The organism is Pseudomonas sp. B611, from assembly GCF_055407965.1.
On the sequence record NZ_JBUZST010000013.1, the window covers coordinates 1 to 56,794 of the forward strand.

59 protein-coding genes, 4 tRNA genes and 2 pseudogenes (1 of these 65 cut by a window edge) are annotated in these 56,794 nt (G+C 54.2%); 58 read left to right on the forward strand and 7 right to left on the reverse strand.

The features are described from left to right. The first annotated feature begins 208 nt into the window (after positions 1-208). The 49 genes from birA to bfr all read left to right on the forward strand — a co-directional run bounded on the left by birA (position 209) and on the right by bfr (position 35,632). Complete coding sequence (gene birA / locus ACZRMO_RS22245; protein WP_463974227.1) at positions 209-1,168, forward strand: bifunctional biotin--[acetyl-CoA-carboxylase] ligase/biotin operon repressor BirA; 960 nt, start codon at positions 209-211, stop codon at positions 1,166-1,168. Next, positions 1,158-1,907: a pantothenate kinase gene (locus ACZRMO_RS22250; protein WP_463974228.1), complete on the forward strand. Its 750-nt coding sequence runs from the start codon at positions 1,158-1,160 to the stop codon at positions 1,905-1,907. The genes birA and ACZRMO_RS22250 overlap by 11 nt, the downstream gene beginning before the upstream one ends. A 7-nt stretch (positions 1,908-1,914) precedes the next feature. Then, on the forward strand, positions 1,915-2,361 hold the full coding sequence (locus ACZRMO_RS22255; RefSeq protein WP_463974229.1) for a hypothetical protein: 447 nt from the start codon (positions 1,915-1,917) through the stop codon (positions 2,359-2,361). A gap of 143 nt (positions 2,362-2,504) precedes the next feature. Next, positions 2,505-2,589, forward strand: a tRNA-Tyr gene (locus ACZRMO_RS22260). 24 nt (positions 2,590-2,613) lie between these two features. Beyond that, positions 2,614-2,687, forward strand: a tRNA-Gly gene (locus tag ACZRMO_RS22265). A 26-nt stretch (positions 2,688-2,713) separates the two neighbouring features. Next, positions 2,714-2,789 (forward strand) — tRNA-Thr (locus ACZRMO_RS22270). A 161-nt stretch (positions 2,790-2,950) separates the two neighbouring features. Further along, positions 2,951-3,026, forward strand: a tRNA-Trp gene (locus ACZRMO_RS22275). A 45-nt stretch (positions 3,027-3,071) separates the two neighbouring features. Continuing rightward, complete coding sequence (secE, locus tag ACZRMO_RS22280; RefSeq protein WP_003194658.1) at positions 3,072-3,440, forward strand: preprotein translocase subunit SecE; 369 nt, start codon at positions 3,072-3,074, stop codon at positions 3,438-3,440. A gap of 9 nt (positions 3,441-3,449) precedes the next feature. Then, positions 3,450-3,983 carry a transcription termination/antitermination protein NusG gene (nusG, locus tag ACZRMO_RS22285; protein WP_003176436.1) on the forward strand — a complete coding sequence of 178 codons (534 nt, stop codon included), beginning with the start codon at positions 3,450-3,452 and terminating at the stop codon, positions 3,981-3,983. A gap of 117 nt (positions 3,984-4,100) precedes the next feature. Continuing rightward, a complete protein-coding gene (gene rplK, locus ACZRMO_RS22290; protein ID WP_003210097.1) occupies positions 4,101-4,532 on the forward strand; it encodes a 50S ribosomal protein L11 in 432 nt (143 codons plus the stop codon). Continuing rightward, positions 4,532-5,227 (forward strand): 50S ribosomal protein L1, encoded by a 696-nt coding sequence (gene rplA, locus ACZRMO_RS22295; protein ID WP_003176434.1) that lies wholly within the window; start codon positions 4,532-4,534, stop codon positions 5,225-5,227. Before rplK ends, rplA begins: the two co-directional genes overlap by 1 nt. Before the next feature lie 200 nt (positions 5,228-5,427). Continuing rightward, positions 5,428-5,928: a 50S ribosomal protein L10 gene (gene rplJ, locus ACZRMO_RS22300; RefSeq protein ID WP_003232405.1), complete on the forward strand. Its 501-nt coding sequence runs from the start codon at positions 5,428-5,430 to the stop codon at positions 5,926-5,928. 78 nt (positions 5,929-6,006) lie between these two features. Beyond that, positions 6,007-6,372, forward strand: a complete 366-nt coding sequence (gene rplL / locus ACZRMO_RS22305; RefSeq protein ID WP_017736673.1) for a 50S ribosomal protein L7/L12 — start codon at positions 6,007-6,009, stop codon at positions 6,370-6,372. A 219-nt stretch (positions 6,373-6,591) separates the two neighbouring features. Then, entirely contained in the window at positions 6,592-10,665 is a 4,074-nt protein-coding gene (rpoB, locus tag ACZRMO_RS22310) for a DNA-directed RNA polymerase subunit beta (protein WP_463974230.1), read from the forward strand. A gap of 64 nt (positions 10,666-10,729) precedes the next feature. Next, positions 10,730-14,929 (forward strand): DNA-directed RNA polymerase subunit beta', encoded by a 4,200-nt coding sequence (gene rpoC, locus ACZRMO_RS22315; RefSeq protein ID WP_017736671.1) that lies wholly within the window; start codon positions 10,730-10,732, stop codon positions 14,927-14,929. A gap of 216 nt (positions 14,930-15,145) precedes the next feature. Then, positions 15,146-15,517, forward strand: a complete 372-nt coding sequence (gene rpsL, locus ACZRMO_RS22320) for a 30S ribosomal protein S12 (protein WP_002555494.1) — start codon at positions 15,146-15,148, stop codon at positions 15,515-15,517. A 118-nt stretch (positions 15,518-15,635) separates the two neighbouring features. Next, positions 15,636-16,106: a 30S ribosomal protein S7 gene (gene rpsG / locus ACZRMO_RS22325; protein ID WP_002555493.1), complete on the forward strand. Its 471-nt coding sequence runs from the start codon at positions 15,636-15,638 to the stop codon at positions 16,104-16,106. Between the two features lie 30 nt (positions 16,107-16,136). Continuing rightward, entirely contained in the window at positions 16,137-18,242 is a 2,106-nt protein-coding gene (gene fusA / locus ACZRMO_RS22330; protein WP_003194651.1) for an elongation factor G, read from the forward strand. Between the two features lie 30 nt (positions 18,243-18,272). Continuing rightward, positions 18,273-19,466, forward strand: a complete 1,194-nt coding sequence (tuf, locus tag ACZRMO_RS22335; RefSeq protein WP_124525079.1) for an elongation factor Tu — start codon at positions 18,273-18,275, stop codon at positions 19,464-19,466. A gap of 158 nt (positions 19,467-19,624) precedes the next feature. After that, positions 19,625-19,936: a 30S ribosomal protein S10 gene (rpsJ, locus tag ACZRMO_RS22340; protein ID WP_003186070.1), complete on the forward strand. Its 312-nt coding sequence runs from the start codon at positions 19,625-19,627 to the stop codon at positions 19,934-19,936. A gap of 81 nt (positions 19,937-20,017) precedes the next feature. Beyond that, on the forward strand, positions 20,018-20,653 hold the full coding sequence (gene rplC, locus ACZRMO_RS22345; RefSeq protein WP_003194649.1) for a 50S ribosomal protein L3: 636 nt from the start codon (positions 20,018-20,020) through the stop codon (positions 20,651-20,653). Between the two features lie 12 nt (positions 20,654-20,665). Next, a complete protein-coding gene (gene rplD / locus ACZRMO_RS22350) occupies positions 20,666-21,268 on the forward strand; it encodes a 50S ribosomal protein L4 (protein ID WP_003176424.1) in 603 nt (200 codons plus the stop codon). Further along, a complete protein-coding gene (gene rplW, locus ACZRMO_RS22355; RefSeq protein WP_002555488.1) occupies positions 21,265-21,564 on the forward strand; it encodes a 50S ribosomal protein L23 in 300 nt (99 codons plus the stop codon). Before rplD ends, rplW begins: the two co-directional genes overlap by 4 nt. 14 nt (positions 21,565-21,578) lie before the next feature. Then, positions 21,579-22,403, forward strand: a complete 825-nt coding sequence (gene rplB / locus ACZRMO_RS22360) for a 50S ribosomal protein L2 (RefSeq protein ID WP_003176423.1) — start codon at positions 21,579-21,581, stop codon at positions 22,401-22,403. 16 nt (positions 22,404-22,419) lie between these two features. Further along, a complete protein-coding gene (rpsS, locus tag ACZRMO_RS22365) occupies positions 22,420-22,695 on the forward strand; it encodes a 30S ribosomal protein S19 (protein WP_002555486.1) in 276 nt (91 codons plus the stop codon). An 11-nt stretch (positions 22,696-22,706) separates the two neighbouring features. Next, positions 22,707-23,039, forward strand: a complete 333-nt coding sequence (gene rplV / locus ACZRMO_RS22370) for a 50S ribosomal protein L22 (RefSeq protein ID WP_003103908.1) — start codon at positions 22,707-22,709, stop codon at positions 23,037-23,039. A 13-nt stretch (positions 23,040-23,052) separates the two neighbouring features. Continuing rightward, the gene (rpsC, locus tag ACZRMO_RS22375; protein ID WP_003176422.1) at positions 23,053-23,739 is read left to right on the forward strand and encodes a 30S ribosomal protein S3; all 687 of its coding nucleotides are present in this window, start codon (positions 23,053-23,055) and stop codon (positions 23,737-23,739) included. Between the two features lie 12 nt (positions 23,740-23,751). Beyond that, the gene (gene rplP, locus ACZRMO_RS22380) at positions 23,752-24,165 is read left to right on the forward strand and encodes a 50S ribosomal protein L16 (RefSeq protein ID WP_017736665.1); all 414 of its coding nucleotides are present in this window, start codon (positions 23,752-23,754) and stop codon (positions 24,163-24,165) included. Next, the gene (gene rpmC / locus ACZRMO_RS22385; protein ID WP_002555481.1) at positions 24,165-24,356 is read left to right on the forward strand and encodes a 50S ribosomal protein L29; all 192 of its coding nucleotides are present in this window, start codon (positions 24,165-24,167) and stop codon (positions 24,354-24,356) included. Before rplP ends, rpmC begins: the two co-directional genes overlap by 1 nt. Before the next feature lie 2 nt (positions 24,357-24,358). Beyond that, a complete protein-coding gene (rpsQ, locus tag ACZRMO_RS22390) occupies positions 24,359-24,625 on the forward strand; it encodes a 30S ribosomal protein S17 (protein ID WP_003176419.1) in 267 nt (88 codons plus the stop codon). A 23-nt stretch (positions 24,626-24,648) separates the two neighbouring features. Next, positions 24,649-25,017 carry a 50S ribosomal protein L14 gene (rplN, locus tag ACZRMO_RS22395; RefSeq protein ID WP_002555479.1) on the forward strand — a complete coding sequence of 123 codons (369 nt, stop codon included), beginning with the start codon at positions 24,649-24,651 and terminating at the stop codon, positions 25,015-25,017. A gap of 11 nt (positions 25,018-25,028) precedes the next feature. Further along, on the forward strand, positions 25,029-25,343 hold the full coding sequence (gene rplX / locus ACZRMO_RS22400) for a 50S ribosomal protein L24 (protein ID WP_003176416.1): 315 nt from the start codon (positions 25,029-25,031) through the stop codon (positions 25,341-25,343). A 22-nt stretch (positions 25,344-25,365) separates the two neighbouring features. Beyond that, positions 25,366-25,905, forward strand: a complete 540-nt coding sequence (gene rplE / locus ACZRMO_RS22405) for a 50S ribosomal protein L5 (RefSeq protein ID WP_003194642.1) — start codon at positions 25,366-25,368, stop codon at positions 25,903-25,905. A 13-nt stretch (positions 25,906-25,918) separates the two neighbouring features. Beyond that, entirely contained in the window at positions 25,919-26,224 is a 306-nt protein-coding gene (gene rpsN / locus ACZRMO_RS22410; protein ID WP_003176414.1) for a 30S ribosomal protein S14, read from the forward strand. A gap of 206 nt (positions 26,225-26,430) precedes the next feature. Beyond that, complete coding sequence (gene rpsH / locus ACZRMO_RS22415; RefSeq protein WP_003176413.1) at positions 26,431-26,823, forward strand: 30S ribosomal protein S8; 393 nt, start codon at positions 26,431-26,433, stop codon at positions 26,821-26,823. Positions 26,824-26,835: 12 nt separating this feature from the next. Further along, positions 26,836-27,369, forward strand: coding sequence for a 50S ribosomal protein L6 (gene rplF, locus ACZRMO_RS22420; RefSeq protein WP_003176412.1), 534 nt, complete (start codon positions 26,836-26,838; stop codon positions 27,367-27,369). Between the two features lie 10 nt (positions 27,370-27,379). Beyond that, entirely contained in the window at positions 27,380-27,730 is a 351-nt protein-coding gene (gene rplR / locus ACZRMO_RS22425) for a 50S ribosomal protein L18 (protein WP_017736664.1), read from the forward strand. A 3-nt stretch (positions 27,731-27,733) separates the two neighbouring features. Continuing rightward, positions 27,734-28,234, forward strand: coding sequence for a 30S ribosomal protein S5 (gene rpsE, locus ACZRMO_RS22430; protein ID WP_003176409.1), 501 nt, complete (start codon positions 27,734-27,736; stop codon positions 28,232-28,234). A gap of 2 nt (positions 28,235-28,236) precedes the next feature. Next, positions 28,237-28,413 carry a 50S ribosomal protein L30 gene (rpmD, locus tag ACZRMO_RS22435; protein WP_003186033.1) on the forward strand — a complete coding sequence of 59 codons (177 nt, stop codon included), beginning with the start codon at positions 28,237-28,239 and terminating at the stop codon, positions 28,411-28,413. A 3-nt stretch (positions 28,414-28,416) separates the two neighbouring features. After that, complete coding sequence (gene rplO / locus ACZRMO_RS22440) at positions 28,417-28,854, forward strand: 50S ribosomal protein L15 (RefSeq protein ID WP_003176407.1); 438 nt, start codon at positions 28,417-28,419, stop codon at positions 28,852-28,854. Beyond that, a complete protein-coding gene (secY, locus tag ACZRMO_RS22445; protein ID WP_017736663.1) occupies positions 28,855-30,183 on the forward strand; it encodes a preprotein translocase subunit SecY in 1,329 nt (442 codons plus the stop codon). A gap of 28 nt (positions 30,184-30,211) precedes the next feature. Beyond that, a complete protein-coding gene (gene rpmJ / locus ACZRMO_RS22450) occupies positions 30,212-30,328 on the forward strand; it encodes a 50S ribosomal protein L36 (RefSeq protein ID WP_002555468.1) in 117 nt (38 codons plus the stop codon). Between the two features lie 129 nt (positions 30,329-30,457). After that, the gene (gene rpsM, locus ACZRMO_RS22455) at positions 30,458-30,814 is read left to right on the forward strand and encodes a 30S ribosomal protein S13 (protein WP_003194635.1); all 357 of its coding nucleotides are present in this window, start codon (positions 30,458-30,460) and stop codon (positions 30,812-30,814) included. Positions 30,815-30,844: 30 nt separating this feature from the next. After that, positions 30,845-31,234: a 30S ribosomal protein S11 gene (rpsK, locus tag ACZRMO_RS22460; protein ID WP_002555466.1), complete on the forward strand. Its 390-nt coding sequence runs from the start codon at positions 30,845-30,847 to the stop codon at positions 31,232-31,234. A gap of 18 nt (positions 31,235-31,252) precedes the next feature. Beyond that, positions 31,253-31,873 (forward strand): 30S ribosomal protein S4, encoded by a 621-nt coding sequence (gene rpsD / locus ACZRMO_RS22465; RefSeq protein ID WP_003210056.1) that lies wholly within the window; start codon positions 31,253-31,255, stop codon positions 31,871-31,873. 22 nt (positions 31,874-31,895) lie between these two features. Beyond that, positions 31,896-32,897 carry a DNA-directed RNA polymerase subunit alpha gene (locus ACZRMO_RS22470; RefSeq protein ID WP_003176403.1) on the forward strand — a complete coding sequence of 334 codons (1,002 nt, stop codon included), beginning with the start codon at positions 31,896-31,898 and terminating at the stop codon, positions 32,895-32,897. Between the two features lie 41 nt (positions 32,898-32,938). After that, positions 32,939-33,325: a 50S ribosomal protein L17 gene (gene rplQ, locus ACZRMO_RS22475; protein WP_003176402.1), complete on the forward strand. Its 387-nt coding sequence runs from the start codon at positions 32,939-32,941 to the stop codon at positions 33,323-33,325. Between the two features lie 238 nt (positions 33,326-33,563). After that, on the forward strand, positions 33,564-35,012 hold the full coding sequence (locus tag ACZRMO_RS22480) for a catalase (protein ID WP_463974231.1): 1,449 nt from the start codon (positions 33,564-33,566) through the stop codon (positions 35,010-35,012). A gap of 155 nt (positions 35,013-35,167) precedes the next feature. Further along, positions 35,168-35,632: a bacterioferritin gene (gene bfr / locus ACZRMO_RS22485; protein WP_029299402.1), complete on the forward strand. Its 465-nt coding sequence runs from the start codon at positions 35,168-35,170 to the stop codon at positions 35,630-35,632. Between the two features lie 66 nt (positions 35,633-35,698). On the opposite strand, the gene uvrA is transcribed toward bfr, so the two are convergent. After that, positions 35,699-38,533 carry an excinuclease ABC subunit UvrA gene (gene uvrA, locus ACZRMO_RS22490; protein WP_124525080.1) on the reverse strand — a complete coding sequence of 945 codons (2,835 nt, stop codon included), beginning with the start codon at positions 38,531-38,533 and terminating at the stop codon, positions 35,699-35,701. A gap of 178 nt (positions 38,534-38,711) precedes the next feature. Between uvrA and ACZRMO_RS22495 the strand changes: the two genes are divergently transcribed. From ACZRMO_RS22495 to ACZRMO_RS22530, 8 genes are all read left to right on the forward strand, one after another. Then, positions 38,712-40,106, forward strand: a complete 1,395-nt coding sequence (locus ACZRMO_RS22495; RefSeq protein ID WP_124525081.1) for an MFS transporter — start codon at positions 38,712-38,714, stop codon at positions 40,104-40,106. Positions 40,107-40,115: 9 nt separating this feature from the next. Next, complete coding sequence (locus ACZRMO_RS22500; protein ID WP_003232445.1) at positions 40,116-40,631, forward strand: single-stranded DNA-binding protein; 516 nt, start codon at positions 40,116-40,118, stop codon at positions 40,629-40,631. 142 nt (positions 40,632-40,773) lie between these two features. Next, positions 40,774-41,988, forward strand: a complete 1,215-nt coding sequence (locus ACZRMO_RS22505) for a site-specific integrase (RefSeq protein WP_463974232.1) — start codon at positions 40,774-40,776, stop codon at positions 41,986-41,988. Continuing rightward, on the forward strand, positions 41,985-43,496 hold the full coding sequence (locus tag ACZRMO_RS22510) for a site-specific integrase (protein WP_371058219.1): 1,512 nt from the start codon (positions 41,985-41,987) through the stop codon (positions 43,494-43,496). Before ACZRMO_RS22505 ends, ACZRMO_RS22510 begins: the two co-directional genes overlap by 4 nt. Beyond that, a complete protein-coding gene (locus ACZRMO_RS22515; RefSeq protein ID WP_463888374.1) occupies positions 43,493-45,493 on the forward strand; it encodes an integrase in 2,001 nt (666 codons plus the stop codon). The genes ACZRMO_RS22510 and ACZRMO_RS22515 overlap by 4 nt, the downstream gene beginning before the upstream one ends. A 2-nt stretch (positions 45,494-45,495) precedes the next feature. After that, positions 45,496-45,909 (forward strand): hypothetical protein, encoded by a 414-nt coding sequence (locus ACZRMO_RS22520; RefSeq protein WP_463888372.1) that lies wholly within the window; start codon positions 45,496-45,498, stop codon positions 45,907-45,909. Further along, a complete protein-coding gene (locus ACZRMO_RS22525) occupies positions 45,909-46,361 on the forward strand; it encodes a VPA1267 family protein (RefSeq protein WP_463888369.1) in 453 nt (150 codons plus the stop codon). Before ACZRMO_RS22520 ends, ACZRMO_RS22525 begins: the two co-directional genes overlap by 1 nt. Beyond that, entirely contained in the window at positions 46,358-48,619 is a 2,262-nt protein-coding gene (locus ACZRMO_RS22530) for an ATP-dependent DNA helicase (protein WP_463888366.1), read from the forward strand. Before ACZRMO_RS22525 ends, ACZRMO_RS22530 begins: the two co-directional genes overlap by 4 nt. A 32-nt stretch (positions 48,620-48,651) precedes the next feature. Here the strand turns inward: ACZRMO_RS22530 and ACZRMO_RS22535 are convergent, their stop codons facing one another. After that, a complete protein-coding gene (locus tag ACZRMO_RS22535) occupies positions 48,652-49,872 on the reverse strand; it encodes a hypothetical protein (RefSeq protein ID WP_463974233.1) in 1,221 nt (406 codons plus the stop codon). A gap of 231 nt (positions 49,873-50,103) precedes the next feature. Beyond that, a pseudogene (locus ACZRMO_RS22540) lies at positions 50,104-50,787 on the reverse strand (transposase); the annotation flags it as partial. 492 nt (positions 50,788-51,279) lie between these two features. Between ACZRMO_RS22540 and ACZRMO_RS22545 the strand changes: the two are divergent. Continuing rightward, positions 51,280-51,468, forward strand: coding sequence for an AbrB/MazE/SpoVT family DNA-binding domain-containing protein (locus ACZRMO_RS22545; RefSeq protein ID WP_235992777.1), 189 nt, complete (start codon positions 51,280-51,282; stop codon positions 51,466-51,468). 324 nt (positions 51,469-51,792) lie between these two features. On the opposite strand, the gene ACZRMO_RS22550 is transcribed toward ACZRMO_RS22545, so the two are convergent. From ACZRMO_RS22550 to ACZRMO_RS22565, 4 genes and pseudogenes are all read right to left on the reverse strand, one after another. Then, positions 51,793-53,172: an ApeA N-terminal domain 1-containing protein gene (locus ACZRMO_RS22550; protein WP_463888362.1), complete on the reverse strand. Its 1,380-nt coding sequence runs from the start codon at positions 53,170-53,172 to the stop codon at positions 51,793-51,795. A gap of 498 nt (positions 53,173-53,670) precedes the next feature. Then, positions 53,671-55,725 (reverse strand): hypothetical protein, encoded by a 2,055-nt coding sequence (locus ACZRMO_RS22555; RefSeq protein ID WP_463974234.1) that lies wholly within the window; start codon positions 55,723-55,725, stop codon positions 53,671-53,673. A gap of 346 nt (positions 55,726-56,071) precedes the next feature. Then, positions 56,072-56,269 (reverse strand): annotated as a pseudogene (locus ACZRMO_RS22560) (transposase domain-containing protein); the annotation flags it as partial. 131 nt (positions 56,270-56,400) lie between these two features. Then, on the reverse strand, positions 56,401-56,794 hold the 3' portion of the coding sequence (locus tag ACZRMO_RS22565) for a hypothetical protein (protein WP_463888357.1). It continues 119 nt past the right edge of the window; only the last 394 of its 513 coding nucleotides appear in the window; its start codon lies beyond the right edge, outside the window — the gene reads right to left on this strand; it ends in the stop codon at positions 56,401-56,403.

Below are 56,794 nucleotides of genomic sequence, written 5' to 3' on the forward strand. Positions count from 1 at the left end.
GTGGGGTTTCCCCATGTGAGAGTAGGTCATCGTCAAGATTAAATTCCGAAACCCCATTTGCGAAAGCAGATGGGGTTTTGTTTTGGGCGCGAGAAAAGCTCGCAAGGCGGTACCAGGCAGTGCTCGCTTGGCTGCTAAATCTTACGCTTTCTATGCAATGACCCAGCGCATGGCTATCATGCCTGCCTCATTGTGAGGCGATACTTGCATGCTGACGTTGTTAAAACTTCTGAAAGATGGCCGATTCCACTCTGGAGAGGCGCTAGGTGCTGCCCTGGGCGTTAGCCGCAGTGCTGTCTGGAAGCAGCTCCAGCACCTTGAGGCGGAATTGAGTTTGCCTATCCATAAGGTGCGTGGAAAGGGGTACCAACTTGCATCCCCTCTGGTGTTCTTGAGTGTTGAAGAAATTGCACTAAGGGCGCCCTCCTTGGGCTGGCCTATCCACATTTCCGACTCTATTGACTCTACCAATGCTGAAGCTTTGCGATTGATTGCTGCTGAATGTCCAGCTCCGTTTCTAGTGCTCGCGGAACAGCAAACAGCGGGGAGAGGTAGGCGTGGCCGCACATGGGTCAGTCCGTATGCGCAGAATGTGTATTACAGCCTCGTATTGCGCATTGAGGATGGTCTGCGACAGTTGGAAGGATTGAGCCTGGTTGTCGGCTTGGCGGTCATGCAGGCTCTGCGTGAGTCGAGTGTGCAGGGGGCTGCCTTGAAGTGGCCGAACGATGTCTTGGTTGGTCAGCAGAAAATTGCGGGCATCTTGTTGGAATTAGTGGGGGATCCTGCGGATATTTGCCACGTTGTCCTTGGTATAGGCATTAATGTGAATATGCAGAAATCCGATGCTATAGACCAGCAGTGGACGTCAGTACAGCTTGAGACGGGCGCTCCAGTTGATCGCAATTCGTTGGTTGCGAGACTGGGACAACAGTTGCTTAGCCATCTGGAGCGACACAAGGCTGGTGGATTTGCTGCGCTTCAGGGGGAGTGGGAGCGTAATCATGCGTGGCAAGGGCGGGCGGTTTCCCTCATTGCCGGCGTCAATCAAGTTGAAGGTGTGGTGCTCGGTGTCGATCGCCAGGGCGCCTTGCGTTTGAATGTTGATGGCGTTGAAAAAATCTACAGTGGTGGTGAGTTAAGCCTGAGGTTGCGTGATGATTCTTGAGCTCGACTGTGGCAATAGCTTTATCAAGTGGCGAGTGCTTGATTCGAACTGGTCGGCGGCCTCCGCAGAAGGTGTCGTTGGCTCGGATAGAGCATTGATTGAAAGTTTGGTGGCCGTTCCTGGCTTGCTGCTCACGCGCTGCCGGTTAGTGAGTGTCCGGGCGCAGGAGGAGACCAGTAAGCTGGTACAGGCTCTGGAAGGGGCTTTTGGTGTTGCTGTCTCTTGTGCCTCTTCAGCACGAGAAATGGCTGGCGTGCGTAACGGCTATGAAGATTTCGAACGTCTTGGCCTTGATCGTTGGTTGGCGATGCTGGGGGGATTCAAGTTGGCGTCAGGTGCTTGCCTGGTGCTTGATTTTGGTACGGCGGCGACAGCAGATTTTATTGGTGCGGACGGCGAGCACTTGGGGGGATTCATTTGCCCTGGTATGCCTCTCATGCGTAATCAATTGCGCACGCACACCCGCAAGATACGTTACGACGATGCTGCTGCTGAGCGAGCGCTGGAGCGCCTCTCACCAGGTCGTACGACAGTAGAGGCGGTCGAGCGTGGCTGTACGCTGATGCTCAGAGGGTTTGTGCTAACGCAGCTCGAGCTGGCCCGAAGCTACTGGGGTGACAGCTTTACGGTGTTCCTTACCGGGGGGGATGCTGAGTTGGTTTTGGATGCTGTGCCGCAAGCGCGCCTCGTTCCTGATCTGGTTTTCGTCGGTTTAGCGATGGCGTGCCCTTTGTCTTGAGGTGTTTATGCGTTGGCTGTTTCTACTTTTACTCGTCCTCAACGCCTTCTACTACGTATGGCATCAGCAGGAGGCACCGCTGCGCGCCAAGGATGTAACGCCCTTGAGTCTCTATCGGGGCTCTCAGCAAGATATTCGCTTGTTGAGTGAGTCTTCGGATGCGATTGCGAGGAAGGAGCGGGCTAAAGCTGCTGATGCGCAAAATACGTGTTTGTACATAGGTGGTTTTGTCGACCAGCGCCAGGCGCAGTCCGTCGAGCAGCGACTGATCAGCCTGGATATAAAGGTCAAGGTGCAATTGCTGAACACGCCTGAGGCCTCCGGTTACTGGCTTCGCGTGGCGCCTGAAAGTCGACGTCTGGCTGATGATCTGCCCTTTGAAAACCTTGCTAAGGAATTCAATGAGTTAAAACATAAAATAATGTTGTGCGAAGGCGTTGCAACTCTCGAATAGTTTGCATAGAATGGCGCCCGCTTCGCAGTGAAGACCTTTAAGGTCTACAAGGTGAAGCGAACGTCAATGCAGCTAACCTCATATTTTTAAATGAGAAAATGCTTGACAGAAGGTCGGCGTGATGTAAAATGCCGGCTCGCTTAGGAGGGGTTCCCGAGCGGCCAAAGGGATCAGACTGTAAATCTGACGTCTACGACTTCGAAGGTTCGAATCCTTCCCCCTCCACCATTTTTAGCGTGAGCTGCAAGCTCCGCGGGTATAGTTTAGTGGTAGAACCTCAGCCTTCCAAGCTGATGATGCGGGTTCGATTCCCGCTACCCGCTCCAAGTTTGCAGGTTGTGCAATGTGTTTCGCTCTTGTAGCTCAGTTGGTAGAGCACACCCTTGGTAAGGGTGAGGTCAGCGGTTCAAATCCGCTCAAGAGCTCCATATAACAAGGCAGATATGAAAATATCTGCCTTTGTTTTAACAGCTGCCTCGGCTTGATTCTGATTTTTCTGGCGCTTGTGTCAGGTGGTTTCAAGTCTGTTGGGGTTGGTTGTTGTAAAGTCTTTTTCAGGCCTGCATAATGGTCGGCCTGATTTTGTTTTAGGTCAGTAGCTCAATTGGCAGAGCGACGGTCTCCAAAACCGTAGGTTGGGGGTTCGATTCCCTCCTGACCTGCCAGATTCACGTGGTGTGTCTGGCTTTCTTTTCACAGGATCTTCATAGATGACTCCTAAGGCTGAAGCTCAAAGCTCTCGTTTCGATCTGGTCAAGTGGCTCGCTGTGGTCGCCTTGGTGGTCGTAGGCGTTGTTGGCAATCAGTACTATTCTGCTTCGCCGATCCTGTACCGCGTACTCGCTTTGCTTGCCCTTGCTGCTGTAGCTGCCTTTGTAGGCCTGCAGACTGCCAAAGGCAAGTCTTTCGCGGTCCTGGTAAAGGAAGCTCGCACCGAAATTCGTAAAGTCGTTTGGCCGACTCGCCAAGAAACCACGCAGACCACATTGATTGTCGTGGCTGTTGTTCTGGTTATGGCGTTGCTGTTGTGGGGTCTAGATTCCCTGCTCGGCTGGCTTGTTTCCTTGATTGTTGGCTAAGGGTGTCCCGTGGCTAAGCGTTGGTACGTTGTGCATGCTTACTCGGGTTACGAGAAGCATGTTATGCGCTCTTTGCTAGAGCGCGTAAAGCTGGCAGGCATGGAAGATGGCTTCGGCGAAATTCTGGTTCCCACTGAAGAAGTGGTTGAAATGCGGAATGGGCAGAAGCGTAAAAGTGAACGTAAGTTCTTCCCTGGCTACGTGCTGGTTCAGATGGACATGAATGAAGGTACTTGGCACTTAGTCAAAGATACCCCTCGTGTCATGGGTTTCATCGGCGGAACCGCTGATAAGCCTGCTCCGATCACCGACAAAGAGGCGGAAGCAATTCTGCGTCGTGTTGCTGATGGTAGCGACAAGCCTAAGCCGAAGACGTTGTTCGAGCCGGGTGAGGTTGTTCGTGTCACAGATGGTCCGTTTGCTGATTTCAACGGTACTGTCGAAGAAGTTAACTACGAAAAGAGCCGGATCCAAGTGGCGGTGCTCATTTTCGGTCGCTCTACTCCGGTAGAGTTGGAATTCAGTCAGGTCGAGAAGGTCTAGCTGAACAAGCATCCCAACCCCGCAGCCTTAGGCTGTGGGGTTTTGTCGTCACTGGGATAAACGCGCAAGTAACCGGGGAGCCTTTCGAGGCGCTTGAACCCGTAATTGGAGTGCCTCATGGCCAAGAAGATTACCGCTTACATCAAGCTGCAAGTGAAGGCCGCTCAGGCCAACCCAAGCCCACCCGTCGGCCCAGCTCTGGGTCAGCACGGCGTGAACATCATGGAATTCTGCAAGGCCTTCAACGCCCGTACTCAGGGTATTGAGCCAGGTCTGCCGACTCCAGTGATCATCACTGTATACAGCGACCGTAGCTTCACCTTCGAAACCAAGTCGACCCCGGCTTCGGTTCTGTTGAAGAAAGCTGCTGGTCTGACTAGCGGTTCCGCTCGTCCTAACACCGTTAAAGTCGGCACTGTAACTCGTGCTCAGCTGGAAGAAATCGCGAAAACCAAAAACGCGGATCTGACTGCAGCTGATATGGATGCAGCCGTGCGTACCATCGCCGGTTCTGCTCGTAGCATGGGCCTTAACGTGGAGGGTGTGTAATGGCTAAGCTGACCAAGCGCCAAAAGGCTATCGCCGGCAAAATCGAAGCAGGCAAGTCCTACAACTTTGTAGACGCTGCTGCCCTGCTGACCGAGCTGTCGACTGTCAAGTTCAGCGAGTCTGTTGACGTTGCTGTAAACCTGGGTGTTGACCCACGTAAATCCGACCAGGTCGTTCGTAGCGCTACTGTGCTGCCACACGGTACTGGCAAGACTGTACGTGTAGCTGTCTTCACCCAAGGCCCGGCAGCTGAAGCTGCTCTGGCCGCCGGCGCTGATCGCGTTGGCATGGACGACCTGGCTGCCGAAATGAAAGGCGGCGACCTGAACTATGACGTCGTTATTGCTTCCCCGGATGCAATGCGCGTTGTAGGTCAGTTGGGTCAGATCCTCGGTCCACGCGGCCTGATGCCTAACCCTAAAGTCGGCACCGTAACTCCAGACGTAGCTACCGCGGTTAAAAACGCCAAGGCTGGTCAGGTTCGTTATCGCACCGACAAAAACGGCATCATCCACACCTCCGTTGGCAAAGTCGGCTTCGACGCCGTCAAGCTGAAGGAAAACGTTGAAGCCCTGATCGCTGATCTGAAGCGTATCAAGCCAGCTTCCTCGAAAGGTATCTACGTCAAGCGCGTTACCCTGAGCACCACTATGGGCCCAGGTCTGGTCATCGACCAAGGCTCGCTGGACGTATAAGACACAAGTTGGCGCGAGCGATCGCGCCAATTGAAAAAATTGGGGTCCCTGCCTGGCGGGGGCTATCCAAGACCGTAGGCGACGCAAGTCTTAAACCATCAAGCCTACGCAGATGGTGCTCCCGGTTCCTTACCGAATCAGACACCAAAACGACATCCGGCTCCGGCCAGATGAAACGGTAACAAGCAGGAGTTAAACCCGTGGCAATTAATCTCGAAGACAAGAAGGCCATCGTCGCTGAAGTCAACGAGGCTGCCAAAGCTGCTCTGTCCGCTGTCGTGGCTGATGCCCGTGGTGTGACAGTAGGCGCTATGACCGGACTCCGTAAAGAGGCTCGTGAAGCTGGCGTTTACGTACGTGTTGTACGTAACACTCTGCTCAAGCGCGCTGTTGCTGACACTGAATACAGTGTTCTCAACGACGTGTTCACTGGCCCGACTCTGATCGCGTTCTCCAAAGATCATCCAGGCGCTGCTGCCCGTTTGTTCAAGGAATTCGCCAAGAGTCAGGATAAGTTCGAGATCAAGGCAGCTGCGTTCGAGGGCAAGTTCCTCGCAGCTAACCAAATCGACGTACTGGCAACACTGCCGACCCGCGACGAAGCCATTTCGCAGCTGATGAGCGTGATTCAAGGCGCTACCAGCAAGCTGGCTCGTACTCTGGCCGCAGTTCGCGAGCAAAAAGAAGCCGCCGCAGCCTAAGGCTGAACGACTTCTCTCGCGTATTTTTGTTTATTTCGATGGCCGTGTAGGCCGTCCCCCAATTCAGGAAATACAGCAATGTCTATCTCCCAAGACGATATCCTCAACGCCGTAGCTGAAATGTCGGTTCTGCAGGTTGTTGAGCTGATCAAAGCTTTCGAAGAAAAATTCGGCGTTTCCGCTGCCGCTGCTTCCGCTGGCCCAGCTGCTGCTGCTGCCGTTGTTGAAGAGCAAACCGAATTCAACGTCATGCTGACCGAAGCTGGCGAGAAGAAAGTAAACGTGATCAAGGCAGTACGTGAACTGACCGGTCTGGGCCTGAAAGAAGCCAAGGCTGTAGTTGACGGCGCTCCTGCCGTGGTTCTGGAAGCTGTGTCGAAAGACGCTGCTGACAAAGCCAAAGCTACTCTGGAAGAAGCAGGCGCTAAAGTCGAGCTGAAGTAAGCATCGACCTTGCGTCTCCAGCCCAAGCGTTAAGCTGAAGGCTGATGGCTGGTGGCTCTTGCCACCGGCCTTTTTCCGTTCTTGGCTGCCGACTAGGTCGCCGCCATTAACGCGCTGTAGCCACCCGAAGCGGTGGTGCAAACCAAGGGGTTTGCAAGATTTTCTGGCTGCTCCCGTCGGAGGGGCCAAACAAGCAGGTGACCAAGCTGGGGAACGCTGATGGCTTACTCATATACTGAGAAAAAACGTATCCGCAAGGACTTTAGCAAGTTGCCGGACGTCATGGATGTCCCGTACCTTCTGGCTATCCAGCTGGATTCGTATCGTGAATTCTTGCAGGCGGGAGCGACCAAAGATCAGTTCCGCGACGTGGGCCTGCATGCGGCCTTCAAATCCGTTTTCCCGATCATCAGCTACTCCGGCAATGCTGCGCTGGAGTACGTGGGTTATCGCCTGGGCGAACCGGCATTTGATGTCAAAGAATGCGTGTTGCGCGGTGTTACGTACGCCGTACCTTTGCGGGTAAAAGTCCGTCTGATCATTTTCGACAAAGAATCGTCGAACAAAGCGATCAAGGACATCAAAGAGCAAGAAGTCTACATGGGCGAAATCCCACTGATGACTGAAAACGGTACCTTCGTAATCAACGGTACCGAGCGTGTAATCGTTTCCCAGCTGCACCGTTCCCCGGGCGTGTTCTTTGATCACGACCGCGGCAAGACGCACAGCTCCGGTAAACTCCTGTACTCCGCGCGGATCATTCCGTACCGCGGTTCGTGGTTGGACTTCGAGTTCGACCCGAAGGACTGCGTGTTCGTGCGTATCGACCGTCGTCGCAAGCTGCCGGCCTCGGTACTGCTGCGCGCGCTCGGTTATACCACTGAGCAAGTGCTGGACGCTTTCTACACCACCAACGTATTCAGCCTGAAGGATGAAACCCTCAAGCTGGAGCTGATCGCTTCGCGTCTGCGTGGTGAAATTGCCGTCCTGGACATCCAGGATGAAAGCGGCAAGGTGATTGTTGAGGCTGGCCGTCGTATTACTGCGCGCCACATCAACCAGATCGAAAAAGCCGGTATCAAAGAGCTGGAAGTGCCTCTGGACTACGTCCTGGGTCGCACCACCGCCAAGGTTATCGTTCACCCGGCCACAGGCGAAATCCTGGCTGAGTGCAACACCGAGCTGAACACCGAGATCCTGGCTAAAATCGCCAAGGCCCAGGTTGTTCGCATCGAGACCCTGTACACCAACGATATCGACTGCGGTCCATTCGTCTCCGACACGCTGAAGATCGACTCCACCAGCAACCAATTGGAAGCGCTGGTCGAGATCTATCGCATGATGCGTCCTGGCGAGCCGCCAACCAAAGACGCTGCCGAGACCCTGTTCAACAACCTGTTCTTCAGCCCTGAGCGCTATGACCTGTCTGCGGTCGGCCGGATGAAGTTCAACCGTCGTATCGGTCGTACCGAGATCGAAGGTTCGGGCGTGCTGTGCAAGGAAGATATCGTCGCGGTATTGAAGACCCTGGTCGACATCCGTAACGGTAAAGGCATCGTCGATGACATCGACCACCTGGGTAACCGTCGTGTTCGCTGCGTAGGCGAGATGGCCGAGAACCAGTTCCGCGTTGGCCTGGTACGTGTTGAGCGTGCGGTCAAAGAGCGTCTGTCGATGGCTGAAAGCGAAGGCCTGATGCCGCAAGACCTGATCAACGCCAAGCCAGTGGCTGCGGCGGTGAAAGAGTTCTTCGGTTCCAGCCAGCTCTCGCAGTTCATGGATCAGAACAACCCGCTCTCCGAGATCACCCACAAGCGCCGTGTTTCTGCACTGGGCCCGGGCGGTCTGACCCGTGAGCGTGCTGGCTTTGAAGTTCGTGACGTACACCCGACGCACTACGGTCGTGTTTGCCCGATCGAAACGCCGGAAGGTCCGAACATCGGCCTGATCAACTCCCTGGCTGCCTATGCGCGCACCAACCAGTACGGCTTCCTCGAGAGCCCGTACCGTGTGGTGAAAGACGCCCTGGTCACCGACGAGATCGTGTTCCTGTCCGCCATCGAAGAAGCTGATCACGTGATCGCTCAGGCTTCGGCCACGATGAACGACAAGAAAGTGCTGGTCGACGAGCTGGTAGCTGTTCGTCACTTGAACGAGTTCACCGTCAAGGCGCCGGAAGACGTCACCTTGATGGACGTATCGCCGAAGCAGGTAGTTTCTGTTGCTGCGTCGCTGATCCCGTTCCTGGAGCACGATGACGCCAACCGTGCGTTGATGGGTTCCAACATGCAGCGTCAAGCTGTACCGACCCTGCGCGCTGACAAGCCGCTGGTAGGTACCGGCATGGAGCGTAACGTAGCTCGTGACTCCGGCGTTTGCGTCGTGGCTCGTCGTGGCGGCGTGATCGACTCCGTTGATGCCAGCCGTATTGTGGTTCGTGTTGCCGATGACGAAGTTGAAACTGGTGAAGCCGGTGTCGACATCTACAACCTGACCAAATACACCCGCTCGAACCAGAACACCTGCATCAACCAGCGTCCGCTGGTGAGCAAGGGTGATCGCGTTCAGCGTAGCGACATCATGGCCGACGGCCCGTCCACCGATATGGGTGAGCTGGCTCTGGGTCAGAACATGCGCATCGCGTTCATGGCATGGAACGGCTTCAACTTCGAAGACTCCATCTGCCTGTCCGAGCGTGTGGTTCAAGAAGACCGCTTCACCACGATCCACATCCAGGAACTGACCTGTGTGGCACGTGACACCAAGCTTGGGCCTGAGGAAATCACTGCAGACATCCCGAACGTGGGTGAAGCTGCACTGAACAAGCTGGACGAAGCCGGTATCGTTTACGTAGGTGCTGAAGTAGGCGCAGGCGACATCCTGGTCGGTAAGGTCACTCCGAAAGGCGAGACCCAACTGACTCCGGAAGAAAAACTGCTGCGTGCCATCTTCGGTGAAAAAGCCAGCGACGTTAAAGACACCTCCCTGCGCGTGCCGACTGGCACCAAAGGTACTGTCATCGACGTACAGGTCTTCACCCGTGACGGCGTTGAGCGTGATGCTCGTGCACTGTCCATCGAGAAGACCCAGCTCGACGAGATCCGCAAGGATCTGAACGAAGAGTTCCGTATCGTTGAAGGCGCGACCTTCGAACGTCTGCGTTCCGCTCTGGTAGGCCACAAGGCTGAAGGCGGCGCAGGTCTGAAGAAAGGTCAGGACATCACCGACGAAATCCTCGACGGTCTTGAGCACGGCCAGTGGTTCAAACTGCGCATGGCTGAAGATGCTCTGAACGAGCAGCTCGAGAAGGCCCAGGCCTACATCGTTGATCGCCGCCGTCTGCTGGACGACAAGTTCGAAGATAAGAAGCGCAAACTGCAGCAGGGCGATGACCTGGCTCCAGGCGTGCTGAAAATCGTCAAGGTTTACCTGGCAATCCGTCGCCGCATCCAGCCGGGCGACAAGATGGCCGGTCGTCACGGTAACAAAGGTGTGGTCTCCGTGATCATGCCGGTTGAAGACATGCCGCACGATGCCAATGGCACCCCGGTCGACGTCGTCCTCAACCCGTTGGGCGTACCTTCGCGTATGAACGTTGGTCAGATCCTTGAAACCCACCTGGGCCTCGCGGCCAAGGGTCTGGGTGAGAAGATCAACCGTATGATCGAAGAGCAACGCAAGGTCGCTGACCTGCGTAAGTTCCTGCACGAGATCTACAACGAGATCGGCGGTCGCAACGAAGAGCTGGACACCTTCTCCGACCAGGAAATCCTGGATCTGGCGAAGAACCTGCGCGGCGGCGTTCCAATGGCTACCCCGGTATTCGACGGTGCCAAGGAAAGCGAAATCAAGGCCATGCTGAAACTGGCAGACCTGCCAGAAAGCGGCCAGATGCAGCTGTTCGACGGCCGTACCGGCAACAAGTTCGAGCGCCCGGTTACTGTTGGCTACATGTACATGCTGAAGCTGAACCACTTGGTAGACGACAAGATGCACGCTCGTTCTACCGGTTCGTACAGCCTGGTTACCCAGCAGCCGCTGGGTGGTAAGGCTCAGTTCGGTGGTCAGCGTTTCGGGGAGATGGAGGTCTGGGCACTGGAAGCATACGGTGCTGCTTACACTCTGCAAGAAATGCTCACAGTGAAGTCGGACGATGTGAACGGTCGGACCAAGATGTACAAAAACATCGTGGACGGCGATCACCGTATGGAGCCGGGCATGCCCGAGTCTTTCAACGTGTTGATCAAAGAAATTCGTTCCCTCGGCATCGATATCGATCTGGAAACCGAATAACACGTGACGCGAATCGAGAGCGGGGCTGTTTAGCCCGCTCTCTGCTCCGCCAGGAGGAAAGGCCTTGAAAGACCTACTGAATTTGCTGAAAAACCAGGGTCAAGTCGAAGAGTTCGACGCCATCCGTATTGGATTGGCATCGCCTGAGATGATCCGTTCGTGGTCGTTCGGTGAAGTTAAAAAGCCGGAAACCATCAACTACCGTACGTTCAAACCTGAGCGTGACGGCCTGTTCTGCGCCAAGATCTTTGGCCCGGTAAAGGATTACGAGTGCCTGTGCGGTAAGTACAAGCGCTTGAAGCACCGTGGTGTGATCTGCGAGAAGTGTGGCGTTGAAGTCGCACTGGCTAAAGTTCGTCGTGAGCGCATGGCGCACATCGAGCTGGCTTCGCCGGTTGCCCACATCTGGTTCCTGAAATCGCTGCCGTCCCGTATCGGCTTGCTGATGGACATGACCCTGCGTGATATCGAACGCGTTCTCTACTTCGAGAGCTATGTCGTTATCGATCCAGGCATGACCACCCTTGAGAAAGGTCAGCTGCTGAACGACGAGCAGTACTTCGAAGCGCTGGAAGAGTTCGGCGACGATTTCGATGCCCGTATGGGTGCCGAAGCTGTCCGCGAGCTGCTGCACGCTATCGACCTGGAGCACGAGATTGGCCGTCTGCGCGAAGAAATTCCGCAAACCAACTCCGAAACCAAGATCAAGAAACTGTCCAAGCGTCTGAAGTTGATGGAAGCCTTCCAGGGTTCCGGCAACTTGCCAGAGTGGATGGTGCTGACCGTTCTGCCGGTTCTGCCGCCAGACCTGCGTCCACTGGTACCGTTGGACGGTGGTCGTTTCGCGACGTCCGACCTCAACGACCTGTACCGCCGCGTGATCAACCGTAACAACCGCTTGAAGCGCCTGCTTGATCTGTCCGCTCCGGACATCATCGTGCGCAACGAAAAGCGGATGTTGCAAGAAGCTGTCGACGCCTTGCTCGACAACGGTCGTCGTGGCCGCGCTATCACCGGTTCGAACAAGCGTCCTCTGAAATCCCTGGCTGACATGATCAAGGGTAAGCAAGGTCGTTTCCGTCAGAACTTGCTCGGTAAGCGTGTTGACTACTCCGGTCGTTCGGTAATTACCGTAGGCCCGACCCTGCGTCTGCACCAGTGCGGTCTGCCTAAGAAGATGGCACTTGAGCTGTTCAAGCCATTCATCTTCGGCAAGCTGGAAATGCGCGGTCTCGCGACCACCATCAAAGCGGCCAAGAAAATGGTCGAGCGCGAACTGCCAGAGGTTTGGGACGTTCTCGCTGAAGTGATCCGCGAACACCCGGTTCTTCTCAACCGTGCACCGACCCTTCACCGTCTGGGTATCCAGGCGTTTGAACCGGTACTGATCGAAGGTAAGGCTATCCAGCTGCACCCTCTGGTCTGTGCTGCGTACAACGCCGACTTCGACGGCGACCAAATGGCCGTGCACGTACCGCTGACACTGGAAGCCCAGTTGGAAGCGCGTGCGTTGATGATGTCGACCAACAACATTCTGTCGCCAGCCAACGGTGAGCCAATCATCGTTCCGTCGCAGGACGTTGTATTGGGTCTGTACTACATGACCCGTGAAGCGATCAATGCCAAGGGCGAAGGTCGTGTCTTCGCTGACCTGCAGGAAGTTGACCGTGTGTTCCGTGCCGGCGAAGCCGCACTGCACGCCAAGGTCAAGGTGCGGATCAACGAAACCGTCAACGACCGTGATGGCGGCAGCGTGAGCGGCACCCGTATTGTCGACACTACTGTCGGCCGTGCGCTGCTGTATCAAGTTGTGCCAAAAGGTCTGTCGTACGACGTCGTCAACCTGCCGATGAAGAAAAAGGCGATCTCCAAGCTGATCAACCAGTGCTACCGCGTGGTTGGTTTGAAAGAGACCGTGATCTTCGCTGACCAGTTGATGTACACCGGTTTTGCTTATTCGACCATTTCCGGCGTTTCCATCGGTGTTAACGACTTCGTTATCCCGGATGAAAAAGCCCAGATCATCGGTGCTGCTACCGATGAAGTGAAAGAGATCGAAAGCCAGTACGCCTCCGGCCTGGTAACCCAGGGCGAGAAGTACAACAAGGTAATCGACCTTTGGTCGAAGGCGAACGACGAAGTTTCCAAGGCGATGATGGCCAACCTCTCGAAAGAGAAGGTTATCGACCGTCACGGCGTGGAAGTCGATCAAGAGTCCTTCAACTCGATGTACATGATGGCCGACTCGGGCGCACGGGGTTCTGCTGCGCAGATCCGTCAGCTCGCCGGTATGCGTGGCCTGATGGCCAAGCCGGACGGTTCCATCATCGAAACGCCGATTACTGCGAACTTCCGTGAAGGTTTGAGCGTACTTCAGTACTTCATCTCCACTCACGGTGCTCGTAAGGGTCTTGCGGATACCGCGTTGAAAACCGCTAACTCCGGTTACCTGACTCGTCGTCTGGTAGACGTTGCACAAGATCTGGTTGTAACCGAGATCGACTGCGGCACCGAGCACGGCCTGCTGATGACTCCGCACATTGAAGGCGGTGACGTTGTAGAGCCGTTGGGTGAGCGCGTACTGGGTCGAGTGATCGCCCGTGACGTATTCAAGCCAGGCACCGAAGAAATCATCGTTCCTGCCGGTACTCTGGTGGACGAGAAGTGGGTCGAGTTCATCGAACTCAACAGCATCGACGAAGTGATCGTTCGCTCGCCGATCAGCTGCGAAACCCGCTACGGCATTTGCGCCAAGTGCTACGGCCGTGACTTGGCTCGTGGTCACCAGGTGAACATCGGTGAAGCGGTCGGCGTTATTGCTGCCCAGTCCATCGGTGAGCCGGGTACCCAGCTGACCATGCGTACGTTCCACATCGGTGGTGCGGCAAGCCGGACCTCCGCAGCTGACAGCGTTCAGGTGAAGAATGGCGGTACCGTCCGTCTGCACAACCTGAAGCACGTTGAGCGAGTGGATGGCCACCTGGTTGCTGTGTCCCGTTCCGGTGAGCTGGCAATCGCTGACGACTACGGTCGTGAGCGTGAGCGTTACAAGCTGCCGTACGGTGCTGTGATTTCGGTTAAAGAAGGTGACAAGGTCGACGCTGGCGCAATCGTGGCCAAGTGGGATCCGCACACTCACCCAATCGTTACCGAAATGAAAGGTACCGTGACCTACGTGGGCATGGAAGAAGGCATCACGATCAAGCGTCAGACTGACGAATTGACCGGTATGACCAACATTGAAGTACTCGACGCGAAAGATCGTCCAGCTGCCGGTAAAGACATCCGTCCTGCCGTGAAGATGGTCGATGACAACGGCAAGGACTTGTTGCTGCCAGGCACTGACGTAATTGCTCAGTACTTCCTGCCAGCCAACGCCCTGGTCGGTGTAGCGGATGGTGCGAAGATCGCGATCGGTGATGTTATCGCGCGTATCCCGCAAGAAACTTCGAAAACTCGAGACATCACCGGTGGTCTGCCGCGTGTTGCCGACTTGTTCGAAGCTCGTCGTCCGAAAGAAGCGTCGATTCTGGCTGAAGTCAGCGGCACCATCGCGTTCGGTAAAGAGACCAAGGGCAAGCGCCGTCTGGTCATTACCCCGAACGACGGTAGCGATCCGTATGAAGAGCTGATTCCGAAGTGGCGTCACCTGAACGTCTTCGAAGGCGAACAGGTAAACCGCGGCGAAGTTATCTCCGACGGCCCGAGCGATCCACACGACATCCTGCGTCTGCTGGGTGTGAGTGCGCTGGCCAAGTACATCGTGAACGAGATCCAGGACGTTTACCGTCTGCAAGGCGTGAAGATCAACGATAAGCACATCGAGACCATCCTGCGTCAGATGCTGCGTAAAGTTGAAATCGCTGAATCCGGCGATTCCAGTTTCATCAAGGGCGACCAGATGGAACTGACTCACGTACTGGTAGAAAACGAGCGCCTGGCGAACGACGAGAAATTCGTTTCCAAGTTCACTCGCGTGCTGCTGGGTATCACCAAGGCGTCGTTGTCCACTGAGTCGTTCATCTCGGCGGCCTCCTTCCAGGAGACCACTCGCGTACTGACCGAAGCAGCGGTAACCGGCAAGCGCGACTACCTGCGCGGCCTGAAAGAAAACGTGGTTGTGGGTCGTTTGATCCCGGCTGGTACCGGTTTGGCTTACCACAGCGAGCGCAAGCGCCGCCGTGATGCTGACAAGCCGCTGCGCGTAAGCGCCAGTGAAGTGGAAGCTGCACTGACCGAAGCGCTGAACTCAAGCGGTAACTGAGTTCTGCGATAAATAAGTCTGGGCCCTGGCAGCCCCATTCGTCGGATCGAGGCAGTAATGCCCCGGTTCGATGGGAGGGGAGGTCGGGGCCTTGCCTTGACTGGGGGCAAGATCCTCTTTAGACTCTTGTACCCCTAAATTTGGCGGGAATTCGTTCCTGCCATTTTGCTTTTCTTGCAAGACAATAGCGTCGCAAGACAACAGTGGAGCTAGTAGATGGCAACTATCAACCAGCTGGTACGTCAGCCGCGTAAGCGTATCGTCGAGAAATCCGACGTACCTGCGCTGCAGAACTGCCCGCAACGTCGTGGCGTATGCACCCGTGTGTATACCACCACGCCGAAAAAACCTAACTCGGCACTGCGTAAAGTATGCCGTGTGCGCCTGACCAACGGTTTCGAGGTTTCCTCGTACATCGGCGGTGAAGGCCACAACCTGCAAGAGCACAGCGTGGTACTGATCCGCGGCGGTCGTGTAAAAGACTTGCCAGGTGTTCGTTACCACACCGTACGCGGCTCCTTGGATACTTCCGGCGTTAAAGGTCGTAACCAGGGTCGTTCGAAGTACGGTACCAAGAAGCCTAAGTAGTAGCGGCTTTTTGTAAAACTGAATCATCTTATTTTCTGAGTCGATAAGAGTAAGGTCGGAGGCGTCCCGAAAGGGCACCGATTCCGAGCGAACCTGAAGACCGTTTGAGGGCTTATCCATGCCAAGAAGACGCGTAGCAGCCAAGCGCGAAGTGCTTGACGATCCAAAATACGGAAGCCAAATCCTGGCCAAGTTCATGAACCACGTGATGGAAAGCGGCAAGAAAGCCGTTGCCGAGCGTATCGTTTATGGCGCGCTGGAAAAGGTTAAAGAACGCAAGAACAGCGACCCCCTGGAAATCTTCGAGAAAGCTCTCGACGCCATCGCTCCGCTGGTCGAAGTGAAGTCGCGCCGTGTAGGCGGTGCTACTTACCAGGTTCCGGTTGAAGTTCGTCCGTCCCGTCGTAACGCTCTGGCAATGCGCTGGTTGGTAGACTTCGCCCGTAAGCGTGGCGAGAAGTCTATGGCTCTGCGTTTGGCCGGCGAACTGTTGGACGCTGCCGAAGGTAAAGGTGCTGCTGTTAAGAAGCGTGAAGACGTGCACCGTATGGCTGAAGCCAACAAAGCTTTCTCGCACTACCGCTTCTAATCTTAGCTTCACTAATTTTGCGAGGGCTTTATGGCTCGTACTACTCCGATTAGCCGCTACCGTAACATCGGTATCGTTGCTCACGTGGATGCTGGTAAAACCACCACCACCGAGCGCGTACTGTTTTACACCGGCAAAAGTCACAAAATGGGCGAGGTGCATGACGGCGCCGCGACCACAGACTGGATGGTTCAGGAGCAGGAGCGTGGTATTACCATTACTTCTGCTGCTATTACCGCCTTCTGGAAAGGTTCCGAGAAGCAGTACAAAGACGAGCACCGCTTCAACGTAATCGATACCCCGGGCCACGTAGACTTCACCATTGAAGTTGAACGTTCCCTGCGCGTACTCGACGGCGCTGTCGTTGTGTTCTGCGGTACCTCGGGTGTTGAGCCTCAGTCGGAAACCGTATGGCGTCAAGCCAACAAATACGGCGTTCCACGTCTTGTTTACGTAAACAAGATGGACCGTGCTGGTGCCAACTTCCTGCGCGTGATCGGTCAGATCAAGCAGCGTCTGGGTCACACTCCGGTGCCAATCCAATTGGCCATCGGTTCCGAAGACAACTTCCAGGGTCAGATCGATCTGATCAACATGGAAGCTGTTTACTGGAATGATTCCGACAAAGGTATGGTTCCTGTTCGTAAGCCTATCCCTGAAGAGCTTCAGGAGCTGGCTGACGAGTGGCGCAACAACATGGTTGAGGCTGCTGCCGAAGCCAGCGAAGAGCTGATGAACAAGTACCTCGAAGGTGAAGAACTCACCAACGTGGAAATCAAGGCCGCTCTGCGTCAGCGTACTATCGCTGGCGAAATCGTCTTGGCTGTTTGCGGTTCTTCCTTCAAGAACAAGGGTGTTCCCCTGGTTCTCGACGCCGTTATCGACTACCTGCCGGCTCCAACCGACATTCCTGCTATCAAGGGTTCCAACCCTGATAACGAGGAAGAAGAGATGGAGCGTCATGCAGACGACAACGAGCCGTTCTCGGCTCTGGCGTTCAAGATCGCTACCGACCCATTCGTGGGTACCTTGACCTTCGTCCGAGTTTACTCGGGCGTGTTGGCATCCGGCGACGGCGTGATCAACTCGGTTAAAGGCAAGAAAGAGCGCGTGGGTCGTATGGTGCAAATGCACGCAAACGCCCGTGAAGAGATCAAGGAAGTACGCGCTGGTGACATCGCGGCCCTGATCGGCATGAAGGACGTCACCACTGGTGAGACTTTGTGCGACGCTGCCAAGCCAATCATCCTGGTTCGCATGGACTTCCCGGAGCCGGTTATTTCGGTTGCCGTAGAGCCTAAGACCAAGGATGACCAGGAAAAAATGGGTATCGCTCTGGGCAAGCTTGCTCAGGAAGATCCATCTTTCCGCGTTAAAACTGATGAAGAGACTGGTCAAACGATCATCTCCGGCATGGGCGAGCTGCACCTGGACATCCTGGTTGACCGGATGCGCCGTGAGTTCAACGTCGAAGCCAACATCGGTAAGCCTCAGGTTTCCTATCGTGAGCGCATCACGAAGAATTGCGAAATCGAAGGCAAGTTCGTTCGTCAGTCCGGCGGTCGTGGTCAGTTCGGTCACTGCTGGATCCGTTTTGCTCCTGCTGACGAAGGTCAGGAAGGTCTGCAATTCGTGAACGAAGTAGTTGGTGGTGTGGTTCCTAAGGAATACATCCCAGCTATCCAGAAGGGCATCGAAGAGCAGATGAAGAACGGTGTTGTTGCCGGCTATCCGCTGATCGGCCTGAAAGCAACCGTTTTTGACGGTTCTTACCACGACGTCGACTCCAACGAGATGGCGTTTAAGGTGGCTGCCTCCATGGCAACCAAGCAACTGGCCCAGAAGGGCGGTGGTGAGTTGCTTGAGCCGATCATGGCGGTAGAAGTTGTTACACCTGAAGACTATATGGGTGATGTCATGGGCGACCTTAACCGTCGTCGCGGCATGATCTTGGGTATGGAAGACACGGTTTCCGGCAAAGTGATTCGCGCCGAGGTTCCGTTGGGTGAGATGTTCGGTTATGCGACCGACGTTCGCTCCATGTCCCAGGGTCGCGCAAGCTACTCTATGGAATTCAAAAAATACAACACAGCTCCGGCGCACATCGCTGAAACTGTATCCAAAAAACAAGGCTGATTCAGTCCTTTAGGCAAGGAGTTAATTGTCGTGGCTAAAGAAAAATTTGATCGTTCCCTACCGCACGTAAACGTTGGCACTATCGGCCACGTTGACCACGGTAAAACCACTCTGACCGCTGCTCTGACTCGCGTCTGCTCCGAAGTTTTCGGTTCGGCTCGTGTTGACTTCGACAAGATCGACAGCGCACCAGAAGAAAAAGCTCGTGGTATCACCATCAACACCGCGCACGTTGAATACAACTCGCTGATCCGTCACTACGCTCACGTTGACTGCCCAGGTCACGCTGACTATGTGAAGAACATGATCACCGGTGCTGCCCAGATGGACGGCGCGATCCTGGTTTGCTCGGCCGCTGATGGTCCGATGCCACAAACCCGTGAGCACATCCTGCTGTCCCGTCAGGTAGGCGTTCCGTACATCGTGGTTTTCCTGAACAAGGCTGACCTGGTAGACGACGCTGAGCTGCTGGAACTGGTTGAGATGGAAGTGCGCGATCTGCTGAGCACTTACGACTTCCCAGGCGACGACACTCCGATCATCATCGGTTCTGCTCGTATGGCTCTGGAAGGTAAAGACGACAACGAAATGGGCACCACTGCCGTTCGTAAACTGGTTGAAACTCTGGACAGCTACATCCCAGAACCAGTTCGTCTGACCGACAAGCCGTTCCTGATGCCAATCGAAGACGTATTCTCGATCTCCGGTCGCGGTACTGTTGTGACTGGTCGTATCGAGCGCGGTATCGTTCGCGTTCAAGACCCACTGGAAATCGTTGGTCTGCGTGACACCACCGTCACCACCTGCACCGGTGTTGAAATGTTCCGCAAACTGCTCGACGAAGGTCGTGCTGGCGAGAACTGCGGCGTTCTGCTGCGTGGTACCAAGCGTGACGACGTTGAGCGTGGCCAGGTTCTGGTTAAGCCGGGTTCGGTTAAGCCGCACACCAAGTTCACCGCAGAAGTTTACGTTCTGAGCAAAGAAGAAGGCGGTCGTCACACTCCGTTCTTCAAAGGCTACCGTCCTCAGTTCTACTTCCGTACTACTGACGTGACTGGTAACTGCCAGCTGCCAGAAGGCGTTGAAATGGTAATGCCAGGTGATAACATCCAAATGGAAGTTACCCTGATCAAAACCATCGCAATGGAAGACGGTCTGCGCTTCGCTATCCGTGAAGGCGGCCGTACCGTTGGTGCTGGTGTTGTAGCTAAAATCATCGAGTAAGCTCTTTTTTGAGTTAGCTTGATGCTTTGAAAAAGGCCCCCGCTCAGCGGGGGCTTTTTTTATTGGGTTGACACCTATCTGGGGCGTCTATAGAATTGCGCCTCCTTTTAACGGGCGTATTGCGCTCGCTGGGAATAGCAGCCGGAGTCTGAAATCCAATGCAAAATCAGCAAATCCGTATCAGGTTGAAGGCTTTTGACCATCGCCTGATCGACCAATCCACCCAGGAAATCGTGGAAACCGCGAAACGTACTGGTGCACAAGTGCGTGGTCCAATTCCACTGCCTACCCGTAAAGAGCGGTTCACCGTTCTGGTCTCCCCGCACGTCAACAAAGACGCGCGTGACCAGTACGAGATCCGTACTCATAAGCGCGTTCTGGACATCGTCCAGCCAACGGATAAAACCGTTGATGCACTTATGAAGCTTGATCTGGCGGCCGGTGTGGAAGTACAGATCAGCCTCGGCTAAGACTTGGGTCTTAGTCGTGTAACGCTCTGAAATGGGCGGCCATAGCGGGTGAAAGCCCCGTACACTCATGAGGTTTACAACATGACTATTGGTGTAGTCGGTCGTAAATGCGGTATGACCCGTATTTTCACCGAAGAAGGTGTCTCCATTCCGGTCACGGTCATTGAGATCGAACCGAATCGCGTCACCCAGTTCAAAACTGAAGAAACCGATGGCTATCGTGCAGTGCAAGTCACTGTCGGCGAGCGTCGTGCTTCGCGCGTGACTGCTGCTCAAGCAGGTCACTTCGCAAAAGCAAACGTTGCAGCTGGTCGTACTGTTATGGAGTTCCGTCTTGAAGATGGCGACTACCAGGCTGGCGATCTGATCAACGCTGAAATCTTCGCCGCTGGTCAACTGGTTGATGTAACCGGTCAGTCCAAGGGTAAAGGCTTCCAGGGTACGATCAAGCGTTGGAATTTCCGTGGCCAAGACAACACTCACGGTAACTCCGTTTCCCACCGCGTCCCGGGCTCTATTGGCCAGTGCCAGACTCCTGGTCGTGTATTCAAGGGCAAAAAAATGTCCGGTCATATGGGCGCTGAGCGCGTGACCGTGCAGTCCCTCGAAGTAGTGCGCGTCGACGCTGAACGCAATCTGTTGTTGGTCAAGGGTGCTGTTCCTGGCGCTACTGGCGGCAACCTGGTTGTACGTCCAGCGGCCAAGGCTCGCGGTTAAGGGGAAGCTGACATGCAATTAAATGTAAATGACGCTCAAGCGATCGAAGTTTCCGAACTGACATTTGGCGGCGAATTCAACGAGACGCTCGTTCACCAAGCAGTCGTGGCCTACATGGCCGGCGGCCGTCAAGGTAGCAAGCAGCAAAAGACCCGTTCCGACGTACGTGGTGGCGGTAAGCGCCCTTGGCGTCAGAAAGGCACTGGCCGTGCTCGTGCCGGTACTATCCGTAGCCCAATCTGGCGTGGCGGCGGTACCACTTTCGCAGCTCGTCCACAGGATCACTCTCAGAAGCTCAACAAGAAGATGTACCGCGCAGCACTGCGCTCCATCCTTGCTGAACTCGTGCGTACTGATCGTCTGGTCGTGGTTCAGGACTTCGCTGTTGAAAGTCCAAAAACCAAAGATCTGCTGGGCAAGCTGAACAACATGAGCCTGACCGACGTTTTGATCGTGTCTGAAGCTGTTGATCAGAACCTGTACCTGGCTGCTCGCAACCTGCCACACGTTGATGTACGTGACGTGCAAGGTTCCGATCCAGTTAGTCTGATCGCATACGACAAGGTGTTGATCACCGTGTCGGCCGTGAAGAAATTCGAGGAGCTGCTGGGATGAACCAGGAACGCGTATTTAAAGTTCTGCTTGGCCCGCACGTTTCCGAAAAGGCTACGGTTCTGGCTGACAAGAAAGGCCAGTTCGTTTTCAAGGTTGCAACTGACGCAACCAAGCTGGAAATCAAGAAGGCCGTCGAAAGCCTGTTCAGCGTGAAAGTAGAGCGTGTTACTACCCTGAATGTTCTGGGTAAGAGCAAGCGCACTGCTCGCGGTCTGGGCAAGCGTAATGACTGGAAGAAGGCAGTTATCTCCCTTCAGCCAGGCCAAGATCTCGATTTCAGCAGCAGTGCTGAGTAAGGAAGGGGTGCATCATGGCAATCGTTAAATGCAAACCGACTTCCCCTGGCCGCCGTTTTGTGGTCAAGGTGGTCAACCAGGAGCTGCATAAAGGCGCTCCTCACGCACCGCTGCTCGAGAAAAAATCGAAGACTGGTGGTCGTAACAACAATGGTCGTATTACCACTCGTCACATCGGTGGTGGCCATAAGCAGCATTATCGTCTGGTCGATTTCCGTCGCAACGACAAAGATGGCATCTCTGCCACTGTCGAGCGTATTGAATACGATCCAAACCGTACTGCTCACATCGCTCTGCTGCTGTACGCAGATGGCGAGCGTCGCTACATCATCGCCCCTAAAGGCGTGAGCGCTGGCGACCAGCTGATCGCAGGTGCCCTGGCACCGATCAAGCCGGGCAACGCTCTGCAACTGCGTAACATTCCAGTTGGTAGCACCGTACACGGCATCGAATTGAAGCCAGGTAAAGGCGCACAGATCGCTCGTTCCGCTGGTGCTTCGGCTCAGCTGATCGCTCGTGAAGGTGTCTACGTGACCCTGCGTCTGCGTTCTGGTGAGATGCGTAAAGTGCTGGCTGAATGCCGCGCGACCCTGGGCGAAGTCTCGAACTCCGAGCACAGCCTGCGTTCGCTGGGTAAAGCTGGTGCCAAACGCTGGCGTGGCGTTCGCCCAACCGTTCGTGGTGTTGCCATGAACCCGGTTGACCACCCACACGGTGGTGGTGAAGGTCGTACCTCTGGTGGTCGTCATCCGGTATCGCCATGGGGCTTCCCGACTAAGGGCGCGAAGACTCGTGGTAATAAGCGTACCGACAAAATGATCGTCCGTCGTCGCAAGTAAATAGAGGGATACGACAGTGCCACGTTCTCTGAAAAAAGGTCCTTTTATTGATCTTCACCTACTGAAGAAGATCGAAGTGGCGGCGGAAAAGAATGATCGCAAACCGGTGAAAACCTGGTCGCGTCGTTCGATGATCCTGCCACAAATGGTCGGTCTGACCATCGCAGTACACAACGGTCGTCAACACGTCCCAGTTCTCGTTAACGAAGACATGGTCGGCCACAAACTGGGCGAGTTTGCCGGTACCCGCACTTATCGTGGGCACGTGGCAGACAAGAAAGCCAAGCGTTAAGGGGTTAGGAAATGGAAGTAGCCGCTAAGTTGTCGGGCGCTCGAATCTCCGCCCAGAAAGCCCGCTTGGTCGCCGACCAGATCCGCGGGAAGAAGGTGGGCGAAGCGCTCAACCTGTTGGCTTTCAGCAGTAAGAAAGCCGCCGAGATCATGAAGAAAGTGCTGGAGTCGGCCGTAGCCAACGCCGAGCATAACGAAGGCGCAGACGTTGATGACCTGAAGGTCAGCACCGTTTTCGTCAACGAAGGGCGTTCGCTGAAGCGCATCATGCCACGTGCCAAAGGCCGTGCTGATCGCATCGTCAAGCGGTCTTGCCATATCACTGTCAAGGTTGCTGACAAGTAACGGAGTCGAAGAGATGGGTCAGAAAGTACATCCCATTGGCATTCGCCTGGGAATCGTCAAGGAGCACACCTCCGTCTGGTACGCAGACGGTCGGACTTATGCGGACTATTTGTTCGCTGATCTGAAGGTGCGTGAGTATCTCCAAGACAAACTAAAAAGCGCGTCCGTAAGCCGTATCGATATCCATCGTCCGGCACAAACTGCACGTATCACCATCCACACTGCTCGTCCAGGTATCGTTATCGGGAAGAAAGGTGAAGATGTTGAGAAACTGCGTCAGGACCTGACCAAGCAAATGGGTGTGCCTGTGCACATCAATATCGAAGAGATCCGTAAGCCGGAGCTCGACGGTATGCTGGTTGCGCAGAGCGTAGCTCAGCAGCTGGAGCGTCGCGTAATGTTCCGTCGCGCTATGAAGCGCGCCGTACAGAACGCCATGCGCATTGGTGCCAAAGGCATCAAAATCCAAGTGAGCGGTCGTCTCGGCGGTGCTGAAATCGCACGTACTGAATGGTATCGCGAAGGTCGTGTGCCACTGCACACCCTGCGTGCCGACATCGACTATGCCAACTACGAAGCTCACACCACTTACGGTGTGATCGGTGTAAAGGTTTGGATCTTCAAAGGCGAAGTAATTGGTGGTCGCCAAGAAGAACTGAAACCACAAGCACCAGCGCCTCGTAAAAAAGCTGCTAAGTAAGGGGTACGCCAAATGTTGCAACCTAAGCGTACGAAGTTCCGCAAGCAGATGACAGGCCACAACCGTGGTCTGGCTCAGCGCGGTAGCAAAGTCAGCTTCGGCGAGTTCGCGCTGAAGTCTGTAGCTCGTGGTCGTCTCACCGCTCGTCAGATCGAGTCAGCGCGTCGTGCTCTGACCCGTCACGTAAAACGTGGCGGCAAGATCTGGATCCGTGTATTCCCGGACAAGCCGATCTCCAAGAAGCCTCTCGAAGTGCGGATGGGTAAAGGTAAGGGTAACGTGGAATATTGGGTTGCCCAGATTCAGCCAGGCAAAGTCCTGTATGAAATCGAGGGTGTTACTGAAGAGCTGGCGCGTGAGGCTTTCGCCCTGGCTGCTGCAAAGCTGCCGCTCGCCACCTCCTTTGTTAAACGGACGGTGATGTGATGAAAGCGAATGAACTTCGTGAAAAATCCGCACAGCAGCTGAACGAGCAACTGCTCGGCTTGCTGCGCGACCAGTTCAATCTGCGTATGCAGAAAGCAACTGGCCAGTTGGGGCAGTCTCATCTGCTCTCGCAAGTTAAGCGTGACATCGCTCGCGTGAAGACTGTGCTCAACCAGCAGGCAGGTAAGTGATCATGGCTGAAGCCGAAAAGACTGTCCGTACGCTGACTGGCCGTGTTGTCAGCGACAAGATGGACAAAACCATCACCGTTTTGATCGAGCGTCGCGTTAAGCACCCGATCTACGGTAAATATGTTAAGCGTTCGACTAAGCTGCACGCGCACGACGAAACCAATCAGTGCCACATCGGCGACAAAGTCACTATTCGTGAAACTCGTCCGCTGGCCAAGACCAAGTCTTGGGCACTGGTTGATGTTCTCGAACGCGCTGTGGAAGTCTAAGGACTAGGGGTCGGAGAAATTATATGATTCAGACTCAATCCATGCTCGATGTGGCCGATAACAGCGGCGCTCGCCGTGTTATGTGCATCAAGGTGCTGGGTGGCTCCCATCGTCGTTACGCTGGTATCGGTGACATCATCAAAGTTACCGTGAAGGAAGCAATTCCTCGCGGTAAAGTGAAAAAAGGCCAAGTGATGACTGCTGTTGTAGTCCGCACTCGTCACGGCGTACGTCGTGCTGATGGCTCCATTATCCGCTTTGATGGCAACGCTGCTGTTCTTCTGAACAACAAGCAAGAGCCGATCGGCACCCGTATCTTTGGGCCAGTGACCCGTGAACTTCGTACTGAGAAGTTCATGAAGATCGTCTCGCTCGCCCCAGAAGTGCTGTAAGGAGATCCGACATGCAAAAGATTCGTCGTGACGACGAGATCATCGTGATCGCCGGCAAAGACAAAGGTAAGCGCGGTAAGGTGCTTAAGGTTCTCGCTAATAACCGTCTGGTTATCGGTGGTCTGAACCTGGTTAAGCGTCATACCAAGCCTAACCCGATGTCGGGCGTGCAGGGCGGTATCGTCGAGAAAGAAGCTCCGCTGGATGCTTCTAACGTCGCCATCTTCAACGGCGAAACCAACAAGGCTGACCGCGTTGGTTTCAAAGTAGAAGACGGTAAGAAAATTCGTGTCTTCAAGTCGACCCAAAAAGCGGTTGATGCTTGAACACTGCTAGGTAGATTAGACCATGGCACGACTACAAGAGATTTACCGGAAGGAAATCGCCCCTAAGCTTAAGGAAGAACTTAAGCTTGGGAACGTGATGGAAGTTCCGCGCGTTACCAAAATCACCCTGAACATGGGTCTGGGCGAAGCGATCGGTGACAAAAAAGTCATCGAGCACGCTGTTGCTGACCTGGAAAAGATCACCGGCCAGAAAGTCGTTGTGACCTACGCTCGGAAATCCATCGCTGGCTTTAAAGTCCGTGAAGGTTGGCCGATCGGCGTCAAAGTGACCCTGCGCCGTGAGCGTATGTATGAATTCCTGGATCGTCTGCTGTCGATCTCCCTGCCTCGGGTTCGCGACTTCCGCGGCCTGAATGCCAAGTCCTTCGATGGTCGTGGTAACTACAGCATGGGCGTGAAAGAGCAGATCATCTTCCCGGAAATCGACTACGACAAGATCGATGCTCTCCGCGGTCTGGACATCACCCTGACCACCACTGCCAAGAACGATGATGAAGGTCGCGCCCTGTTGCGTGCTTTCAAATTCCCGTTCCGCAACTGATTGGAGTAGGACCATGGCCAAGATGAGCATGAAAAACCGCGAGCTGAAGCGTCAGCTCACGGTTGCCAAGTACGCCAAGAAGCGTGCAGCACTGAAAGCAATCATCGTTGATCTGAACGCAAGTCCAGAGGCGCGTTGGGAAGCTACAGTTGCTCTGCAGAAGCAGCCACGTGACGCAAGCGCTTCGCGCATGCGTAACCGCTGCCGCCTGACCGGTCGTCCACACGGCGTTTACCGCAAGTTCGGCCTCGGCCGTAACAAACTGCGTGAAGCGGCAATGCGTGGTGACGTACCAGGTCTGGTTAAAGCCAGCTGGTAAGTACTTTCAACGTCCAGGTGGTCTGAATCGAAAGATACTGACCGCCGGTGACCTTGAATCTGGAACAAGCCCCTTTTGGGGCTTGTTTCATTTCCGGAGTGTGTCTAAAATACGCGGCTCGCCTGAGCCCGTGTTTTTTACCCGGAGATTCTCGGCGACATATGTAGCCGCAAGGCTAATTTTTTTGTATTAGGAGCGTCTAGCCCATGAGTATGCAGGACCCGTTAGCGGACATGCTAACTCGTATCCGTAATGCCCAGATGGCTGAAAAGTCCGTCGTAAGCATGCCATCTTCCAAGTTGAAGGTAGCTGTTGCCAAAGTCCTGAAAGACGAAGGCTACATTGCGGGTTATCAGATCAGCAGCGAAATCAAACCACTGCTGTCCATCGAGCTGAAGTACTTCGAAGGCCGTTCGGTCATCGAGGAAGTGAAGCGCGTTAGCCGTCCAGGCCTGCGTCAGTACAAGTCCGCTGAAGATCTGCCGAAAGTTCGTGGCGGTCTGGGCGTGTCTATCGTCTCCACCAACAAAGGTGTGATGACGGATCGTGCTGCGCGCGCTGCCGGTGTCGGCGGCGAAGTTCTTTGCACTGTGTTCTAAGGGGGGATAAGCATGTCTCGCGTCGCTAAGAACCCCGTTAAGCTGCCAGCCGGTGTCGAAGTCAAATTCGCAGGCCAACAGCTTTCGGTGAAGGGTGCCAAGGGTACTCTTGAACTGAACATCCATTCGTCCGTTGAGATCGTTGAAGAAGCTGGTGAGCTGCGTTTCGCTGCTCGCAATGGCGATCAACAAACTCGCGCAATGGCCGGTACCACGCGTGCGTTGGTAAACAACATGGTCCAAGGCGTAAGCCAAGGCTTCGAGCGTAAGCTCCAGCTGGTCGGTGTTGGTTACAAAGCGCAAGCAAAAGGCACGGTTTTGAACCTGGCCCTTGGCTTCTCGCACCCAGTGGATTACGAACTGCCGGAAGGCATCACCGCTGAGACTCCTAGCCAGACCGATATCCTGATCAAGGGCATCGATAAGCAACTGGTAGGTCAAGTGGCTGCTGAGATCCGCGACTTCCGTCCACCAGAGCCGTACAAAGGCAAAGGTGTGCGCTACGCGGACGAAGTCGTCCGTCGTAAAGAAGCCAAGAAGAAGTAGGGCATAGCAAATGACCGACAAAAAAGTTACTCGACTGCGTCGCGCTCGCAAAGCACGCCTGAAAATGCACGAACTCGAAGTCGTGCGTCTCTGCGTGTTCCGCTCGTCGCAGCACATCTACGCCCAGGTCATCTCGGCCGACGGCAACAAAGTCTTGGCAAGCGCCTCGACTTTGGATAAAGAACTGCGTGATGGTGCCACTGGCAACATCGACGCGGCCACAAAGGTTGGCCAGCTGGTCGCTACGCGTGCTAAGGCCGCTGGCGTCTCGCAAGTGGCTTTCGACCGCTCTGGCTTCAAGTACCACGGTCGCGTGAAAGCGCTGGCTGATGGCGCTCGTGAAGCTGGGCTGGAGTTCTAAGTTATGTCAAATAACGACCAAAAGCGCGACGAAGGCTACATTGAGAAGCTGGTTCAAGTTAACCGCGTAGCCAAAACCGTTAAAGGCGGCCGTATCTTCACTTTCACCGCGTTGACCGTGGTTGGTGATGGTAAAGGGCGTGTTGGCTTCGGCCGTGGCAAGTCGCGTGAAGTGCCTGCTGCGATCCAGAAGGCAATGGAAGCTGCTCGCCGCAACATGATCCAAGTTGACCTGAACGGCACCACTCTGCAGTACGCAATGAAGTCCGCCCATGGCGCTTCGAAGGTGTACATGCAGCCTGCTTCTGAAGGTACCGGTATCATCGCTGGCGGCGCTATGCGTGCTGTCCTCGAGGTTGCTGGCGTTCAGAACGTTCTGGCCAAGTGCTACGGCTCGACTAACCCGGTAAACGTGGTTCACGCCACTTTCAAAGGTTTGAAAGCTATGCAATCTCCTGAGTCCATCGCTGCTAAGCGTGGTCTGACTGTCAAGGAGATCTTCTGATCATGGCTACCGTTAAAGTAACGCTGATCAAGAGCATGACCGGCCGCATCCCTAACCACAAACTGTGCGTTAAGGGTCTGGGTCTGCGTCGCATCGGTCACACTGTAGAAGTACTTGATACTCCCGAGAATCGCGGGATGATCAACAAGGCTTACTACATGCTGCGTGTAGAGGGTTAATCGATGAAACTCAATGATCTGAGTCCAGCGCCGGGTTCCCGTCGCGAAAAGCATCGTCCGGGCCGTGGTATCGGTAGCGGTTTGGGTAAGACTGGTGGCCGTGGCCACAAAGGTCAGACCTCCCGTTCCGGTGGCACCATCGCTCCAGGCTTTGAAGGCGGTCAACAGCCGCTGCATCGTCGCCTGCCTAAGTTCGGTTTCGTTTCCCTGAAAGCCATGGACCGCGCAGAAGTGCGTCTGTCCGAGCTGGCTAAAGTGGAAGGCGACATCGTTACTGTGCAGACCCTGAAAGATGCCAACGTGATCAACGTCAACGTACAGCGTGTGAAAATCATGCTGTCCGGTGAAGTGACTCGCGCTGTCACTATCGGCAAGGGAATCGGCGCCACCAAAGGTGCGCGTTCGGCTATCGAAGCAGCTGGCGGCAAGTTCGAGGAATAAATGGCTAAGCAAGGTGCTCTCTCAGCGCTCGGCAAAGGCGGTATGTCTGAACTTTGGGCTCGTCTGCGTTTTCTGTTCCTGGCGATTATCGTCTACCGAATAGGCGCACACATCCCGGTTCCAGGTATCAACCCGGACCGACTCGCAGACCTGTTTCGACAGAATGAGGGGACCATTCTTAGCTTGTTCAACATGTTTTCCGGCGGCGCGCTGGAACGGATGAGCATCTTTGCACTGGGGATCATGCCGTACATTTCGGCATCGATCATCATGCAACTGATGACCGCCGTCAGCCCGCAGCTGGAGCAGTTGAAGAAGGAAGGTGAAGCTGGCCGTCGCAAGATTAGCCAGTACACCCGCTACGGCACTGTAGCCCTCGCCCTGGTCCAAGCTATCGGCATGTCCGTTGGCCTGGCTGGGCAGGGTGTTGCGTTCACTGGTGACTTTGGCTTCCATTTCGTCGCGGTATCCACGTTTGTGGCTGGTGCGATGTTCATGATGTGGCTGGGTGAGCAGATTACTGAGCGTGGTGTTGGTAACGGTATCTCGATGTTGATTTTCGCAGGTATCGTCGCCGGTCTTCCGAGAGCAATTGGGCAGTCTTTCGAGTCTGCGCGTCAGGGTGATATCAATATCTTCGCCCTGGTTGCCATCGGTTTGCTGGCAGTAGCGATTATCGGTTTTGTGGTGTTCATTGAGCGTGGCCAGCGTCGTATTGCTGTTCACTACGCCAAGCGTCAGCAGGGCCGTAAGGTCTTCGCTGCGCAGACCAGCCACTTGCCGCTGAAAGTGAATATGGCCGGTGTTATTCCGGCAATTTTCGCGAGCAGCATTTTGCTGTTTCCGGCTTCGTTGGGTACCTGGTTTGGTCAGTCTGAAAATATGGGCTGGCTGCAGGACCTCTCTCAGTCGATCGCTCCTGGTCAGCCGTTGAATATTCTGCTGTTTAGTGCAGGGATTATTTTCTTCTGCTTCTTCTATACGGCGTTGATGTTCAATCCGAAAGACGTAGCGGAAAACCTGAAGAAGTCCGGTGCCTTTATTCCGGGCATCCGTCCAGGTGAGCAGTCGGCACGCTACATTGATGGCGTTCTGACTCGTTTGACCCTGTTCGGTGCTCTATATATGACGGCCGTGTGCTTGTTGCCCCAGTTCCTGGTGGTTGCAGCAAACGTTCCGTTCTACCTTGGCGGGACCTCGTTGCTGATCGTCGTCGTGGTTGTGATGGACTTCATGTCCCAAGTACAATCGCACCTCGTTTCGCACCAGTACGAATCCCTGATGAAGAAAGCCAACCTGAAGGGCTACGGCAGCGGCATGTTGCGCTGAGTACCCCATAAGGTTCGAGGAGTTGGTGATGAAAGTTCGTGCATCGGTGAAAAAGCTGTGCCGTAACTGCAAGATTATTCGCCGCGAAGGTGTTGTTCGAGTAATTTGCAGCGCGGAACCGCGTCACAAACAGCGCCAAGGCTGAGTGTGATCCGCTTGAAGCCCGGCAGCTAGTGCGCTGCCGGGTTGATTATTTGTTATTACAGCGATATTATCTCGCGCCCTATTTCTTGGCTTCCGGGGCGTAGGTAGCTGTCAATTGGAGTCCCACTGAATGGCCCGTATTGCAGGCGTTAACATTCCAGATAACAAGCACACTGTTATCTCGCTGACCTACATCTATGGTGTTGGTCGCACAACTGCGCAGAAGATTTGCGCGGTCGCTGGGGTAAACCCAGCCGCTAAGATCAAGGATCTGAGCGACGAGCAGATTGAACAGCTGCGTGGCGAAGTGGCGAAGTTCACCACTGAAGGTGACCTGCGTCGCGAAATCAACATGAAAATCAAGCGTTTGATGGACCTCGGTTGCTATCGCGGTCTGCGTCATCGTCGTGGTCTTCCAGTACGCGGTCAGCGTACCAAGACTAACGCGCGTACCCGTAAAGGTCCGCGTAAGCCGATCCGCAAGTAATCGCCCCAGCGAATCGACAGGAAAATTATCATGGCAAAACCTGCTGCTCGTCCTCGTAAAAAAGTTAAAAAGACAGTGGTTGATGGCATCGCCCACATCCATGCTTCTTTTAACAACACAATCGTGACCATCACCGACCGTCAAGGTAACGCGCTGTCTTGGGCTACCTCTGGTGGTTCGGGTTTCCGCGGTTCCCGCAAGTCCACCCCGTTCGCTGCTCAAGTAGCTGCTGAACGTGCTGGTCAAGCTGCGCTGGAATACGGCCTGAAAAACCTCGACGTTAACGTCAAAGGTCCAGGTCCAGGTCGTGAGTCTGCTGTCCGTGCTTTGAACGGCTGTGGCTATAAGATCGCCAGCATCACCGACGTGACGCCAATCCCGCACAACGGGTGCCGTCCGCCGAAGAAGCGCCGCGTGTAATCCAGGAGATTGTAAAGAATGGCTCGTTACATTGGTCCAAAATGCAAACTCGCTCGTCGCGAAGGCACCGATCTCTTCCTGAAGAGCGGCGTGCGCGCGATCGAATCGAAGTGCAACATTGAAGCAGCACCTGGTATCCACGGCCAACGCCGCGGTCGCCAGTCCGACTACGGCACCCAACTGCGTGAAAAGCAGAAGGTCCGTCGTATCTACGGCGTTCTCGAGCGTCAGTTCAGCGGCTACTACAAAGAAGCTGCTGGCAAGAAAGGTGCAACCGGTGAAAACCTGCTGCAACTGCTCGAATGCCGTCTGGACAACGTTGTATACCGTATGGGCTTTGGTTCGACTCGTGCCGAATCCCGTCAGCTGGTATCGCACAAATCCGTCAGCGTAAACGGCCAAACCGTTAACGTCCCGTCCTACCAGGTTCGTGCTGGTGACGTGGTCGCGATTCGCGAGAAAGCAAAAAACCAACTTCGCATTGTCCAAGCTCTCGATCTGTGTGCCCAACGTGGCCGCGTAGAATGGGTAGAAGTAGACACTGAGAAGAAGTCGGGCGTTTTCAAGAACGTTCCTGCTCGCAGTGATCTGTCCGCCGACATCAACGAAAGCCTGATTGTCGAGCTCTACTCCAAGTAAGGGCTAGAAAATAGGTGCATCCATGCAGATTTCGGTAAATGAGTTCCTGACACCCCGCCACATTGATGTGCAGGTTGTCAGTCCAACCCGCGCCAAGATCACTCTCGAGCCTCTCGAGCGTGGTTTTGGCCACACCCTGGGCAACGCGCTGCGCCGCATCCTGTTGTCCTCAATGCCCGGCTGTGCAGTAGTCGAGGCCGAGATTGACGGTGTGCTCCACGAGTACAGCGCCATCGAAGGTGTACAGGAAGACGTAATTGAAATCCTGTTGAACCTTAAAGGTCTGGCTATCAAGCTGCACGGCCGTGACGAAGTTACGCTGACCTTGTCGAAGAAGGGTTCGGGGGTGGTTACCGCTGCCGATATTCAGCTGGATCATGATGTCGAGATCGTTAATCCCGATCACGTAATCGCTAACCTGGCGTCTAACGGCGCCCTGAACATGAAGCTCACCGTAGCTCGTGGTCGTGGTTATGAACCGGCCGACTCGCGTCAGAGCGATGAAGACGAAAGCCGCAGCATTGGTCGCTTGCAGCTTGACTCTTCGTTCAGCCCGGTTCGCCGTATCGCATACGTGGTGGAAAACGCCCGTGTCGAACAGCGTACTAACCTGGACAAGCTGGTTATTGATCTGGAAACCAACGGTACTCTGGATCCTGAAGAGGCTATCCGCCGCGCTGCAACCATCCTGCAACAGCAGTTGGCTGCGTTCGTCGACCTCAAAGGTGACAGCGAACCAGTGGTAATCGAGCAGGAAGACGAGATCGATCCGATCCTGCTTCGCCCGGTTGACGATCTGGAACTGACTGTACGTTCGGCTAACTGCCTTAAGGCGGAAAACATTTACTACATCGGCGACCTGATTCAGCGTACCGAAGTAGAACTGTTGAAGACTCCGAACCTGGGCAAGAAATCCTTGACTGAAATCAAGGACGTTCTGGCCTCCCGCGGTCTGTCCCTCGGCATGCGCCTCGACAACTGGCCGCCTGCAAGTCTTAAGAAGGACGACAAGGCGACTGCCTGATCGTCGTAATCACCGAACGTGAGTTTGGTAAGGAATGAACCATGCGTCATCGTAAAAGTGGTCGTCACCTGAGCCGTACCAGCTCGCACCGCAAGGCCATGTTTCAAAACATGGCGGTGTCGCTGTTCGAGCACGAGCTGATCAAAACTACACTGCCGAAAGCTAAAGAACTGCGTCGCGTTGCTGAGCCGCTGATCACTTTGGCCAAGACAGACAGCCTGGCTAACCGCCGTCTGGCTTTCGACCGTACTCGTTCGAAAGCTATCGTTGGTAAGCTCTTCAACGACCTGGGCAAGCGTTACGCTACCCGTGAGGGTGGCTACCTGCGCATCCTCAAGTGCGGTTTCCGCGCTGGCGACAACGCGCCTATGGCGTACGTCGAGTTGGTTGATCGTGCTACTGCCGGCGAAGCTGTAAGCGCCGAGTAAGACGTCAAGCTGTAACGAAAAACCGGGCCTAGTGCCCGGTTTTTTGTGCGCGTAACAAAAGCACCACCTGTACAAGCTTCCCAGGCCAGTGGCATGCACTATCGCTTTCGGAGTTGTTGGTAGTAATTTTCTATTGAAGTCCGCAATTTAATGAATTTGTGGGTGTCATCTTCATGATCAATACTCTCCACCAAGCCGATTAGCCGGCAGTTTCAAGTCCGACCTGAGGAATATGCACATGAGCCAGAGTAAAGTTCTTACCACCGCCAGCGGCGCCCCTGTCGCGGACAACCAGAATTCCCGTTCCGCTGGGCCGCGTGGTCCGTTGCTGCTCGACGATTTCCATCTGATCGAGAAGCTCGCTCACTTCAACCGTGAAAATATTCCTGAGCGGCGTGTGCACGCCAAGGGCTCGGGTGCTTACGGTACCTTCACGGTCACCAAAGACATTACCCAGTACACCAGTGCCAAGCTGTTCGAGTCTGTGGGCAAGCAGACCCCGACCTTTCTGCGATTCTCCACTGTAGGCGGCGAGCGCGGCTCGGCAGATACCGAGCGTGATCCACGCGGCTTCGCGTTGAAGTTCTACACCGAAGAAGGCAACTGGGACATCGTGGGTAACAATACCCCTGTGTTCTTTATTCGCGACCCGCTTAAGTTTCCAGACTTCATCCATACTCAAAAGCGTCTTCCGCAAAGCAACCTCAAAAGCGCGCAAATGATGTGGGACTTCTGGTCGCACTCTCCTGAAGCGCTGCACCAGGTCACCATCCTGTTTTCGGACCGTGGCATCCCAGACGGCTACCGTCACATGCACGGCTTCGGCAGTCACACTTACAGCCTGATCAACGCCAAGGGCGAGCGTCACTGGGTTAAGTGGCACTACAAAACCAAGCAGGGCATCAAGAACCTGGCGCCGGCTGAAGCGGCACGTTTGGCCGGTACTGACCCCGATTACGCCCAGCGTGATCTGTTCGGTGCAATCGAGCGTGGTGATTTCCCGAAATGGCGCGTCTGCATCCAGATCATGACTGAAGCTCAGGCGAATGCTCACTACGAAAATCCTTTCGATGTGACCAAAACCTGGTCGCAGAAGGAATTCCCGTTGATCGAAGTTGGGGAGTTGGAGCTGAACCGCAATCCACAGAACTACTTCGCTGAAGTGGAGCAAGCGGCGTTCGGTCCAAGCAATATGGTTCCGGGCGTGGGTCTGTCGCCGGACCGCATGCTGCAAGGTCGCGTATTCGCCTATGCCGATGCCCACCGCTACCGTGTCGGCACCAACCACCAGCAACTGCCGGTGAATGCCCCTCTGAGCCCGGTGAACAGCTACCAGCGTGATGGTTCGATGGCGTTTGGCCCCAACGGTGGTGCCGCTCCTAACTACGAACCCAACAGCTACGCCGATGCGCCTAAACAAGCGCCTCAATATGCTGAGCCTGCGCTGGCCCTTAGCGGTGCCGCCGATCGTTACGATCACCGCGAAGACACTGACTACTACAGCCACGCCGGTGCGCTGTTCCGTCTGATGAGCGATGAGCAAAAAGCATTGCTCACCAACAACATCGCCGGTGCAATGGCTGGAGTTTCCAAAGAGGTGGTTCAGCGTCAACTGGCGCACTTCTACAAGGCCGATCCAGCGTACGGAGAAGCAATCGCAAAGGCACTGGGTGTATCGCTTAACTGACTCTAAACGATAAGCAGAACCGCCCTCATTTGGGCGGTTTTTGCGTTATTTAAGCTACTTTTCTCCGGAAATCTTCACTTTTCTGCCGTTGATCCCGTGACCTCCGGGTCATCATGGTTCAAACTACAGACTTTCAAGCAGGGAGATGTAGGGCGATGCAAGGTCACCCCGACGTAATCGATTACCTCAACACGTTGCTGACGGGCGAACTGGCAGCTCGTGACCAATATTTCATCCATTCGCGTATGTACGAAGACTGGGGCTTCACCGAGCTCTACGAACGTATCAACCATGAGATGGAAGAAGAGGCACAGCACGCCGACGCGCTGATGCGCCGTATCCTGATGCTCGAAGGCACGCCGCGCATGCGTCCCGACGACCTGGACACCGGCACCACGGTGCCTGAGATGCTCGCCAGTGATTTGCGCCTGGAATACAAGGTGCGTGCCGCACTCTGCAAGGGCATTGAGCTCTGCGAGAAGCACAACGACTATGTCACGCGTGAAATCCTGCGTGTGCAGTTGAACGACACCGAAGAAGATCACACCTACTGGCTGGAAAAGCAGTTGGGCCTGATCAAGCTGATCGGCCTGGAGAATTACCTGCAATCGCAGTTCTGATTCCCGGTTACAAAAAAGCCCCTGTCGCCTTAACGGTGACAGGGGCTTTTTGTTGGGCCCGATAAATCAGGCCCGGTCGCGCGCCAACAGTGGTTTCAGGTAGTAACCGGTGTGCGACTGCGGCATCTCGGAGACTTCCTCCGGTGTGCCCACCGCGATGATCTGCCCGCCCTTGGAGCCGCCCTCCGGCCCAAGGTCCACCAGCCAATCGGCGGTCTTGATCACATCCAGGTTGTGCTCGATCACGACTACCGTGTTGCCGTGGTCGCGCAAGCGGTGCAGTACATCCAGCAATTGCTGGATATCCGCAAAGTGCAGACCCGTGGTCGGTTCATCGAGGATATACAGGGTCTTGCCGGTATCACGCTTGGACAGTTCGCGCGACAGCTTGACCCGCTGCGCCTCGCCGCCGGACAGTGTGGTCGCCGACTGCCCCAGTTTGATGTACGACAGGCCCACATCCATCAACGTTTGCAGCTTGCGCGCCAACGCCGGAACCGCGTCGAAGAACACCCGCGCTTCCTCGATGGTCATCTCCAGGGTTTCGTGGATGCTTTTGCCCTTGTACTTGATCTCCAGGGTTTCGCGGTTGTAGCGCTTGCTCTTGCACACATCGCAGGGCACGTAGATGTCCGGCAGGAAGTGCATCTCAACCTTGATCAAGCCATCGCCCTGGCACGCTTCGCAGCGCCCGCCCTTGACGTTGAACGAGAACCGACCAGGCCCGTAGCCCCGTGAGCGGGACTCCGGAACACCTGCAAACAACTCGCGAATCGGCGTGAACAGCCCGGTGTAGGTCGCCGGGTTCGAGCGCGGCGTACGGCCAATCGGGCTCTGGTCGATATCGACCACTTTGTCCAGGAGCTCCAGGCCCTTGATGCTGTCATGCGCTGCCGCTTCCAGAGTGGTCGCGCCGTTCAAGGCCGTGGCACTCAACGGGAACAGGGTGTTGTTGATCAGCGTCGACTTGCCTGAGCCGGAAACACCCGTCACACAGGTCAGCAGGCCCAGGGGGATTTCCAGGTCCACATTGCGCAAGTTGTTGCCGCGAGCACCCTTGAGGTGCAGTGCCTGCTTCTTGTTGCGTGGTGTGCGCTTGGCCGGTACTTCAATTTTCACGCGGCCAGAAAGGTACTTGCCGGTCAGCGAGTCCGGGTGCGCCATGACTTCAGCAGGTGTGCCCTCGGCGACAATATGCCCACCATGGACGCCAGCTCCCGGGCCGATATCGACGACATAATCCGCCAGGCGAATCGCATCTTCATCGTGCTCGACCACGATCACGGTGTTGCCGATGTCCCGCAGGTGTTTCAGCGTGCCGAGCAGGCGGTCATTATCGCGTTGGTGCAAACCGATCGACGGTTCGTCGAGGATATAGAGCACCCCCACAAGACCCGCGCCAATCTGGCTGGCCAGGCGAATCCGCTGGGCCTCACCGCCGGACAGCGTATCTGCGCTGCGATCCAGCGACAGGTAGTCCAGGCCCACGTTGACCAGGAACTGCAAGCGCTCGCGAATTTCCTTGAGGATCTTGTCGGCAATCTCGCCGCGACGGCCGGTCAGCTTGAGTACACCAAAGTACTCACAGGCGTCGCCGATAGGCAGGTTGGTCACCGCCGGCAACGTCTTTTCACCCACCCACACATGCCGCGCCTCACGACGCAGGCGCGTGCCGCGGCAATCCGGGCAGGGTTGGGTACTGAGGAATTTCGCCAGCTCTTCACGCACGCTGGCCGATTCGGTCTCGCGGTAGCGGCGCTCCAGGTTTGGCACGATGCCTTCGAACGGGTGGGAGCGTTTAACGATGTCGCCGCGGTCGTTCAGGTATTTGAAGTCGACATTCTGCGAACCGCTGCCATGGAGGATGACTTTCTGCTGATCCGCCGGCAGTTGGTTGAACGGCACTTCCAGGCTGAATTTGTAGTGGGATGCCAACGATCCCAGCATCTGGAAGTAATAGACATTGCGCCTGTCCCAGCCGCGTATCGCACCCTCGGCCAAGGTCAGCTCGCCATTGACCAGGCGCTTGATGTCGAAGAACTGCTTCACCCCGAGGCCATCGCACGTCGGGCAGGCGCCGGCCGGGTTGTTGAAGGAGAACAGCTTGGGTTCCAGCTCGCTGATGGCGTGGCCACAGATCGGGCAGGCAAAGCGCGCGGAGAAGATGATTTCTTCACCCGGCTCGTCGTCCATCGGCGCCACCAGGGCAATGCCGTCCGCCAGCTTCAAGGCCGTCTCGAACGATTCCGCCAGGCGCTGCTGCAGGTCAGCCCGTACCTTGAAGCGGTCCACCACCACATCGATGGAGTGCTTCTTCTGCTTGTCGAGCTTCGGCGCTTCGTCCAGCTCATAGAGCTTGCCGTTGATCCGCGCGCGTACAAAACCTTGTGCGCGAAGTTCTTCGAAGACGGAAAGGTGTTCACCCTTGCGCTCGCGAATCACGGGTGCCAGCAACATCAGCTTGGCGCCTTCCGGCTGGGCCAGTACCAGGTCAACCATCTGGCTGACGGTCTGGGCTTCCAGGGGAATATCGTGGTCGGGGCAGCGGGGGATGCCCACTCGCGCGTACAGCAGGCGCAGGTAGTCGTAGATTTCGGTGATGGTGCCCACGGTGGAGCGGGGGTTGTGGGAGGTCGATTTCTGCTCGATGGAGATCGCCGGCGACAGGCCTTCAATGGTGTCGACGTCGGGCTTTTCCATCATCGACAGGAACTGCCGGGCGTAGGCCGACAGCGATTCCACATAGCGTCGCTGGCCTTCGGCGTACAGCGTGTCGAATGCCAGGGACGATTTGCCGGACCCCGACAAACCGGTGATGACGATCAGTTTGTCCCGGGGCAGGGTCAGGTCGATGTTCTTCAGGTTGTGGGTTCTAGCCCCACGAATCAGGATCTTGTCCAAGATGGCCTCGCACGGCGGGCGTAAATAATGCAGGAGTATACGGCTAAAGACTGGATGAATATACACTGTCAAATGGCCGCTTGCAGCCTTACATGAAAGCTGCGCGGCAAAGCGCCGCATATACCCTCTCAATCGATGGGACTGGTAGAATCGCCGCCGGTTCACACGAGGTTTTTCCATGCACGATCCCCACAGCGAACGCATGAGTAGCGGCGAGACCCGAGCAGCAAGCGGTCTGGCCCTGGTGTTCGCCTTCCGTATGCTTGGCATGTTCATGGTGTTGCCGGTACTGGCGACCTATGGGATGGATCTCGCAGGCGCGACCCCCGCCCTGATCGGCCTGGCGATTGGCGCCTATGGCCTGACCCAGGCGATTTTCCAGATTCCATTCGGGATCATTTCCGACCGCATTGGCCGCCGCCCGGTGATTTACCTGGGGCTGATCGTGTTCGCCCTCGGCAGTGTGCTTGCGGCTCAGTCGGATTCGATCTGGGGCGTGATTGCCGGCCGTGTCCTACAGGGCGCCGGGGCGATTTCTGCCGCCGTCATGGCACTGCTGTCGGATTTGACCCGCGAACAACACCGCACCAAGGCCATGGCCATGATCGGCATGACCATCGGCCTGTCGTTTGCCGTGGCCATGGTGGTCGGCCCCTTGCTGACCCGTGCCTTCGGCCTGCATGGCCTGTTCCTCGCCACGGGCGGCATGGCGCTGTTTGGCATCGTGATCGTGGCCTTCATGGTGCCGCGCTCCACCGGCACGTTGCAGCACCGCGAGTCGGGCGTTGCGCGCAAGGCGTTGTTGCCGACGCTCAAGCACCCCGACCTGCTGCGCCTGGATTTAGGTATCTTCGTATTACACGCGATGCTGATGTGCAGCTTCGTCGCCTTGCCCCTGGCGTTGGTGGAAAAAGCCGGCCTGCCCAAGGAGCAGCACTGGTGGGTCTATCTCACTGCGCTGTTGATTTCGTTCTTCGCCATGATCCCGTTCATTATCTATGGCGAGAAAAAACGCAAAATGAAACGAGTTCTGCTGGGCGCCGTCGCGACGCTGATGCTCACTGAGCTATTCTTCTGGCAGTTCGGCGACAGCCTGCGAGCGCTGGTGATCGGCACGGTGGTGTTCTTCACCGCGTTCAACCTGCTGGAAGCCTCGTTGCCGTCGTTGATCAGTAAAGTTTCACCGGCCGGTGGCAAGGGCACGGCGATGGGAGTGTATTCCACCAGCCAGTTCCTCGGCTCCGCACTGGGCGGCATCATGGGCGGCTGGATGTTCCAGCATGGCGGTTTGTCGGTTGTGTTCCTCGGTTGCGCCGGGCTGGCTGCACTTTGGCTAGTCTTTGCTGTTACCATGCGCGAACCTCCATACGTCACAAGCCTGCGCCTGCCGTTGTCGCCCGAAGCAATTCGTGAAGCCGGCCTGGTAGAGCGCCTAAAGGCCGTTGTTGGGGTAACAGATGCGGTAGTGATCGCCGAAGAAGCCGCCATCTACATCAAATTGGACACCGAATTATTGGATCGCGCGACGCTTGAGCAACTGGTCAACCCAGTGCCGACAGCGCGCCCAGCCTAGGAGAACGTTATGGCCCGTGGGGTTAACAAAGTCATATTGGTCGGTACATGCGGCCAGGATCCCGAAGTTCGCTACTTGCCTAACGGTAACGCCGTGACCAACCTGAGTCTGGCGACCAGCGAACAGTGGACCGACAAGCAAACCGGCCAGAAGGTCGAGAAAACCGAATGGCACCGTGTGTCGATGTTCGGCAAGGTGGCAGAGATCGCCGGTGAGTACCTGCGCAAAGGTTCGCAGGTCTACATCGAAGGCAAGCTGCAAACCCGCGAGTGGGAAAAAGACGGTATCAAGCGTTACACCACCGAAATCGTGGTCGACATGCAAGGCACCATGCAACTGCTGGGCGGCCGTCCACAGGGCGACCAACAGGGCCAGGGCGGCATGTCCAACTCGGCACCGCGTCCACAGCAGTCGCGTCCGCAGCCAAGCCAGCAGCCTCAGCGTGAGTCGCGCCCAGCGCCACAACAGGCCGCTCCGCAACCGGCCCCGGATTTCGACAGCTTTGATGACGATATCCCGTTCTAGCGGTCACCTTAGACTTTTTTGTAAAGTTTCGGCTTGAAGCCCCCGTAAATCGGGGGCTTCTTCGTTTTTAAGAGTGTAAAATTATTTTGACCAGTTTTGATATGTATGCCACCATGTAAAAATGTAAAGAATTGGATGCTTTATGATCATTAGGATGCGTAGGCTCACATGTGCTGACGGTGAGAGGCTTGTAGTGTTGGTGGGGGACGATGGGGTTCCACTGTTTTACCCGACTCTCTACGTAACCGCCCACCTGCGAGGTGGTTCCCTGGCGGTCAACACAAACGTTAACGCGCTGACGGCAATAAAATCTTTGTACGCGTGGCAGGAGTATTTCGGGATCGACCTAGAGGCGCGTTTTAAGAAAAACCTCCTTTTGGAAGCCCATGAAATACACTCGTTACGTGATTTTCTTCAAAAGCCTCTTCGTGAATCTGCTGCCCGAAAGGTAGTGTCAATAAAGCAGCCGAAAGTTGTTTGTAACGAAGTCCAATATGCACGTATGAGCGTTATTGCTATATACCTTGAGTTTCTCGCCGGGAAACTTCAACGCGCTACGGATCTCAGCGGTGCGGCGGCTACGGCAATGGCAGCACAGATCAGAGCGAATCGGCCTCAAAATTCTGGATGGTTGGATACGGATCGCGAAGATAAGCATCTAGACGATGAGATGCTGGACAGTCTCGAAATGATTTTGAAGCCTGGATCTGAGTCTAATCCTGTCGGGTCCTATCCTGTCCAAGTACGAAATGCACTGTTGTTCTCTATATTGCGCACCACTGGATTTAGACGTGGCGAAGTCCTTAATCTGAAGATTGAGGATATCGATTTTGCTTCGAAGGTCATCAAAGTGGTACGGCGGGCGGACTCCAAAGGTGATGTAAGAGCGAACCAGCCCACTGCTAAAACCTTCGGCAGACCATACCCGGTTCTTCCCGAGTTGATCCAACGCATCTATGAGTATGTGACCGAGTATCGGAATAAAATCCCCGCAGCCCGACGGCACGGCTATCTGTTTGTGGTTCATAAAGAAGGACCAAACCTAGGACGTCCTCTTTCGAACTCAGCCTTTGGCAAAGTCTTTGATCAGATAAAGCACGCAGCAGCAGGCCATGCTGGCGTGCATGCTCATTCTCTACGCCATCACTGGAACTATACTTTTTCTAAGAATTCCGACGAACGTGAAGTTTCGTCTGCGGAAGAGGAGCGTACTCGCTCATTTTTGATGGGATGGATGTCCACTTCGGGAACCGCAGCGACCTACAACAGGCGACGTATCAAAGAAAAAGCCGGAGTGGCAACACTTGAGATTCAGGCAAAACACCTCAAAAATATGCACAAGGACAATAAAGAGTGAACCAGCTCGCGGCTGCTATCCATCAGACAGTTGCCTATACATCCCGTGAAGGCTATACATTTCATATTGATGACGACCGATGGATATTAAGCAAAGACATCACTATTCCGCTCTTCGCCATGGAGGGACTGCTCCCCGAGACGCTGTGGATGTCTTTCCGGCTGGTTTTGGCACTTTATGCTAAAAAATACGCCCCCTCGCATACGAAAAATATGTTTGAACGGTGCAAGCATTATCTTGAGGCTACCCCGTCTCTAGAGCCATTCAGCCCAGAGTCGTTGCTCTCATACCGCTCGCAGCTAGATTCCAAAAATGAATGGTATCTGGGCAATCTGAGAGGTTTCATCCGCCAGTGGCATGCCTTGGGATATACCGGGGTGCCAGAGAAGTCCCTGTGGCTGCTTGATAAATGGACATTGAAGGGAAACGAAAAGGGCTTTGCGGTGCAATCGATGTGCCCAGATTCCGGCCCGTTTACCGATATTGAAATGGCGGGAATGCTTGATAGTTTGACTGCTGGTTTTTCTGATGGGCTATTTTCGCTGGAAGAAACTTGCTACGCCATGACGCTGGCAATGACAGGACGACGACCAGGACAGATCACGGCGCTGAAGCTTAAAGATCTTCAGTTCGTGGCAGGGAAATACTTCATAAACTTTCCTCAGGCTAAGCAACGTGGCCAGGGCTGGAGGGTGGGTTTCAAACGCTACGGCATCGTGGAAGATCTTTGGCTGCTATTGCAGGAGCAATCTGCGATGGTCCAGCGCCTCTTTGCGAAACACCTTTATGACTCCGTGCCTGAGGAATTGATCGGTGAGCTGCCTCTCTTTCCTCGCATAAGTGAACTAAATAGAAGTGAAAACCTTCGCGAGCAGTTGGACTGCGATCGTTTGCATGCCCCGAATGCAAACGTTACAGCCGCGATGACCCAAGTGGCTAAAAAGATCGATGTGCTTAGCGAACGGACGGGCCTACCGATCTGGATCAATCCGACCCGGTTCCGCTACACGCTGGGCACCAATCTTGGGCGTGAAGGACATGGAGAGTTTGTCATCGCTGAAGCCCTCGGTCACAGCGACACGCAAAACACTGGTGTCTACGTACGAAACAGCCCGGAAATCGTTGAGCGCCTCAATAAAGCGGTAGCTCTTCAATTGGCACCTATCGCCCAGGCTTTCCAAGGTGTGTTAGTTAAATCAGAGCGTGACGCATCAAGGGGTAGTGACCGGGCCAGCCGCATATCGAATGGCGAGGTGAACCTTGGTAGTTGCGGGAGCTATGGTTTCTGTTCAGCCAGTGCACCCATCGCGTGTTACACGTGCTCATTCTTCCAGCCGTGGCTTGACGGTCCACATGAGTCATTTCTCGACACCCTCATTGAAGATCGTGACCTGGTAATGGAACAGACCGGTGACATCAAAATCGCATCCGTGAATGATCGTCTTATTTTGGCTGTTGGCGATGTTGTAGATCGTTGCCGAAAAATCAACAGCAGGGATGCAGCATGAGCAATGTTTTGTTATTCACCCCTAAGCACGAGCTGGATTGTAAAAGAAATTTAGCTGATTTCATCGAGCTGGCACGTGATCGGTTAACGGTGTTTGGTGCGGACCTTGATTGGTATAGTAACACTTGGCCTAAAGTCGGGAACTTTACGATTCAAGGTGCGCCTGCAAGAGGCTTTGCTGAGGATCAAATTCTTGACGCTAAATTTATTCCTTTTGCTAAAGCCTACGTAAGATATTCCTGTGGATTTCACGGCAAGAAGCTAAAGAACGAATTCAAGGCATTGCGGTGTATTGAACAGGCTCTCATCATGGTTAAGGGTGTGGCGGATATTACATTAACTGACATCGAGGTTCTTGACGCCTCCGCCGAGGTCGCAAAGAACTATCGCTCCACCGCTTATCAAGCAGGTTTGGCGCTGGTTCAGCTGGTAGTCTTCCTGAACGAAAACCGTTTGGTCGCCACTAAGCTCACTTGGAGGAACCCGATAAAGAAAGATAAAGATCAAAATCGAACTGATGCGGAGGGCAAAAAAAAGCGCGAAGAAAAAATGCCCGAAGATCACTGGCTAGATAGTATGGCCGAGATGTTTGCCAATAAACTTGAGGCGCCCAGGGACGTTTTCACTACTTCGATATTCGGGTTGCTCATGAGCGCCCCTTCGAGAGTTTCGGAAATCCAACAGCTGCCACTGAATTGCTTTCACCGAGAAAAGGACAGAAACGGTGTAATGCGCCGAGGTCTTCGCTTTTATGGGGGAAAAGGGTATGCGTCAGACATCAAATATATGCCCACTATTTTTGAAGACACTGCCGTAGAGGCTGCTCGACGTCTTACAGAGCTGACAAAGCCAGGCCGGGAACTAGCGAAATGGTATCAGGATCATCCGAACGAATTCTACCGACATGCAAACTGCCCAAATGTCAGCGAGGACCATCCGCTTACGGCCTCCCAGGCATGTGAAGCCGTAGGTATTTCTAGTCATGGCGGACTTCCTGGTCTCCGTGCTTATTTCCAGAACTATCCGAAAATTCTCGATATTTTGAATCGAGGATCAGCACTGACCCTACGCGATCTGAATGATTTTTGTCGTAGCCAGTTGCCTGATGGCTTTCCATGGAAGCATAAAGAGCTAGGCATCAAGTGGTCGAAATCGCTCACATGCTTTCGAAAGCATGAATTTCACATTGAATGGGATGCTAGTCCAATTTTGCTTTGGACTCCTGGCAAGAGCACGTTTACAACTGATTTGAACTTCATCCCCGGTCAGGAAAACAGTATTTGGAAACGGCACGGTTATCGAAATTTGGATGGGACAGAAATCTCAATGACTTCTCACCAAGTACGCCACTTCCTAAACACAGTCGCTCAGCGGGGAAAACTTGGCGAGCTAGACATTGCGCGGTGGTCCGGGAGAGCTGATATTCGTCAGAACGCCACATATAACCATATGACCGAGTCTGAACTTGTGGATGGTGCGCGTGAGATTGTGGGGGCTGGCCTGCTGGAAAGGGTGAAGGCAAATGCCCCGGTGACTCTCGCGGACTTGGAAGCCGTTGGAGATGGTATTGCTCATGTCACTATCTACGGTTTTTGTGTGCACGACTTTTCAATGGTCCCGTGCCAAAAGCACCGCGACTGCCTGAACTGTACCGAGCAGGTTTGCGTAAAGGGCGATGACGAAAAGCTCGTGCGATTAAAAAATGTCCGGGACCGTACCCAGGTACAGCTCGATAAGGCCGCCGCAGCCTCCGGGGATGGGGTCTATGGCGCTGACCGATGGACACAGCACCAGCTTGCCACGCTAGAGCGTGTGGATCAGTTGATAATGATCCTTGAGTCGCCCGATACGCCCAACGGCGCGGTAATCCGGTTGAGTAACGATCAAGAACACAGCGTCCTCAAGAGAGAAATCGCAGCGCGATCTGAGAAATTAATCAATGTCGTCTCGGATGAGTTCGATATGGGCGATCTGCGCAAAATGCTAGGGCAATTCTAATCATGGCAAAGCATCTCACCCCTAAAGATGTCTCGGTGATTTTAGGATTGATCGACGGCTGGGAAGGAAAATTACAGTGGGAGGATCTATGCGATGGCGTTTTGCGTGTTATCGGTACTCGCCCAACCAGACAAACGTTGAGTGCGCATGAGCGAATCAAGGCTGCCTATAACCAAAAAAAGCTTGGACTGAAGGCGGGAGTCACGCCCACCAAGCGACCGGCGAGCTTGGACTTGGCTTCACAGCGCATCAGGTCGCTCGAAAGTGAAAACGCTAGGCTCAAAGATGAAAATTCTCGGCTGATCGAGCGTTTCGTCAAGTGGCAATACAATGCTTACAAGCATGGGATGAATCAAGAAAAGCTTGATGCTTCCATGCCGGTCGTTGATCGCGAATCTTCTGAGAAGAGACGTTAATGGCCTCCGGACAGAAAGTCGCAGAGGAAAACTACGCTGCTTTTATCGCTTGGTCGTCGAATAAGACCGATGATGATTGGCGCGAGTATGTTCATCGAGGAAAACTCAAACGCTCGGAGATCGCGGCGGAGTGCGGTTTCGGGAAGAGTGCACTGGCTCAGAATCCAGCTGTTCGCAGCGCATTGGAGGCCCTGGAGGAAGATCTTCGAAGTAGAAACGTCCTGCCTCCTTTAGTCGAGGTCTCGACATCGGGAGCGCAAAAGCAAACGCAAACGCAGCCGCCCCTTAGGGATAGCGGGAGCAGCCAGCGTAGGGTCGACGGCCAGAGGCTCAACCGTCTCGAACAAGAAAATGCCGCTCTTCGTGCTGAGCTACGAGAAGCTAAAGCAGCACTAGAGAAATATGGTTTGTTTGCGCGGTTTCTTGATGAAAATGGGCGGATGCCAAGATGACTCCTCTCATACCCACCATCGTTACCGCCACGATCAGAATCACCCGTATTAGGGCCGTGAATAAGCGAGGATGCATCGCTTTCGGTCACCGAGTGGATGTAAAAGAGGCGGTCAATGACCGTTCTTCTGCGATTGTCCTCACGGTTCCATCCACGATTGCCGGTTCCAAAGACGTGGTCGTAGGCGGTATATACGAGGCCTATGGCGAAGCCCAGACTCTGCGTCGTGAGCATGGCGGTTTCGTCATTATGGAGACGAACATTGTCGTTCATGACCTCAAGCTGATCAGGCCGAGCGGAAGCCAGGTCATCCAATGGATGTCAGACAATGTCACCGGTATCCGTGAAGTAAAGGCGACTAAGCTCTGGGATGTTTTCGGTGAAGGTTTGTACGACGTATTAGACCAATCTAATCATGATTCAGTGATTGGTATTATTCCCTCGGAGGTTGTCCGGTGCTGCCTTTTTTCCAAATGGTCTGAAAATGGCGACGCGAGTACGCTTCGCTTCGTGCAGGAAAAAAACATCCCGCTTGATTTGGCTCGAAAAATAATAAGGTTTCATAAGACCGGCACTATCTCCGCTCTAACTGAAGATCCTTATAGGCTTTTGAGCTTTGCCGCCGATTGGCAAGATGTTGACCGTATCGCACTTCAACAGTTTGGCATGACGGCGGACGACCCGAGGCGTACCCGTGCTGCCTTAGAGGAGGCGCTCTACCGGATTTCCGAGAAGGGGCATACCTGCGCCACCCTGGCAGACCTTCAGAAGATAGTAGCGGTCCTTATCAGACCTCATAAGTCTCCAAATTCTGCGTTGTCACGGGCTCTACTCAGCGGCAAAGAGATCGGGCAGTTTGTCGTGAGGCAGGACGCATCGGGCGAAGTAATGCTTCACGCGCCAGGTACGTGGATCATGGAGCGGGAATGTGCAGAGTTCATTCGGTCGTTGCTTCAAACGACATCATCTCATCAACAGCTTTTTCCTACAGACATTGATGATGTTCTTCGCAGGTTTGAGAGCGAAGAACGTGATCGGCTAGGCCGCGACGATTTCTCGCTGAACGATGCTCAGCGGAAGGCCGTCAGAACCTCGTTCGCGCACCGTTTCAGCATTATTACTGGTGGCGCGGGCGTGGGGAAAACAACGGTGCTGAAAGCTCTCTACAGAGCGCTCGATACCTTGGGGCGGCCAAGATTTCAGATGGCACTTTCAGGTCGAGCTACCGCGCGCATGATTGAGGCGACGTCCGAAAGTGCAACTACGATAGCTGGCTTTCTGAGCAGCGTTTCAGCAAAAGAAATTGGGATGCACCCCATAGTTGTTATTGATGAAGCTTCAATGCTGGATCTTGTGACATTTTATCGGCTTGCCCGAAAGCTGCCGCCTGATACCCACCTTATTCTTGTTGGTGATCCATATCAGTTACCTCCAATCGGAGCAGGGCTGGTTTTGCATGTCTTGTGTGGTCATTCGGAGATCGCTCAGACTCAACTGACTGAGGTAAAGCGGCAGTCAAAGGCATCCGAAATTCCATCAGCAGCGCAGGCAATTCGAGAGGGGCGGTGGCCAGACTTCACTTCGAATGAGGCCGGTGAGGTCATTCTTCTCCCTACTTCTGACGCTGAAATCATACCCACGGTACTTCGTCTCTACGAGCAAAAGCGGGAAGGCACGCAAATTCTTTGTGCTACACGGTCATGTAGGTTTGCTGGGGTCGACGCCCTCAACAGGACTTGTCACGTCCGCTACGCTAGTCATGGTCGGCCTCTATTGGCCTTCAGTGCAGAGTCGGGGCAGATTGAGTCCACCGGATTCTGTGTCGGGGATCTGCTGTTATATACCGCAAACGATTGGCAGCGAGATCTTCAAAATGGTTGCCTTGGCCAGCTAACCGAAGTCTACGACGACGTCGTTCAAGTCAACATTGGGACTGTCGATCATCCCATTATGCGGGGTGCGCTAGGGTGTGCGGTTTACGAAGGTATCCATCACTACGTTTTGGAAAGTGATTTAGACGCTATGCAGCACGCTTACGCGATTACGGTCCACAAGAGTCAAGGCTCGCAATTTCAGCGCGTTATCATTCCTGTGCGCCAGTCACGCATACTGGACCGAACCTTCGTGTATACAGCCTTAACACGCGCTCAAGTCCAGGTAATTCTGGTTGGTGATGTGACTGCGCTGAAGCAAGCTATTGCATTGCCCCCTAAAGCATTTTCGCGGCAAGTCGCTTTGGACTCGATGTTGTCCGGTTGAGCGGCTAATCCATGCTCGATTGTGCGTGATGTTTACGTCCAGTTTTTGAGCCGGGCTATGAGTTTTTCATCTGTGATTTTTAGGGGTGTGACGTTGCGATGTTGGGTGGGTGCCATTCGGCTGCCCGCTCTTTCGGCGTTGGCCCTGGCTGCGAGCAGCTCATCCGAACTGGAGATGAATACCAGTAATGTCCCGTTCCAATTACCAATTCCCTCTAGCTCGATATCCACAGAAATAGGTAAGCGATGATCGGTGAGTTCGAATGAGGGGATTTCGACGCGATTGATTCGATTAACGCAGGCCATGGGCGTCGTGGCGTCGGAGCCATGAAGTGGCTTTGATGGGATGGACGAAAGGCGGATCATTTCCATGGTGACAAGACCTGCGAACCATGGCGAACCTAGATAGCGCCAGTAGAGGTCAGATACATCACTACCTTGATCAAGATCGGCGAACCACGTCCCGCATGCCATGCCCAATGTGGCCTGACAAATCGGGATTATAGCTTCAAGCCCTTCAAGCCTTTTCAATGTGTCTGCGCACAGTGTTTTGATTTTGCTAGCATCCCTACGTGGCACTTCAGCTTCAAGGATGAAGTGAACCTCGTACCCTTGATTGGTTCGCTCAATACTCGGTGCTTCAGCCAACAGTCCTCCATAACCAAGCTCATTCAGGAGCACGTAACGACGTTCTCTGGGCCATTTCCTAAAGTCTTGGGTCAAAGACCACAGATCCCGGATAGTCCCCTGTAAAAAATGGGAAATTCTGACCCGTATTCCTCCTGCGTCGGATCGTATGACTGAGCCCAAGGCTATTAGGAACGGGCCAACAGCAATTATGTTCTCTGCATCGGCGCCACCATTTCTGTGGATGCGCCTGGATGCCTCGTGCTGCTTCTTGAGGTCCAAGAGGGCTTTAACCGAAAAGCGCTGTTCATCTCGATCAATGAGAATACTGCACGTTCCGCACAACCAAATCCCGTTATCGATGTGCGAACGCTCTGAAGGCGTCAGACTGGGGTCGTAGCGGCGCGCACCACGACCAGCCGAAGCGGCAGAAATGTGTGCGGCAATTCCGATCATCGTCACCGCGTCAGAAGCCTCATCGCTCGGTCCAACCGTCGAGCATTTGCAGTTGGAGCAGAAATAGCTCGCACGCAACGCCAAGTCACTCTTGGTGCGGCTCGTGAAATCGTCGCGAGTGTTTGACATATTCGGCTGCTCGGAAGAGAGATTGGGTAGCGATGCATCCATCCGCATAAGCGGGAGGCTAGGCGAGATCGTCCTGGATTTTGGCCAAGTGTTTCGTTGACCTAGATCCAAGCATATCAGGCCGCTGAGCAAGATGTTGAGTGCGAAATATCTGCTCGTTGCCCATGAATTTCAGAATAAGACTTTAACCGGAGCACCGGCAATTTCCCCGACAAAGGTTGTTGCTCTGCCTATTGCAATAGAGGCGCTGCCTGCATTGGGCCAAGGATAGTGATAACGGTGCAACGTCAGGCCTTTTTCAACGTTGGTATAGCGCCAGATCAGTGTTTCTCCAGCCGGGCAAATGTATTCGTTTTTTGCCGCGTCATAGATGAATGCATCGTTATTAAAGCGCCCGTCTGCCTTGGCTCCAGAGGTCATCGGCTTGGGCACATAGGCAGTGATGCCTGCATCGTGACAAGCCAGGATTTCTTCGCTTTTGAAGTAACCTCGGTCAGCCACTACCGGCAGCGTTTCTGACGCCATCGCCTCGCGGGCCTGCTTGGCCATCGAGCTGAGTTGATCGCGGTTGGAACCGACGTTGGTCACCTCATGCGCAACGATCAAATGGTGCTGGGTATCGACCGCTGTCTGCACGTTGTAACCGACGATGCCCGTGCCGCGAGTCATCATGGAGCGGGCGTCTGGATCGGTCAGTGAGACCTGTTTATCCGACTATTCGTTGAGCTGAGTTTCAATGACCCGTAACTCTTTCATCTGAGCTTTGAGCTTGTTGATTTTCTCTTGCAGACGAGTAGCCTTGGGCTGAGCAATCGAGGGTTCTTGCCGATCGGCTTCGTCGAGCGCAGTCAGGTACCGATTGATACTCGATTCAATTTCTTCCATCCGCCGCTTCAGCTTGGCGCTGGTGAAATTGCGGTCGCGGTTGTTGACGGCCTTGAATTTACTGCCGTCTAGCCGGGTCTTCACGTACTCTGACGTAAGCACGATATGCTATTGAATTTGGATTTGAAGGGCTTACCCATGGATCTAATTTCAGCGCACCAACTTTGTAAAAATCACCGAGCCCAAATTGAAGCAAGTGATCGTTGTGGCTGTTTTTACTGCTTAAGTGTGTTTTCGTCCGCAAAAATCACAGAGTGGGTCGATCTGGATACCACCGCTTTGTGTCCGAAGTGTGGGATTGACTCGGTCATCGGCTCAGCATCCAGCGCGCCGGTTAACCCAGAGTTTCTTTCGAAAATGAACGAGCACTGGTTTTAGACGATCCCATCATTCGATGGTTTCCGGTCTGTCGGGCATCTACACAGAACGTGGTTTGACCCAGCGCCTTACGATGCTGCTGATCGAATACTTTTTTACACACTCTGGGCCAGAAGCTGTCCGTTGTGCGTGCATCTGCGTAGGATATCGGTTCACTGTATAGGACAAAAGTGGGCCAAGCGTACGATGAACGAGTCATTTCGGACGATTGTAAAATGCCAAGATCCTGGCGATGGCAGCGGGGACATCATCATAGATCTTCCTCCTAATGTCCTTACAGCACTGAACCTCGGTCTTGGTGACTTGCTTAATATCGAATTGGTTGGTGGTGTGATAGTGCTAAAGCCGATCCGCGATGCCGACACGGAATCTTAAGGCCGCTCTCGGCCGAGGCTGTGTAAAAACGTTTTCGAACGCGACAGGTACTCAAAACCGGACTAAAAATTGCGCATCTGAGCGAAATCCACATCTGCTGACGTGCCGATAAATTTCAGATTTAACGTAGACGCGCACACTTCAATTTTGACGAAGCGTTTTTACACACTCTGTGCCGAAAGCGGCTGCCCGTGAGCGGCAGCTATCGAGCGATATGCTGGTCATAAGCGGCAGCCCAGCAGCTCCTACATCACTGTATCGAACGGTCATAGCCAACTGGCTTTGACGCTTGACGAAGATGAAAACCTAGAAGCGGATTACCATCTAACCTCCGTTTTGCTCAATGTAATTGGCATTGCGTAGCAGCCGCTGTAGGGGGGCAGAGCGAGCTAGGTCTATAGCTTCCTCCTCCGTTAATCCAAGACGGATTAACAAGCATAGAGCGAACAAAACTCGTAAGCGGAAAGTTAATGAGATAAGTGCTCCGCCTTTTAGCGCCTTAGCTGCACCCTGTGGATCGTAGTGGGCATGGTAGTTTCGGGTTCTCACAGTACCCTGGACAATTAAATTTATGGGCGTCTCTCCACCAAACACGCCTGCAAAGCGGTCGATCAGTTGGTGTAGCCTTTCAGCCAAGGTTATTTCGTTGCCGAAGTTGAGCTTCTGCTGTAACCATTGGCGGTCCTTTTCGGGGCATCCTTCAATGATTGCGGCAACTTTGGCTTTGTATTCGTCTTTCGGCCATCTTCCGGACTCAGACGTCCGGCGGTGGAATGCTTCGAGCGCCTGCGCCATGGCAATGAATTTGGTGTCTAGATAGGCAAGGCTTTCATCCTGGACGGAAAAATAATGGTGAAGAGCTGGCATTAAATTTTCGTATTCGTTCAACCAAGTCGACAGTAGATCTCCGAAACGGAGCGCAATACTGGAGTATCCAAGTAACATATCCCTCGAACCTAGCGACTGTTTAGCCGAATTGTTCAGGCTTTGAAAATAAAGCTCCACCCATTTATGCACGTCGCTAATTTCAGGGTCATCTATCTCCGCCTTCAAAGAATGAATCGCTACCGGACGGCCAATTGCAAAGGAGAAGAATCGAGTAATACGATGCGAAAGCTTTTGGTAAAACTCGAAAAGTTGAGGTTCGGTGGGGGTTATCTGAATGAATGCCTGCTGATAGAGTTCCAAGGTCGGATACCTAATAGCGCCAGGCAGCTTTACCTCGATGTCGATCTCTAGCGTGGTGTCATCTGGTAACGTGCACTGTACTGGCTCAGGTCGTTTCATTGTCACGGTCCAGTCTTCAAAGCTTTGGCCGATTCCGACTTTGAATGCAGATCTACCTAGCCATTCGCTGAGGCCATCTATGCAAAATCTGAGGGATGTGAACTTGGCCGGCTCTGGTAGCCCCAACCCGACAAAAACCAATCGTGCTGTGATGAGCGACTTCCCGGTCATGCCAGCGAGCGAGAGATTCATCGTCCGATATTCGCAACCTTCCAGTGTCACATAGCCGCCTTCGACCTGACCGATCAGCCGCCCTATCATCATCTCATCGTGTGAGGTGAAAGCAGGCTCGTCCGCAGTTATCTCTAGTTCAATCCGACCACCGTCTGAGATGGTAAGCGTGCCTGGGTAACGTTTTTCGGGGGATTGCGGAAGGAAGAAAAACCCGTTTTTGGCTATCGTGGTGGCGACGTGCATGCTCAAGTTCCATTTGTCAGGGTGATAGCACTGTGCATCTCTAGCTACCCTCTGTCTAGCCAGGCCAGAATTGTTTCTTCCCTAATAGAAGTGCTACAACGTCTGCTTTGGAAGGCATCTATGAGGGTCGATTACTGCCCGTCACGACAGGCGGAAATCGGCCAAAAGCGACTATTAGTCTAAACATACTGTACAGTCCATCAGGAGATCACTAGCCGTGGAATTCAAAGCACATGTGAATCCTGGCGATAAGGGTGATCGCGTCCGCTAAAAAATAGGCGGACAACATCGCCCTTAATGCTGGAGTTCGGTAGGTGGGTTCACCAGGCGCTTAAGAGGCTTTGGTGCTCCGGACGCCTAGAGACTTTTCACTCCCAGCCTCCGATCATGTCGCATTTCGAGAGCTGACTTTCCGGGGGGGGCACATGGCTGGGGTGAGATGGTTTTTGAGCCGGATACTGGTGGAGCCAGAGCGTGCTAGCATCCACCATTCTTGGCTCACTTGACGTGAGGAGCGTCTTGTTTCGCCTGCTGCATTGCAGTTTCATCTACCTCCAATATGCGAGAGAAAAAAATCGTACTCTCGGACATCGGCCTTGGGAAAATTTGATAATTTAAGTGGTCGATGATGAACTTCAATTGGGGTGGCAAAGCCAGATAGTCAAGCAACTCTTGAGCGGTGGGACGCTCGCCTGACCACAGTCGATGAATGACCTTCCTGATCATTTTCTTGCCATTTTTTTGATGAGATTCGGAGATGGTACTTTCGGTCAAGAATTTGCTGAGCGCCGAGTAATCGGAAATGTGAACACCGTCAATCGGCGCCCTAGAGTAGGGGAGCGAGTTCAAAATCATCGGCACCAGAGTGAGGTCTTCAAGCTTTTTGCCGAACAGTGACTCTACAACCTCTGGACGTGCTCGCAAACCTTGCTCCAATCGCTTCACCTGCTTGACGGTGTCGGTGATGAATTTGCTGTATCGCAGGGCCGGGACTGCATGATTTCCTGATAACAGATTGTTTTTGCACTCAACCAAAAACAATTTGTCATCCATCATAAACAGCGCATCGTACTCATACTGAGCACCGTCGAGGTTGAATTTAGCGGGTTTGCATGGGTAGCCTAGATTCTGGAGGAACGACACAACCTTGTCCTCAAAGCCTTTGCCTTTCTTGTCTACTTGAGTTTGAAGTGAGCCCAGCCTAGAGAACAGGACGTTGGGTACATTGCAGCTGACAAGGATTTCGGCCAGAAGAGAGTATTTGTCATCCTGCGATCGAATCAGTGGTGAGTCATACAGGTCACGGCTGTCAGTGCCAAAGGTCAGGTGGTCAGTCAAAGTGGCAACGACTGATTGGGGAATCCGGTAATCAACCAGACCTTGTTCCAGCTCTGCTTTATCAAAGGTGACCAGACTGGAACCCGATGTTTTTTCCTTGGCTTTGGCCATGAGTTTCAACGCGCAGTACCCACGTACCCACTCACGCAAAGTAAGGCCATGATGGCGATCTTGGTCAGAGAAAACATCGAACGACAGTATCTCCGACAGCGTCGTTAGAGTGACGCCCTCATCCTCGGATACGAAAGGTGCCCCCGAAAGATCCGGTACTTTCGCCCCCTTGGCCATGACAGCCTTTCGCAGGGTTTTACCTTGCAGAAGGTTATGAGAGTTTTGGACAGCCCAGGAATGCTGGCGCCGGTTTGCCAAGAAATCATACACCTCATCTTCGGAAGGCGTGCGGTGAAAGAAAATGGGGTCTGGAAACTTTTTATAAAAGGCCTCATCCAGCTTGGTACGCGGGATGCCCAAGGTTTTCATATCACCGATTTGTCCCGCAAAGAAAAGTGTCCTATTGCCGATGTCCTCCAAGGCATTCCAAGACACCGCAAAAAGCTGGATGCTTCCCGCTTTATACTGATGCTCATCGGTGGTCTGCACTTTCGTCGGGGCAGCGAGCTTGCCATTGATCAACAGTTTGTGCTCAAAGGCCATCATTTTCAGGGTCAAGCTGAGCGTAGTGGCAGCGTTTGAGTAGGCCGCATCAACATTAACCTCCATACCCTCTGGCGTCTTGACCATGATCGCTTCGGGCATAACAAAGGGCAGTCCGGCTCGGGCCTTGGCCTCCAAAGCTCCCATCGCTTTTTTGCTCAGAGCGTTCAGCTCTTTAAGCTCCCCAACTGCGCGTTCGATGTGGCTCCAGAACTGGATATCCGCCGGATAACTGGAGATGTCACAGAGAGGTAGATTCGCGCGTATCTGGTCGAAGCACTGCTCGATGATCTGTATTTTTTCGTTGAGGTCTTGAGCGTACGATTGTGCTTCAGGGTGCCGATCCATGGCAGTGTCGCTCAGAAGCGAGGAATAGAACTGGTTTCGCTTCTTGCGATCCGCCCGCATCTGGAAGCCACCTGGCTGTGTCATCTTGCTAGCGAAGACTGCTGTGACGTCATCTGAATCGAGGTTTTTCAGCGCTTCGGTCGCTCTTTTGAGATCAAGCTTGTCTAGTGCATCTTTGAATTGTTTACGAGGATTGTCTTGTTCGGCACTCATGGGTCTTCCTTAACTGCTTATCATACTGGGCACGGCACAACCACTGTAAAAGCCCGTTCCACCTGGTGTTTCCGATATATCTACACACCGGGTACGTGCAGTGGCATATAGCCCTTAGGCTGAAATCATTGTTCTGGCGTGTCTTGGTGAAGCAGCATGCGCCACTTAGGTTTATGCTTCGCTCAATGTCCCCAGAGAGTACCCGGGCGCGGAACTGGAGCACAGCAGCAACTCAGTCGTTTCCCTGCACATGTTCATATCTGCGACCTTTTGCGTCCCAGCGTTGCTGCAAACAGTCGTCACGATCACGTTACCGTAAGCGCACGGGGAATAGACCTTGCGCAGGTCAGTCAGCCATCCACTGATACGGCAGCAACTGCTCGATCTCGCTGGCCTTCTGCGTCGGCAACCACATCAGCACATCCTTGAGATCCGCGTACGGATCATGCCCATTCATGCGTGCCGACTGGATCAGGCTCATGATCGCCGCTGCCCGTTTACCGCTGCGCAGCGATGCAGCGAAGAGCCAGTTGGAACGGCCAAGGACTAAAAGGCGTGATTATCTTGTGGTTGGTATTGACTATTCCGAGCAGCAACTAACTACTCAGGAGTCGATCTGGTGTGTAGCAATGTGCATTTTTTGCACATTGCTAATTTAAGAATTTTCTATCTCACCTACCCGTAAGTCGGGGGTTCAGAGTAAGGTTCGATGTTGTAATCGACAAGTAAGTCACGTAGTGCTCCAGACAATCTCGGCTCGCGATACATTTCTAAATCGCTGTAGCTCACCGCTACTGCCAACTTCAATTGTTCGGGGGATAGACTCCTAGGGTCGAACGGCCAAATCTGGACTCGTGATATAGAACTGTCATTTGGCATAAAATTTTCGGCATTCCGATAACGACCTTTAATAAGATTCCATTCTGTTAGTGATATCCCATATGTCTTTTGGGGAAGGTCGGCCAGCATAGTTCTGCTGTCCAAATAGCTATCGCCCACCTTCAAAAAGGAACTGTCAGGAAAGTCTCGCAGATAGACATCGAAAAGCCTGGGTGAGGATACGCAGGCT

Coding starts and splice junctions, on each gene's coding strand:
- birA (WP_463974227.1), top strand. CDS start 209: ATGCTGACGTTGTTAAAACTTCTGAAAGATGGCCGATTCCACTCTGGA.
- ACZRMO_RS22250 (WP_463974228.1), top strand. CDS start 1,158: ATGATTCTTGAGCTCGACTGTGGCAATAGCTTTATCAAGTGGCGAGTG.
- ACZRMO_RS22255 (WP_463974229.1), top strand. CDS start 1,915: ATGCGTTGGCTGTTTCTACTTTTACTCGTCCTCAACGCCTTCTACTAC.
- secE (WP_003194658.1), top strand. CDS start 3,072: ATGACTCCTAAGGCTGAAGCTCAAAGCTCTCGTTTCGATCTGGTCAAG.
- rplK (WP_003210097.1), top strand. CDS start 4,101: ATGGCCAAGAAGATTACCGCTTACATCAAGCTGCAAGTGAAGGCCGCT.
- rplA (WP_003176434.1), top strand. CDS start 4,532: ATGGCTAAGCTGACCAAGCGCCAAAAGGCTATCGCCGGCAAAATCGAA.
- rplL (WP_017736673.1), top strand. CDS start 6,007: ATGTCTATCTCCCAAGACGATATCCTCAACGCCGTAGCTGAAATGTCG.
- rpoB (WP_463974230.1), top strand. CDS start 6,592: ATGGCTTACTCATATACTGAGAAAAAACGTATCCGCAAGGACTTTAGC.
- rpsL (WP_002555494.1), top strand. CDS start 15,146: ATGGCAACTATCAACCAGCTGGTACGTCAGCCGCGTAAGCGTATCGTC.
- rpsG (WP_002555493.1), top strand. CDS start 15,636: ATGCCAAGAAGACGCGTAGCAGCCAAGCGCGAAGTGCTTGACGATCCA.
- fusA (WP_003194651.1), top strand. CDS start 16,137: ATGGCTCGTACTACTCCGATTAGCCGCTACCGTAACATCGGTATCGTT.
- rpsJ (WP_003186070.1), top strand. CDS start 19,625: ATGCAAAATCAGCAAATCCGTATCAGGTTGAAGGCTTTTGACCATCGC.
- rplC (WP_003194649.1), top strand. CDS start 20,018: ATGACTATTGGTGTAGTCGGTCGTAAATGCGGTATGACCCGTATTTTC.
- rplD (WP_003176424.1), top strand. CDS start 20,666: ATGCAATTAAATGTAAATGACGCTCAAGCGATCGAAGTTTCCGAACTG.
- rplW (WP_002555488.1), top strand. CDS start 21,265: ATGAACCAGGAACGCGTATTTAAAGTTCTGCTTGGCCCGCACGTTTCC.
- rplB (WP_003176423.1), top strand. CDS start 21,579: ATGGCAATCGTTAAATGCAAACCGACTTCCCCTGGCCGCCGTTTTGTG.
- rplV (WP_003103908.1), top strand. CDS start 22,707: ATGGAAGTAGCCGCTAAGTTGTCGGGCGCTCGAATCTCCGCCCAGAAA.
- rpsC (WP_003176422.1), top strand. CDS start 23,053: ATGGGTCAGAAAGTACATCCCATTGGCATTCGCCTGGGAATCGTCAAG.
- rplP (WP_017736665.1), top strand. CDS start 23,752: ATGTTGCAACCTAAGCGTACGAAGTTCCGCAAGCAGATGACAGGCCAC.
- rpmC (WP_002555481.1), top strand. CDS start 24,165: ATGAAAGCGAATGAACTTCGTGAAAAATCCGCACAGCAGCTGAACGAG.
- rpsQ (WP_003176419.1), top strand. CDS start 24,359: ATGGCTGAAGCCGAAAAGACTGTCCGTACGCTGACTGGCCGTGTTGTC.
- rplN (WP_002555479.1), top strand. CDS start 24,649: ATGATTCAGACTCAATCCATGCTCGATGTGGCCGATAACAGCGGCGCT.
- rplX (WP_003176416.1), top strand. CDS start 25,029: ATGCAAAAGATTCGTCGTGACGACGAGATCATCGTGATCGCCGGCAAA.
- rplE (WP_003194642.1), top strand. CDS start 25,366: ATGGCACGACTACAAGAGATTTACCGGAAGGAAATCGCCCCTAAGCTT.
- rpsN (WP_003176414.1), top strand. CDS start 25,919: ATGGCCAAGATGAGCATGAAAAACCGCGAGCTGAAGCGTCAGCTCACG.
- rpsH (WP_003176413.1), top strand. CDS start 26,431: ATGAGTATGCAGGACCCGTTAGCGGACATGCTAACTCGTATCCGTAAT.
- rplF (WP_003176412.1), top strand. CDS start 26,836: ATGTCTCGCGTCGCTAAGAACCCCGTTAAGCTGCCAGCCGGTGTCGAA.
- rplR (WP_017736664.1), top strand. CDS start 27,380: ATGACCGACAAAAAAGTTACTCGACTGCGTCGCGCTCGCAAAGCACGC.
- rpsE (WP_003176409.1), top strand. CDS start 27,734: ATGTCAAATAACGACCAAAAGCGCGACGAAGGCTACATTGAGAAGCTG.
- rpmD (WP_003186033.1), top strand. CDS start 28,237: ATGGCTACCGTTAAAGTAACGCTGATCAAGAGCATGACCGGCCGCATC.
- rplO (WP_003176407.1), top strand. CDS start 28,417: ATGAAACTCAATGATCTGAGTCCAGCGCCGGGTTCCCGTCGCGAAAAG.
- secY (WP_017736663.1), top strand. CDS start 28,855: ATGGCTAAGCAAGGTGCTCTCTCAGCGCTCGGCAAAGGCGGTATGTCT.
- rpmJ (WP_002555468.1), top strand. CDS start 30,212: ATGAAAGTTCGTGCATCGGTGAAAAAGCTGTGCCGTAACTGCAAGATT.
- rpsM (WP_003194635.1), top strand. CDS start 30,458: ATGGCCCGTATTGCAGGCGTTAACATTCCAGATAACAAGCACACTGTT.
- rpsK (WP_002555466.1), top strand. CDS start 30,845: ATGGCAAAACCTGCTGCTCGTCCTCGTAAAAAAGTTAAAAAGACAGTG.
- rpsD (WP_003210056.1), top strand. CDS start 31,253: ATGGCTCGTTACATTGGTCCAAAATGCAAACTCGCTCGTCGCGAAGGC.
- ACZRMO_RS22470 (WP_003176403.1), top strand. CDS start 31,896: ATGCAGATTTCGGTAAATGAGTTCCTGACACCCCGCCACATTGATGTG.
- rplQ (WP_003176402.1), top strand. CDS start 32,939: ATGCGTCATCGTAAAAGTGGTCGTCACCTGAGCCGTACCAGCTCGCAC.
- ACZRMO_RS22480 (WP_463974231.1), top strand. CDS start 33,564: ATGAGCCAGAGTAAAGTTCTTACCACCGCCAGCGGCGCCCCTGTCGCG.
- bfr (WP_029299402.1), top strand. CDS start 35,168: ATGCAAGGTCACCCCGACGTAATCGATTACCTCAACACGTTGCTGACG.
- ACZRMO_RS22495 (WP_124525081.1), top strand. CDS start 38,712: ATGCACGATCCCCACAGCGAACGCATGAGTAGCGGCGAGACCCGAGCA.
- ACZRMO_RS22500 (WP_003232445.1), top strand. CDS start 40,116: ATGGCCCGTGGGGTTAACAAAGTCATATTGGTCGGTACATGCGGCCAG.
- ACZRMO_RS22505 (WP_463974232.1), top strand. CDS start 40,774: ATGATCATTAGGATGCGTAGGCTCACATGTGCTGACGGTGAGAGGCTT.
- ACZRMO_RS22515 (WP_463888374.1), top strand. CDS start 43,493: ATGAGCAATGTTTTGTTATTCACCCCTAAGCACGAGCTGGATTGTAAA.
- ACZRMO_RS22520 (WP_463888372.1), top strand. CDS start 45,496: ATGGCAAAGCATCTCACCCCTAAAGATGTCTCGGTGATTTTAGGATTG.
- ACZRMO_RS22525 (WP_463888369.1), top strand. CDS start 45,909: ATGGCCTCCGGACAGAAAGTCGCAGAGGAAAACTACGCTGCTTTTATC.
- ACZRMO_RS22530 (WP_463888366.1), top strand. CDS start 46,358: ATGACTCCTCTCATACCCACCATCGTTACCGCCACGATCAGAATCACC.
- ACZRMO_RS22535 (WP_463974233.1), bottom strand. CDS start 49,872: ATGGATGCATCGCTACCCAATCTCTCTTCCGAGCAGCCGAATATGTCA.
- ACZRMO_RS22545 (WP_235992777.1), top strand. CDS start 51,280: ATGAACGAGTCATTTCGGACGATTGTAAAATGCCAAGATCCTGGCGAT.
- ACZRMO_RS22550 (WP_463888362.1), bottom strand. CDS start 53,172: ATGCACGTCGCCACCACGATAGCCAAAAACGGGTTTTTCTTCCTTCCG.
- ACZRMO_RS22555 (WP_463974234.1), bottom strand. CDS start 55,725: ATGAGTGCCGAACAAGACAATCCTCGTAAACAATTCAAAGATGCACTA.